This window comes from Micromonospora sp. NPDC048169 (assembly GCF_040652815.1).
Classification (GTDB): Bacteria; Actinomycetota; Actinomycetes; order Mycobacteriales; family Micromonosporaceae; genus Micromonospora.
Genome location: NZ_JBEZMS010000028.1, coordinates 1 through 55964, shown reverse-complemented (window position 1 = coordinate 55964; position 55964 = coordinate 1). Strand labels below are relative to the sequence as shown.

Annotated in this window: 53 protein-coding genes and 3 pseudogenes (1 of these 56 running past the window's edge); 12 read left to right on the top strand and 44 right to left on the bottom strand. The window is 73.4% G+C overall.

Annotation, left to right across the window (positions count from 1 at the left end):
• The 7 genes and pseudogenes from AB0D28_RS22175 to AB0D28_RS22145 form a co-directional block, all read right to left on the bottom strand.
• Positions 1 to 546 carry the start of a hemolysin family protein gene (locus tag AB0D28_RS22175; protein ID WP_357388527.1) on the bottom strand. The gene continues 864 nt to the left of window position 1, outside the view, so only the first 546 of its 1410 coding nucleotides appear in the window; it begins with the start codon at positions 544 to 546; its stop codon lies off the left edge, out of view.
• Positions 522 to 995 (bottom strand): rRNA maturation RNase YbeY, encoded by a 474-nt coding sequence (gene ybeY, locus AB0D28_RS22170; RefSeq protein ID WP_357388482.1) that lies wholly within the window; start codon positions 993 to 995, stop codon positions 522 to 524. The genes AB0D28_RS22175 and ybeY overlap by 25 nt, the downstream gene beginning before the upstream one ends.
• Positions 996 to 1012: 17 nt before the next feature.
• A pseudogene (locus AB0D28_RS22165) lies at positions 1013 to 1375 on the bottom strand (PhoH family protein); the annotation flags it as partial.
• Between the two features lie 261 nt (positions 1376 to 1636).
• Positions 1637 to 2119 (bottom strand): annotated as a pseudogene (locus AB0D28_RS22160) (LAGLIDADG family homing endonuclease); the annotation flags it as partial.
• 324 nt (positions 2120 to 2443) lie between these two features.
• A pseudogene (locus AB0D28_RS22155) lies at positions 2444 to 3139 on the bottom strand (PhoH family protein); the annotation flags it as partial.
• Positions 3140 to 3272: 133 nt separating this feature from the next.
• Positions 3273 to 4649 carry a serine hydrolase domain-containing protein gene (locus AB0D28_RS22150; protein ID WP_357388480.1) on the bottom strand — a complete coding sequence of 459 codons (1377 nt, stop codon included), beginning with the start codon at positions 4647 to 4649 and terminating at the stop codon, positions 3273 to 3275.
• A complete protein-coding gene (locus AB0D28_RS22145; RefSeq protein ID WP_013475524.1) occupies positions 4646 to 4990 on the bottom strand; it encodes a histidine triad nucleotide-binding protein in 345 nt (114 codons plus the stop codon). The genes AB0D28_RS22150 and AB0D28_RS22145 overlap by 4 nt, the downstream gene beginning before the upstream one ends.
• Positions 4991 to 5070: 80 nt before the next feature.
• Between AB0D28_RS22145 and AB0D28_RS22140 the strand changes: the two genes are divergently transcribed.
• Positions 5071 to 5832, top strand: coding sequence for an SDR family oxidoreductase (locus AB0D28_RS22140; protein ID WP_357388478.1), 762 nt, complete (start codon positions 5071 to 5073; stop codon positions 5830 to 5832).
• Positions 5833 to 5948: 116 nt separating this feature from the next.
• Here the strand turns inward: AB0D28_RS22140 and AB0D28_RS22135 are convergent, their stop codons facing one another.
• From AB0D28_RS22135 to hrcA, 3 genes are all read right to left on the bottom strand, one after another.
• Positions 5949 to 6683: a 16S rRNA (uracil(1498)-N(3))-methyltransferase gene (locus AB0D28_RS22135; protein ID WP_357388476.1), complete on the bottom strand. Its 735-nt coding sequence runs from the start codon at positions 6681 to 6683 to the stop codon at positions 5949 to 5951.
• Position 6684: 1 nt separating this feature from the next.
• Complete coding sequence (dnaJ, locus tag AB0D28_RS22130; RefSeq protein ID WP_269704585.1) at positions 6685 to 7830, bottom strand: molecular chaperone DnaJ; 1146 nt, start codon at positions 7828 to 7830, stop codon at positions 6685 to 6687.
• Between the two features lie 73 nt (positions 7831 to 7903).
• Positions 7904 to 8926: a heat-inducible transcriptional repressor HrcA gene (gene hrcA, locus AB0D28_RS22125; RefSeq protein WP_262015148.1), complete on the bottom strand. Its 1023-nt coding sequence runs from the start codon at positions 8924 to 8926 to the stop codon at positions 7904 to 7906.
• Positions 8927 to 9158: 232 nt separating this feature from the next.
• On the opposite strand from hrcA, the gene AB0D28_RS22120 reads away from it, so the two are divergent.
• On the top strand, positions 9159 to 9752 hold the full coding sequence (locus tag AB0D28_RS22120) for a DUF4870 domain-containing protein (protein ID WP_357388473.1): 594 nt from the start codon (positions 9159 to 9161) through the stop codon (positions 9750 to 9752).
• 39 nt (positions 9753 to 9791) lie between these two features.
• On the opposite strand, the gene hemW is transcribed toward AB0D28_RS22120, so the two are convergent.
• Positions 9792 to 11015, bottom strand: a complete 1224-nt coding sequence (hemW, locus tag AB0D28_RS22115) for a radical SAM family heme chaperone HemW (RefSeq protein ID WP_357388471.1) — start codon at positions 11013 to 11015, stop codon at positions 9792 to 9794.
• A gap of 19 nt (positions 11016 to 11034) precedes the next feature.
• On the opposite strand from hemW, the gene AB0D28_RS22110 reads away from it, so the two are divergent.
• The gene (locus AB0D28_RS22110) at positions 11035 to 11820 is read left to right on the top strand and encodes an enoyl-CoA hydratase-related protein (protein WP_357388469.1); all 786 of its coding nucleotides are present in this window, start codon (positions 11035 to 11037) and stop codon (positions 11818 to 11820) included.
• A gap of 102 nt (positions 11821 to 11922) precedes the next feature.
• The gene (locus tag AB0D28_RS22105) at positions 11923 to 12780 is read left to right on the top strand and encodes a hypothetical protein (RefSeq protein ID WP_357388467.1); all 858 of its coding nucleotides are present in this window, start codon (positions 11923 to 11925) and stop codon (positions 12778 to 12780) included.
• A 23-nt stretch (positions 12781 to 12803) separates the two neighbouring features.
• Here AB0D28_RS22105 and AB0D28_RS22100 read toward each other — a convergent pair whose 3' ends face one another.
• The 7 genes from AB0D28_RS22100 to AB0D28_RS22070 all read right to left on the bottom strand — a co-directional run bounded on the left by AB0D28_RS22100 (position 12804) and on the right by AB0D28_RS22070 (position 19702).
• On the bottom strand, positions 12804 to 13637 hold the full coding sequence (locus AB0D28_RS22100; protein ID WP_357388465.1) for a carbohydrate ABC transporter permease: 834 nt from the start codon (positions 13635 to 13637) through the stop codon (positions 12804 to 12806).
• A complete protein-coding gene (locus AB0D28_RS22095) occupies positions 13634 to 14620 on the bottom strand; it encodes a sugar ABC transporter permease (protein WP_357388463.1) in 987 nt (328 codons plus the stop codon). The genes AB0D28_RS22100 and AB0D28_RS22095 overlap by 4 nt, the downstream gene beginning before the upstream one ends.
• Positions 14617 to 15909, bottom strand: a complete 1293-nt coding sequence (locus tag AB0D28_RS22090) for a sugar ABC transporter substrate-binding protein (RefSeq protein ID WP_357388461.1) — start codon at positions 15907 to 15909, stop codon at positions 14617 to 14619. The genes AB0D28_RS22095 and AB0D28_RS22090 overlap by 4 nt, the downstream gene beginning before the upstream one ends.
• A 224-nt stretch (positions 15910 to 16133) precedes the next feature.
• Positions 16134 to 16418, bottom strand: coding sequence for a transglycosylase (locus AB0D28_RS22085; protein ID WP_013287983.1), 285 nt, complete (start codon positions 16416 to 16418; stop codon positions 16134 to 16136).
• Between the two features lie 253 nt (positions 16419 to 16671).
• Entirely contained in the window at positions 16672 to 16959 is a 288-nt protein-coding gene (locus AB0D28_RS22080; protein ID WP_116507974.1) for a GlsB/YeaQ/YmgE family stress response membrane protein, read from the bottom strand.
• Between the two features lie 222 nt (positions 16960 to 17181).
• Complete coding sequence (lepA, locus tag AB0D28_RS22075) at positions 17182 to 19059, bottom strand: translation elongation factor 4 (protein WP_357388459.1); 1878 nt, start codon at positions 19057 to 19059, stop codon at positions 17182 to 17184.
• 106 nt (positions 19060 to 19165) lie between these two features.
• Positions 19166 to 19702 (bottom strand): DUF4240 domain-containing protein, encoded by a 537-nt coding sequence (locus AB0D28_RS22070; RefSeq protein ID WP_357388457.1) that lies wholly within the window; start codon positions 19700 to 19702, stop codon positions 19166 to 19168.
• Here AB0D28_RS22070 and AB0D28_RS22065 point away from each other — a divergent pair.
• Both AB0D28_RS22065 and rpsT read left to right on the top strand, forming a co-directional pair.
• Positions 19701 to 20771, top strand: coding sequence for an aminoglycoside phosphotransferase family protein (locus AB0D28_RS22065; protein ID WP_357388455.1), 1071 nt, complete (start codon positions 19701 to 19703; stop codon positions 20769 to 20771). The two genes, AB0D28_RS22070 and AB0D28_RS22065, sit on opposite strands and share 2 nt — an antisense overlap.
• 236 nt (positions 20772 to 21007) lie before the next feature.
• Positions 21008 to 21274, top strand: coding sequence for a 30S ribosomal protein S20 (gene rpsT / locus AB0D28_RS22060; protein WP_357388453.1), 267 nt, complete (start codon positions 21008 to 21010; stop codon positions 21272 to 21274).
• 191 nt (positions 21275 to 21465) lie between these two features.
• Here the strand turns inward: rpsT and AB0D28_RS22055 are convergent, their stop codons facing one another.
• From AB0D28_RS22055 to pepN, 10 genes are all read right to left on the bottom strand, one after another.
• Positions 21466 to 21888: a hypothetical protein gene (locus tag AB0D28_RS22055; RefSeq protein ID WP_357388451.1), complete on the bottom strand. Its 423-nt coding sequence runs from the start codon at positions 21886 to 21888 to the stop codon at positions 21466 to 21468.
• Positions 21885 to 22865, bottom strand: a complete 981-nt coding sequence (gene holA / locus AB0D28_RS22050) for a DNA polymerase III subunit delta (protein WP_357388449.1) — start codon at positions 22863 to 22865, stop codon at positions 21885 to 21887. Before holA ends, AB0D28_RS22055 begins: the two co-directional genes overlap by 4 nt.
• Positions 22866 to 22985: 120 nt before the next feature.
• Positions 22986 to 25436, bottom strand: a complete 2451-nt coding sequence (locus tag AB0D28_RS22045) for a ComEC/Rec2 family competence protein (RefSeq protein WP_357388525.1) — start codon at positions 25434 to 25436, stop codon at positions 22986 to 22988.
• A gap of 89 nt (positions 25437 to 25525) precedes the next feature.
• Positions 25526 to 26320 (bottom strand): ComEA family DNA-binding protein, encoded by a 795-nt coding sequence (locus AB0D28_RS22040; RefSeq protein ID WP_357388523.1) that lies wholly within the window; start codon positions 26318 to 26320, stop codon positions 25526 to 25528.
• A 533-nt stretch (positions 26321 to 26853) separates the two neighbouring features.
• Complete coding sequence (locus tag AB0D28_RS22035; protein WP_357388447.1) at positions 26854 to 27636, bottom strand: SDR family oxidoreductase; 783 nt, start codon at positions 27634 to 27636, stop codon at positions 26854 to 26856.
• 9 nt (positions 27637 to 27645) lie between these two features.
• Positions 27646 to 28500: a DegV family protein gene (locus AB0D28_RS22030; protein ID WP_357388445.1), complete on the bottom strand. Its 855-nt coding sequence runs from the start codon at positions 28498 to 28500 to the stop codon at positions 27646 to 27648.
• A 48-nt stretch (positions 28501 to 28548) separates the two neighbouring features.
• Complete coding sequence (locus AB0D28_RS22025; RefSeq protein ID WP_357388443.1) at positions 28549 to 29178, bottom strand: histidine phosphatase family protein; 630 nt, start codon at positions 29176 to 29178, stop codon at positions 28549 to 28551.
• Positions 29175 to 29579 carry a ribosome silencing factor gene (rsfS, locus tag AB0D28_RS22020; protein ID WP_013287996.1) on the bottom strand — a complete coding sequence of 135 codons (405 nt, stop codon included), beginning with the start codon at positions 29577 to 29579 and terminating at the stop codon, positions 29175 to 29177. The genes AB0D28_RS22025 and rsfS overlap by 4 nt, the downstream gene beginning before the upstream one ends.
• Before the next feature lie 110 nt (positions 29580 to 29689).
• Positions 29690 to 30286 carry a nicotinate-nucleotide adenylyltransferase gene (gene nadD / locus AB0D28_RS22015; RefSeq protein ID WP_357388441.1) on the bottom strand — a complete coding sequence of 199 codons (597 nt, stop codon included), beginning with the start codon at positions 30284 to 30286 and terminating at the stop codon, positions 29690 to 29692.
• 84 nt (positions 30287 to 30370) lie between these two features.
• A complete protein-coding gene (gene pepN / locus AB0D28_RS22010; protein WP_357388439.1) occupies positions 30371 to 32887 on the bottom strand; it encodes an aminopeptidase N in 2517 nt (838 codons plus the stop codon).
• Between the two features lie 66 nt (positions 32888 to 32953).
• On the opposite strand from pepN, the gene AB0D28_RS22005 reads away from it, so the two are divergent.
• Positions 32954 to 33172, top strand: a complete 219-nt coding sequence (locus AB0D28_RS22005) for a DUF397 domain-containing protein (protein ID WP_013287999.1) — start codon at positions 32954 to 32956, stop codon at positions 33170 to 33172.
• A gap of 7 nt (positions 33173 to 33179) precedes the next feature.
• Here AB0D28_RS22005 and AB0D28_RS22000 read toward each other — a convergent pair whose 3' ends face one another.
• Positions 33180 to 33566 carry a hypothetical protein gene (locus AB0D28_RS22000; RefSeq protein WP_357388437.1) on the bottom strand — a complete coding sequence of 129 codons (387 nt, stop codon included), beginning with the start codon at positions 33564 to 33566 and terminating at the stop codon, positions 33180 to 33182.
• A gap of 239 nt (positions 33567 to 33805) precedes the next feature.
• On the opposite strand from AB0D28_RS22000, the gene AB0D28_RS21995 reads away from it, so the two are divergent.
• Positions 33806 to 35089, top strand: coding sequence for a cytochrome P450 (locus tag AB0D28_RS21995; protein WP_357388435.1), 1284 nt, complete (start codon positions 33806 to 33808; stop codon positions 35087 to 35089).
• Between the two features lie 21 nt (positions 35090 to 35110).
• On the opposite strand, the gene AB0D28_RS21990 is transcribed toward AB0D28_RS21995, so the two are convergent.
• Complete coding sequence (locus AB0D28_RS21990) at positions 35111 to 36289, bottom strand: zinc-dependent alcohol dehydrogenase (protein WP_357388433.1); 1179 nt, start codon at positions 36287 to 36289, stop codon at positions 35111 to 35113.
• A complete protein-coding gene (locus tag AB0D28_RS21985; protein ID WP_357388431.1) occupies positions 36286 to 36924 on the bottom strand; it encodes a cyclase in 639 nt (212 codons plus the stop codon). The genes AB0D28_RS21990 and AB0D28_RS21985 overlap by 4 nt, the downstream gene beginning before the upstream one ends.
• A gap of 120 nt (positions 36925 to 37044) precedes the next feature.
• On the opposite strand from AB0D28_RS21985, the gene AB0D28_RS21980 reads away from it, so the two are divergent.
• Entirely contained in the window at positions 37045 to 38127 is a 1083-nt protein-coding gene (locus AB0D28_RS21980) for a glycosyltransferase family 2 protein (protein WP_357388429.1), read from the top strand.
• Between the two features lie 64 nt (positions 38128 to 38191).
• Here AB0D28_RS21980 and AB0D28_RS21975 read toward each other — a convergent pair whose 3' ends face one another.
• Genes AB0D28_RS21975 through AB0D28_RS21965 form a run of 3 tightly spaced genes read right to left on the bottom strand, consistent with a single transcriptional unit; the run spans position 38192 to position 40096 of the window.
• Positions 38192 to 38830 (bottom strand): DUF3618 domain-containing protein, encoded by a 639-nt coding sequence (locus tag AB0D28_RS21975; protein WP_357388427.1) that lies wholly within the window; start codon positions 38828 to 38830, stop codon positions 38192 to 38194.
• A complete protein-coding gene (locus AB0D28_RS21970; RefSeq protein ID WP_018787295.1) occupies positions 38827 to 39279 on the bottom strand; it encodes a phage holin family protein in 453 nt (150 codons plus the stop codon). The genes AB0D28_RS21975 and AB0D28_RS21970 overlap by 4 nt, the downstream gene beginning before the upstream one ends.
• Positions 39280 to 39310: 31 nt before the next feature.
• A complete protein-coding gene (locus AB0D28_RS21965; protein WP_357388425.1) occupies positions 39311 to 40096 on the bottom strand; it encodes a hypothetical protein in 786 nt (261 codons plus the stop codon).
• 209 nt (positions 40097 to 40305) lie between these two features.
• Between AB0D28_RS21965 and AB0D28_RS21960 the strand changes: the two genes are divergently transcribed.
• The gene (locus tag AB0D28_RS21960; RefSeq protein ID WP_357388521.1) at positions 40306 to 40770 is read left to right on the top strand and encodes a DUF4383 domain-containing protein; all 465 of its coding nucleotides are present in this window, start codon (positions 40306 to 40308) and stop codon (positions 40768 to 40770) included.
• Positions 40771 to 40846: 76 nt separating this feature from the next.
• A complete protein-coding gene (locus AB0D28_RS21955) occupies positions 40847 to 41506 on the top strand; it encodes a DUF6766 family protein (RefSeq protein WP_357388423.1) in 660 nt (219 codons plus the stop codon).
• Between the two features lie 3 nt (positions 41507 to 41509).
• On the opposite strand, the gene AB0D28_RS21950 is transcribed toward AB0D28_RS21955, so the two are convergent.
• The 10 genes from AB0D28_RS21950 to AB0D28_RS21905 form a co-directional block, all read right to left on the bottom strand.
• Positions 41510 to 41959, bottom strand: a complete 450-nt coding sequence (locus AB0D28_RS21950) for a GNAT family N-acetyltransferase (RefSeq protein WP_357388421.1) — start codon at positions 41957 to 41959, stop codon at positions 41510 to 41512.
• A 59-nt stretch (positions 41960 to 42018) separates the two neighbouring features.
• The gene (obgE, locus tag AB0D28_RS21945) at positions 42019 to 43470 is read right to left on the bottom strand and encodes a GTPase ObgE (RefSeq protein ID WP_357388419.1); all 1452 of its coding nucleotides are present in this window, start codon (positions 43468 to 43470) and stop codon (positions 42019 to 42021) included.
• A 90-nt stretch (positions 43471 to 43560) separates the two neighbouring features.
• Positions 43561 to 43815 carry a 50S ribosomal protein L27 gene (rpmA, locus tag AB0D28_RS21940; RefSeq protein ID WP_013288010.1) on the bottom strand — a complete coding sequence of 85 codons (255 nt, stop codon included), beginning with the start codon at positions 43813 to 43815 and terminating at the stop codon, positions 43561 to 43563.
• Positions 43816 to 43826: 11 nt separating this feature from the next.
• Positions 43827 to 44141, bottom strand: a complete 315-nt coding sequence (rplU, locus tag AB0D28_RS21935) for a 50S ribosomal protein L21 (RefSeq protein ID WP_018787289.1) — start codon at positions 44139 to 44141, stop codon at positions 43827 to 43829.
• Positions 44142 to 44436: 295 nt separating this feature from the next.
• Complete coding sequence (locus tag AB0D28_RS21930; RefSeq protein ID WP_357388417.1) at positions 44437 to 47772, bottom strand: Rne/Rng family ribonuclease; 3336 nt, start codon at positions 47770 to 47772, stop codon at positions 44437 to 44439.
• Between the two features lie 130 nt (positions 47773 to 47902).
• Entirely contained in the window at positions 47903 to 48622 is a 720-nt protein-coding gene (locus tag AB0D28_RS21925; RefSeq protein WP_357388519.1) for a TIGR03936 family radical SAM-associated protein, read from the bottom strand.
• 264 nt (positions 48623 to 48886) lie between these two features.
• Positions 48887 to 50296 (bottom strand): type VII secretion-associated serine protease mycosin, encoded by a 1410-nt coding sequence (gene mycP / locus AB0D28_RS21920; protein WP_357388415.1) that lies wholly within the window; start codon positions 50294 to 50296, stop codon positions 48887 to 48889.
• 10 nt (positions 50297 to 50306) lie between these two features.
• Positions 50307 to 51800 (bottom strand): hypothetical protein, encoded by a 1494-nt coding sequence (locus tag AB0D28_RS21915; protein ID WP_357388413.1) that lies wholly within the window; start codon positions 51798 to 51800, stop codon positions 50307 to 50309.
• 14 nt (positions 51801 to 51814) lie between these two features.
• Positions 51815 to 52252, bottom strand: coding sequence for a hypothetical protein (locus AB0D28_RS21910; protein WP_357388411.1), 438 nt, complete (start codon positions 52250 to 52252; stop codon positions 51815 to 51817).
• Positions 52253 to 52422: 170 nt separating this feature from the next.
• Positions 52423 to 54408, bottom strand: a complete 1986-nt coding sequence (locus AB0D28_RS21905; RefSeq protein ID WP_043328969.1) for a TIGR03960 family B12-binding radical SAM protein — start codon at positions 54406 to 54408, stop codon at positions 52423 to 52425.
• Positions 54409 to 54645: 237 nt separating this feature from the next.
• On the opposite strand from AB0D28_RS21905, the gene AB0D28_RS21900 reads away from it, so the two are divergent.
• Positions 54646 to 55941 (top strand): hypothetical protein, encoded by a 1296-nt coding sequence (locus AB0D28_RS21900; protein ID WP_357388409.1) that lies wholly within the window; start codon positions 54646 to 54648, stop codon positions 55939 to 55941.
• Positions 55942 to 55964: the final 23 nt, after the last annotated feature.

Below are 55964 nucleotides of genomic sequence, written 5' to 3'. Positions count from 1 at the left end.
CGGCCCCTCGCGGAAACCCTTGCCGGGAGTGACCGCGTTGCCGATCAGGATCAGCAGCGACGCCAGCGGGTTGAGCGCGCGGCCCAGCCACCGCACCAGCGGCGCGACCGCCCGGCCGACCGCGTAGGCGTGCTGGCGGCCGAGCGTACGAGGGCCGACCCCGACCGCCACGAAGCTCACCACCGTCATCGCGCCCGCCGTCACCAGCGCCGCCCGCCAGCCCGCGCCGAACGTGTCGACGGCCACCAGCGCGACGAGCGTGGTGGCGGTCAGCTCGGCCAGCAGCCGCAGCAGGAGCAGCAGGTTCAGGTGGCGGACCACGTCACCGGCGACCACCTGGAGGGCGCGAGCGCCGCGCGCGCCGTCCCTGGTCAGTTCGGCGGCGCGGGCCGGCGAGACCGCTGCCAGCGCCGCCTCGGTCATCGCGATCAGGCCGGCGAGCACCACCAGCCCGGCGGCGAAGAACAGCAGCTGGAGATCGGGCAGACCGGCGGGGGCCCGGACCGCCGCCAAGGCGTCCATCACCGCGACCGGGTCGACCGCCAGCTGGCCAGCAGCCGGGCCTGGAGACCGAACATCTCCCGCTCCTCCTCGGGCTCGGCGTGGTCGTAACCGAGCAGGTGCAGCACGCCGTGCACGGTGAGCAGGTGCAGCTCGTCGGCCGCCGAGTGCCCGGCCGCGGCGGCCTGCTTGGCCGCCACCCCCGGGCAGAGCACGATGTCGCCGAGCAGGGCCGGCTCACCGCCGGCCGGGGTGCTCTCACCCGGGCCGTGGTCGACGCTGCCCTCGTCCATGGGGAAGGCGAGCACGTCGGTCGGGCCGTCGCCGCCCATCCAGCGGTGGTTCAGCTCCGACATGTATTCGATGTCGACGAGCAGCACGGACAGCTCGGCGAGGGGGTTGACCCCCATCTCGTCGAGGGCGTGCCGCGCGACGGCGAGCACGGCGTCGGTGTCGACGTCGACACCCGACTCGTTGGCGATCTCGATGGACAACTGTCTTCCTCTGGTGGTTAGCGGCGCCGGCCCGGCCGGCTGCCCTGGGCCGTCCGGCCCGGCACGGCGTGCACGCTCTGCGCCTGCTGGTTCTCCCGCTCGGCGTCCCAGCGGGCGTACGCGTCGACGATGTCGCCCACCAGCTTGTGGCGCACCACGTCGGAGCTGGAGAGCTGGGCGAAGTGCACGTCCTCGACGTTGTTCAGGATCTCCCGGACCACCCGCAGGCCGCTGGTCGTCCCGCCGGGAAGGTCCACCTGGGTGACGTCGCCGGTGACGACGATCTTGGAGCCGAAGCCGAGCCGGGTGAGGAACATCTTCATCTGCTCGGGCGTGGTGTTCTGCGCCTCGTCCAGGATGATGAACGCGTCGTTGAGCGTGTTGTGAGTCACCAGGAAGTCGTCGGTGACGTAGAGCGAGTCCTCCGCCGCGACCTGGATGCACATCGTCTCCCGCACCCCTGCCGGGATGATCGAGTCGATGAACCGCATCGGCCGGCCACCGTGCTCGTCGTAGAGCCGGCGCTTGCGCGACAGGCGGAACGGCGCGATACCGGCGGGCAGCCGGATCTCCACGACATAGGCGTCGGACCGGTACGGAACCGGCCGGCCTTTCGCCAGACCGGGCTTGCGTCCCTCGGCGGGACGAACCCGTGCCGTGGCCACCCCTCCGAGCGACTCGACCAGGTGGACCACGTCGTCGCACAACCGGGGAGACGTGGTCGAGTACTGCACACGGCACGTGCGTCCGGCCTGGGTGACCGGCCCGCCGTCGGTGTCCAGCAGCCCTTGCAGGACCGCCAGCCGGACGCCGACGCTGTTGTTCTTGTAGACCTCGGGGACGAACTTCGTGCCCGAGGTGGCCCCGGCCAGCCCCAGTTCGCGGACGGCCACCGTCACCGGGTTCGCCACGATCACGCCGCCGCGGTGCCCGTTGACGTGCCGGAGGACGTAGTCGTAGTCACCCTTGCGAACCAGTTGGATGTCGACGAGCGCATCCTCCAGCGCGGTCGCCAGCTCCGGGTCGGCAGTGCGGAAGGCCGGCGTGGCGCGGGACGAGATCGTGCCGTCGCCGAGCAGCAGCCCGAGCGCGTACGGGTCGAGCGGAACCGCCCGCGGCTCCATCTGCACCGGCGCGACGAGCGGGAGTTCGTAGCGACGGGTGTGGCCTCGCCACTCCTTGCCGATCATCTCCTGCGTCTCGATCGTGCGCCGCCGGCCGCGACGTTTGTCGTCCGGCGTGGCTACGGTCCACAGGTGCTCGCCGCAGCAGAGCGTGGACGCGCCGTCCTGGGTGGTGACCCGGTAGACCTGCTTCTGGCCTTGGGGGTAGATGCCGATCACCGGCGTGGGCGTCCCGTTCGAGCCGATGACCAGGTCACCGACCTGGAGCGAGCCGAACGGCCGGAAGCCCTCCGGGGTCAGCACCCGGGCGTCGTAGGGCTGGGCCCGCCCGCGCATGTATGCCAGCGGCGCCACCTCGATCGTGCCGGCGGCCATCAGCTTCGGGATGGTCTCCGGGTCGAGCATGTCGTGCAGCGCGTCGTAGAGCGGGCGCAGGTAGGGGTCGATCTTCTCGTTCAGGGTCCCGGGCAGGAAGCCCAGCCGCTCCCCCGCCTCGACCGCCGGCCGGGTCAGGATGATCCGGTTGACCTGCTTGGCCTGGAGCGCCTGCACGGCCTTCGCCATGGCCAGGTACGTCTTGCCGGTACCCGCCGGGCCGATGCCGAAGACGATGGTGTGTGCGTCGATCGCGTCGACGTACTTCTTCTGGCCCAGCGTCTTGGGACGGATGGTGCGGCCGCGCCGGGAGAGGATGTTGAGCGTCAGCACTTCGGCGGGCCGCTCGGTGCCGCCCTGCTCGAGCATGCCGACGGTACGCCGTACCGCGTCTGTGGTCAGGGTCTCGCCTTTCTCGATCAGTTCGAGCAGCTCACTGAAGAGGCGCTCGGCGAGGGCGTTGTCGGCCGGGGCGCCGGTGATGGTGATCTCGTTGCCGCGGACGTGGACGTCGCTGTCGATCGAGCGCTCGACGAGCCGCAGGATCTCGTCGCCCGCGCCGAGCAGGTTCACCATGATCTTCTGGTCTCCGACCGTGATCCTGGTCTGCACACGCGGCGTGCCGGGAGGTGGGGTGCCGGTCATAGGTCGGGCCGTCGGGCCCTGCGCCACCTGCTCTCCGCTACTCGGCGCCGGGCCCTGCTGGCACGGCGTACGGTTACCTCCATCGTATCGGGTCGGCACCGTACGCACCGCGCCCATTTCGGGTGCCCGGCGGTCAGCCGCCGGCGCGGAAGTCGTACCCGTCGAAGGTCTCCTGGGCGCGGGTGAAGCGGTAGGTCGCCCAGTGCATCCGGACCACCACGCCCCGTTCGTCGCGGGTCAGCCGCAGCAGCTCCCCCGCCTCGCGGCCGGAGACCGTGCGGAACACGTCCGGCCGGTCCGGCAGCGGCGCGAACACGGCGGGCGGCCGCCCGGCCGGGTCGTCCGCGCCCCGCGCCCGCAGCGTCCCGTCGTGCCAGGAGAAGACGTACTCGAAGCCCTCGCCCCACCAGCGGCCCAGCACGCCGCGCAGGTGGGCCGGGGCGGGCGGGCCGGGACGCCACGGCTCGATCTCCGCCGGGTCGTGCTCGGCGGCGGCGGCGAGCAGCCGGTGTGCCAGGTCGAACACCTCCACGCCGGTGCCGGACGAGCCGAGCACCGCAGCGCCCATCGCCCCGGCGGTGCCCTGCCCGCCGCGCCGCCCGTAGACGGCGGCGAGGAATCCGGGCATCGCGCCGTCGTGGCCGACGTGGGTCACCCGCTCCGGCTGCGGGATCAGGATCAGCCCCAGCCCGAAGCCGGCCGACCAGACCGACTCGTCGGTGGGGGTGAGCGGCCAGCGCATCTCCTCGACCGTCGTCGCGGCGAGCACCGCGCCGTCCGGGTCCACCGCCGCCGGGTCGGCCAGGAACGCGGCCCAGCGGGCCATGTCCGTCGCGGTGCTCCAGAGCTGCGCGGCGGGGGCCACCGCGCCGAAGTCGGTGGGCGGTTCCGGGTGGGCCTCGTCGGAGTACGCGTCGACCAGGAACCCGGTGGCGGCGCGCCCGGTCGGCTGCGGGCCGGTGGCGGTCAGCCCGAGCGGGGTGAGCACCCGGTCGGCCAGCACCTCCGCCCAGGTGCCGCCGCGCAGCCGGGCGACAGTCTCGCCGAGCAGCGCCAGGCCGAGGTTGGAGTAGTGGAAGCGGCGACCGGCGGGCAGCACCCGCTCGACCCGGGCCAGGCCGGCCAGCAGCTCGTCGACGGCCGGGGCGCGCAGGCTGTCCCACACGTCGCCGTGCGGCTCGCGTTGCAGGCCGGCGGTGTGCGACAGCAGCCGGCGTACTGTCGCGTCGCCGTGCGCGGGCAGGTCGAGGTGCCGCCCGATCGGGTCGTCGAGGTCGAGCAGGCCGTCGTCGCGGCACTGCATGACCAGCGCCGCGGTGAAGGTCTTGGTGACCGAGCCGATCCGGAACACCGTCTCCGGCCCGAGCGCGGTGTCGTTGCCGGTGTCGCCGACGGCGCACGTCCACAGCGGCCGGTCGGCCCGGTGCAGGGCGGCCGAAACCGCCGGGATCCGCCCGGTGGCCTGGGCCTGGCGGACCATCCGGCCGAGCCGGTCGGACACGTCGGTCATCGGCAGAGCATCGGGCCGAGTGGCGCGCCGCCGAGCAGGTGGGCGTGCACGTGGAAGACCTCCTGGCCGCCGTACGGGCCGGTGTTGAACATCAGCCGGAACCCGTCCACGGTCAGGCCCTCCTCCTCGGCCACCACGGCGGCGGTCTGGAGCACCTCGCCGGCCAGCTCGGGTGCGCCCTGGGCCAGCGTGGCCACGTCCGCGTAGTGCTCCTTCGGGATCACCAGCACGTGGGTGGGCGCCTTCGGGTCGATGTCGCGGAAGGCCAGCGTGGTGGCGGTCTCGCGGACGATGGTGGCCGGGATCTCCCCGGCGACGATCCGGCAGAAGAGGCAGTCCATCGCAGCAGTGTAAGGAGAGGGCGCAGAGCGCGGCGGGGGCACCGCCGGACGGACCGGCCCGGTGCGGCAGGATGGCCGCCATGACGGGACGGGCGGTGCTGGTGACGGGGGCCTCGCGGGGCATCGGGCGGGCGGTGGCGCGGGCGTTCGCCGCGAGCGGGGACCGGGTGGCGATCCACCACCGGGACTCGGCCGAGCTGGCCGGGCGGCTGCGCGCCGAACTGCCCGGTGACGGGCACGTCGTGGTCCGCGCGGACATGGCCGACCCCGACGCGGTACGCGCCATGGTGGACGAGGCGGCCCAGCGGCTCGGCGGCCTCGACGTGCTGGTGAACAACGCCGGCGTGTTCGGGCCGGCCGATCCCCCGCACCCGGTCTTCGAGAGCAGCTACGAGCAGTGGCGGGCACGGTGGCGGGAGGTGCTGGACACCAACCTGGTCGGCGCCGCGAACGCCGCCTGGTGCGCCGCGCAGCACATGCGCGAACGCGGGGGCCGGATCGTGAACGTGTCGTCCCGGGGCGCGTTCCGGGGCGAGCCGGCCAACCCGGCGTACGGGGCCAGCAAGGCGGGGATGAACGCGATGGCCCAGTCGCTGGCGGTGGCGCTGGCGCCGTACGGCATCGGGGTGGCCTGCGTGGCACCCGGTTTCGTCGAGACCGACATGACGAACGAGCACCTGAAGGCCGAGCGGGGCGAGGCGGTACGCGCCCAGTCCCCGTTCCACCGGGTCGCCCGGCCGGAGGAGATCGCCGGGGCGGTGCACTGGCTGGCGAGCCCCGAGGCCGAGTGGGCGGCAGGCACGATCATCGACCTGAACGGCGCCTCCTACCTCCGCTCCTGACCCACCCCGACCCCGGCGGTCTTGCACCCTCAGCCCCGGCAAAACGTCACAAAAGAGACGCCACGCGGGCCGAACCTGCAAGATCGACGCGTGCGGGGAGAACGCCCGGGGGGGGGTTACCAGTGGGTCAGGCGGGTGGCCAGGACTGTCAGGGCGGCCACGCCTGCTGTGGACGTGCGCAGGACCGTCGGGCCCAGGCGGACCGGGCGGGCACCCGCGTCGGTGAAGGTGGCCAGCTCGTGATCGGCGATGCCGCCCTCCGGCCCGACCACGAGCACGATCTCGCCGGCCGTCGGCAGGTCGACTGTGGTCAGCCGGTCCCGGGCGCCCTCGTGCAGCACGAACGCGCCGGCCGCACCGGCGATCCGGCGGGCCACCGAGGCGGTGGACTCGTCAGGTGCGCCGGCCACCACCGGCAGCCACGGGCGGCGGGCCTGCTTGGCCGCCTCCCGGGCGGTCGCGACCCACTTCTGCCGGGCCCGTTCGCCCCGTTCGCCGCGCCACTGCGCCACCGAGCGGGACGCCGCCCAGGGCACGATCTCGTCCACCCCGACCTCGGTCATCGCCTGCACGGCGAGTTCGCCCCGGTCGCCCTTGGCGATGCCCTGCACCACGACCAGCCGGGGCACCGGCGCGTCCGCGTACCCCCGGCTGGTGACCCGCAGGTCGAGCGTCCCGCGGCCGACGGCGGTGACCACGGCGGCGGCGGTGCCGCCCCGGCCGTCGGCGAGCAGCAGTTCCTCACCGACGCGCAGCCGCTGCACGGTGGCCGCGTGGTGGCCCTCCGGGCCGTCCAGCGTCAGCGTGTCAGCGGTGGGCAGCGCCTCGACCAGGAACAGCGGGGCGGACACCTCAGGCGTGCCCGTTGAAGGCGTCGCGCATCCGGGAGAAGAAGCCGCCCTGCTTGGTCAGCTCGGCGACCTCCTCGCCGCGCGTCTTGGCGAAGTCGCGCAGCATCCGCTCCTGGTCGGCGTCGAGCTTGGTCGGGGTACGCACGTCCAGGTGCACGTAGAGGTCACCCCGGCCGGTGCCGCGCAGGTGCGGTACGCCCCGGGCGCGCAGCCGCAGCGTGCTGCCGGGCTGGGTGCCGGGCTTGACGTCGACGGCTTCCTCGCTGTCCAGCGTCTTGATGGTCAGCCGGGTGCCGAGCGCGGCGGCGGTCATCGGGACGGTGACCCGGCAGTGCAGGTCGTCGCCCTTGCGGGAGTAGACGTCGTGCGGCCGCTCGTGGATCTCGACGTAGAGGTCACCAGCGGTGCCGCCACCCGGGCCGACCTCGCCCTGCTGGGCGAGCCGGATCCGCATGCCGTCCTCGACCCCGGCCGGGATCTTGACGGTCAGCGAGCGGCGGGTACGCACCCGGCCGTCACCGGCGCACGTCGGGCAGGGGTGCGGGATGGTGGTGCCGTAGCCCTGGCAGACGGTGCACGGCCGGGCGGAGACCACCTGGCCGAGGAAGGTCCGCTGCACCGACTGCACCTCGCCCCGGCCACCGCACGCCTCGCAGGTCGCCAGGTGGGTGCCGGCGGCGGTGCCGGCGCCGGAGCAGGTGGTGCAGAGCACAGCGGTGTCGACGGTGATCGGCGCCTCGACACCGAACGCGGTCTCGTTGAGATCCAGTTCCAGGCGCAGGATCGCGTCCGCGCCGGGGCGGGTACGCGGACGCGGCCCCCGGCTGCCGCCCGCGGCGCCGCCGAAGAACGCGTCCATGATGTCCTGGAAGCCGACGAACGGACCGGCGCCGCCGGGCCCGCCCGGACCGCCCATGCCACCGCCGCCCGGGGCGAGCGGGTCGCCACCCAGGTCGACGATCTGCCGCTTCCGGTCGTCCGAGAGGACCTCGTACGCGGCGTTGATGTCCTTGAACTTCTCCTGGGCCTCCGGGTCCGGATTGACGTCCGGGTGGAACTGCCGCGCCAGCTTGCGGTAGGCGCGCTTGATCTCGTCGTCGGAGGCGTCCCGGCTCACGCCGAGAATGCCGTAGTAGTCCCTGGCCACTGCGTTAGGTGTCCTCATGTTCGTCTCGCGTCGCTCCGGTCGTCGGCCGGAACCGGCCGTCGGCCCTGACTGGTCAGTTCTGGGCCAGCAGTTCGCCCACGTAGCGTGCCACGGCTCTCACCATGGCGATATTGCCGGGGTAGTCCATCCGGGTCGGCCCGAGCACGCCGAGACCACCGACGATCGTGCTGCCCGGTCCGTAGCCGGTGCTGACCACCGAGGCGGCCCGCAGGTTGTCGAATTCGTTCTCGTCGCCGATGAGCACCCGGGTGGTGCTCGGCTCCGTCTCGCCGATCAGCTTGAGCAGTACGACCTCTTCTTCGAGCGCCTCCAGGATGGGCCGCAGCGAACCCTGGAAGTCGAGCAGGCCACCCCGGGTGAGGTTGGCCTGCCCGGCCAGCGCGAGGCGTTCCTCGTGCCGTTCCACGAGGGTTTCCAGCAGCACTGTGGAGAGCGTCGTCATGGCCGGGCGCAGATGCGGCGCGGACTCCTCGACGAGCGCCTGCACCAGCGGCGGCGTCTCGGCGAGCTGGCAGCCGACGAGTTTCTCGTTCACCAGCCGGCGCAGGTCGGTCACGTCGTCGGCGGGCACCGGGGCGGGCAGCTCGACCAGCCGCTGCTCGACCCGGCCGGTGTCGGCGATCATGACGACCATCAGCCGGGTGGTGGAGATCGGCACCAGCTCCAGGTGGCGCACCTTGGAGCGGGCCAGGCTCGGGTACTGCACCACGGCGACCTGCCGGGTGAGCTGCGCGAGCAGCCGGACCGTGCGGTGCACCACGTCGTCCAGGTCGACGGCGCCGACGAGGAAGCGCTCGATCGCCCGACGCTCGGCCGGGCTCAGCGGCTTGACCCGGGAGAGCCGGTCGACGAAGAGGCGGTAGCCGCGGTCGGTGGGCACCCGGCCGGCGCTGGTGTGCGGCTGCCGGATGTAGCCCTCCTCCTCCAGCACCGCCATGTCGTTGCGCACGGTGGCCGGCGAGACACCGAGCTGGTGCCGTTCGACGAGGGCCTTGCTGCCGACCGGCTCCTGCGTGGCGACGTAGTCCTCGACGATCGCGCGCAGCACGGCGAGTTTGCGGTCGTCGAGACCCATGTCCCACCTCCTGACGCAGCTCGGTCGGGCCGGCGCGCGGCATCCGCCGGGCGGCTGGCACTCGACTGTAGCGAGTGCCAGTCTACGTCGGCACCCCCGCCGACGCGACGAGCGCCTGACGGACCCGCGGTGCGGCCCGCCACACGGCCCGGCCCGATCGGCCCGAACAGCCGGTCATCGTCGGTCTGTGTCGCTCTGGTGCGAGTTGACCCGTGCACCTACCGTGGCGACCATGACTGAACCTCCTCGCCCACCGGGGGCAGGGGACTACGGACCCCAGCCCGACCCGTCGGCGCCATACGGCTCGTCGCCGGGCAGCGAACCGCCCACCGCTCCACTGTCCGGGGCTCCGGGTGCCGGCGGCTATCCCCCGCCCGGCGACTATCCGCCTCCGGGCGGCTACCCCCCGCCGGGCGGCACGCCCGGCTACGGCGCCGGCTACCCCGCCGGTGGCGGCTACGGCCCCGCCGGATACGCGAACAGCGACGAGAAGACGTGGGCCCTGGTGGCGCACTTCGGCGGCGCGGCCGGTGTCATCGTCGGCGGCGGCCTGCTCGGCTGGGTCGCCCCGCTGATCGCGATGATGACCCGGGGTCAGCAGTCGCCGACCGTCCGCGCCCACGCGGTCTCGGCGCTGAACTTCCAGATCACCTGGACCATCGCCAGCGTGCTCGCCTGGGTGATCACGGTCATCACCTGCGGGATCCTGTTCTTCGTCCCGATGCTGGTCTGGCTGGTGCCGCTGATCTTCGGGATCATCGGCGGGGTCAAGGCCAACGAGGGCGTGCTCTACCGCTATCCGATGACCTACAACTTCGTCAAGTGACACCGCCGGCCGGCCGAGGGGGCGGCCGGCCGGTGCCGGTCACGGCAGCAGGTCGCGTACCACCGCGTCGGCCAGCAGCCGGCCGCGCAGCGTCAGCACCACAAGCCCTCGCGCGTACGCCCCGGCGTCGAGCAGCCCGGCGTCCCGGGCCCGCTCGGCGCCCGTCCGGCCGGCGGCGTCCAGCACGTCCAGCGGCAGCCCGGAGGCGAGCCGCACCCGCAGCATCACGTCCTCCATGTGCTGTTCGTCCGGGCTGAGCTGTTCCCGGGCCAGTGCGGGCGAGGCGCCCTCGGCCAGCCGCGCCGCGTACGCGCTCGGGTGCTTGACGTTCCACCAGCGCACGCCGCCGACGTGGCTGTGCGCCCCCGGGCCCAGGCCCCACCAGTCGGCGCCGGTCCAGTAGAGCAGGTTGTGCCGGCACCGGGCCGCCGCCGAGCGGGCCCAGTTCGACACCTCGTACCAGGAGAATCCGGCCGCGCCGAGCGCCTCCTCCGCGGCCAGGTAACGGTCCGCCGCCACGTCGTCGGAGGGGTACGGCAGCTCGCCCCGGCGCATCCGCGCGGCCAGCCGGGTGCCGTCCTCCACGATCAGGGCGTACGCGCTGACGTGGTCCACCCCGGCGTCGACCACCTGGGCCAGCGAGGTGGCGAAGTCCTCTGCTGTCTCGCCCGGCGTGCCGTAGATCAGGTCCAGGTTGACGTGCTCGAACCCGGCGTCGCGGGCCTCCAGCGCGGCGGCGGCGGCCCGGCCCGCGCTGTGCCGCCGGTCGAGCACCGCGAGCACCCCCGGCGCGGCGGACTGCATGCCCAGCGAGATCCGGGTGTAGCCGGCCGCCCGCAGCGTCTTGAGCGACTCCGGGCTCACCGACTCGGGGTTGGCCTCGGTGGTCACCTCGGCGTCGGCGGCCAGCCCCCAGACGCGGTCGATGCCGTCGAGGATCCGGGCCAGGTCGTCGGCGGGCAGCAGGGTCGGCGTGCCGCCGCCGACGAACACGGTGTCCACCCGCTGCGGCGACGAGTCGCCCAGCACCCGGGCGGCCAGCGCCAGTTCGGCCAGCACGGAGTCGGCGTACGTCTCCCGGCTCGCCCCGCCGCCCAGCTCCGCGGCGGTGTACGTGTTGAAGTCGCAGTAACCGCACCGGCTGGCGCAGAACGGGACGTGGACGTACACGCCGAAGCCGCGCGCGCCGACGGCGCGACGGGCGGTGGCGGGCAGCGATCCGTCGCGCGGGACGGGTTCGCCTTCTGGAAGGACGCCGGGCATGGCCACTAGTGTGCCCGGCATGACCTCTCCGGACGCTCTCGTGCGAGTCGCCACGGCCCGTGGGGTGACCACCCTCACCCTGGACAGCCCGCACAATCGCAACGCGCTCTCCACGCCCCTGATGACCCAGCTGCTGGCCGGGCTGGCCGACGCGGTCGCCGACGACGCGGTACGCGCGATCGTGCTCGACCACACCGGCCCGGTCTTCTGCTCCGGCGCCGACCTGAAGGAGACCGCCGCCGCGTACGCCAGCGGCACCGTGCCCGCCGGGATGCTCGGCGACGTGCTGGTGGCGGTGCGGGAATGCCCGAAGCCGGTGGTGGCGAAGGTGGCCGGCCCGGCCCGGGCCGGTGGGCTGGGCCTGATCGCCGCCGCCGACCTGGCGGTCTGCGCGCGGGAGGCGACGTTCGCGTTCACCGAGGTGCGGATCGGGGTGATCCCGGCGGTGATCTCGGCGACCGTGCTGCCCCGGCTGGGTCAGCGCGCCGCCGCCGAGCTGTACCTGACCGGCGACACGTTCGACGGCCGCCGCGCCGCCGAGATCGGCCTGGTCACCGCCGCGGTGCCGGCCGACGAGCTGGACGCCGCAGTCGCGCGCTACTGCGACTCGCTCGTCAGGGGCGCGCCCGGGGCACTGGCCGGGGCGAAGGAGCTGCTGCGCCGGCCCGCCGGGCCTGACCTGCGGGCCGAGATCGCCGAGTTGGCCGCGCTGTCCACCGGGTACTTCCTCTCCGACGAGGGGCGCGAGGGCGTGATGGCGTTCCGGGAGAAGCGTCCTGCCGCCTGGGTGCCCGCCGGCGACTGAGCCGTACGGCGGGCCCCGGGTGAGCCGACCTGGGGCCCGCCGGTCGGCCGAGGCCCGCGCCGGCGGATGGGACGTACGCTTGTCGGACTGTCGGAACAGGGGGTGCGGGTGCGGACGCGAGGGGCGATCGTGGCGGCCGGTGTGGCGGTGTGCGTGCTGGCACTGCTCGCGGTCTATGTCGTGACCAAGCAGTTCGGCGAGCACCTGCGGCTGCCGCTGGCCAGCCGGACCTGCACGGTCAAGGCGGACGGCGAGGTGGTGCTCGGCGCCGACCAGATGGCGAACGCGGCCACCATCGCGGCCATCGGGATGCAACGCAGGATGCCCGAGCGGGCGGTGGTGGTGGCGCTGGCGACCGCGTACCAGGAGTCGCACCTGCGCAACATCGCGCACGGCGACCGCGACTCGCTCGGCCTGTTCCAGCAGCGCCCGAGCCAGGGCTGGGGCACCCCGGAGCAGGTGCAGGACCCGCGGTACTCGACGAACAAGTTCTACGCCGCGCTGAAGAAGGTCAAGGGCTGGGAGCGGATGCGGGTCACCGACGCCGCCCAGCGGGTGCAGCGGTCGGCGTTCCCCGAGGCGTACGAGAAGTGGGCGGACGAGTCGGAGGTCCTCACCCGGGCGCTGCTCGGCCACGCGACCGGCGCGGTGGCCTGCACCGTCTCCTCACCGCCGACGATGCGCGGCCCGGCCGCCGCCAGCGCCGTGCTGGAGAGCCTGTCGCTGGACTGGGGGCTGCCCCGGCTGCCCACGGCGACGGACCTGACCGCGCTCACCGTGCCGGCCGGTGACGACCGCAACGGCTGGCGGTACGCGCACTGGCTGGTCTCGCACGCCGACGACCACGGCGTGAAGAAGGTCCGCTTCGGCAACCTGGAGTGGACCGCCGAGCAGGGCTCCTGGGCCCGGGTGAAGGGCGACCCGGCCACCGAGGTACGCGCCGAGGTGTTCGCCGCCTGACCGGCGCCGGATCGCCCCGGCGCTCAGCCCTTCACCGCTCCGGCGACCAGGCCGGAGACCATCCGGCGCTGCACCAGCAGGAAGAACACGATCACCGGCAGGGTGAACAGCGTGGACGCGGCCATCACCGAGCCCCAGGCGGTGTCGTCGCGGCCGAAGAAGAACGTCATGGCCACCGGCAGGGTGTACTTCTGCTGGTCGTTGATGAAGGTCAACGCGAAGATCAGCTCGTTCCAGGCGGTGATGAACGAGAAGATGCTGGTGGCGACCAGGCCGGGCGCGACGAGCGGGAACAGCACCTTGCGGAACGTCTGGGCCCGGCTGGCCCCGTCGATGGCGGCGGCCTCCTCCAGTTCCTTCGGCACCGCCGCGACGAAGCCGCGCAGCATCCAGACCGCGAACGGCAGTGAGAAACCGAGGTACGTGAGGATCAGGCTGGGCAGCGTGTTGTAGAGGCCGAGCCGCTGGATCATCAGGAACAGCGGGATGACAAGCGCCTCCAGCGGGATCATCTGCACCACCAGCAGCATGATCAGGAACGTGGTGCGCAGCTTGAACCGGAACCGGGCCACGGCGGTCGCGGCGAGCAGCGCGACCAGCCCGCTCAGCAGCACCGTCACCAGCGCGACGAGCGCGCTGTTGAGGAAGAAGTCGGCGAACGTCACGCCCGGGATGAGGTTGCCGGTGAGGATCTCCCGGTAGTGCTCCAGCGTCGGCTCCGCCGGCACCGGCCGGGGCGTGGACGAGAAGATCTCCCGGTTGGGCTTCAGCGAGGTCGCCACCATCCAGTAGACCGGGAACGCGGCGAAGAGCGCGACCAGCAGGCCCGCGCCGTTGAGGGCGATCTTCTTCATCATTCGTCCTCCTGCCGCAGCACCATGCGGACGTACAGGGCGGTCACCACGAGCAGGATCACGGTGAGGATGACCGCGATGGCCGAGCCGAGGCCGTACTTGGGCGGCGGCGAGAACGCCTCCGCGTACGAGTAGATCGACAGCATGAACGTCGACCGGTCCTGGGTGCCGCCGGCCAGCACGAACTGCTGGGTGAAGACCTTGAAGTCCCAGATCGTGGAGAGCACCACGAGGATGCCGAAGACCGGCCGCAGGACCGGGAACGTGACCGACCAGAACACCTTCCACGGCCCGGCGCCGTCGACCCGGGCCGCCTCCTGCAACTCCGTCGGCACGCTCTTGAGCCCGGCCAGCACGCTCACCGCAATGAACGGGAACGAGTGCCAGACCACCACCAGCGTCAGGATGGCGAAGAACAGCAGCGGGTCGTTGAACCAGCCGTACCCGGTCCAGTCGCTGCGCCCGAACAGGGCCGTGGAGAGCCCGTCGGGGAGCTTGTTGAACAGCCAGGTGACCAGGCCACTCGTGTCGTCGAAGATCCACTTCCAGACGATCGTGCCGGTCAGCGCCGGGGTGGCCCAGGCGAGCATCACGCAGCTCGCCACGAACGTGGCCATCTTCTTGCCCAGGCGGTTGAGCAGCAGCCCGACCAGGGTGCCGAGGATCATCGTGAGCGCCACGTTGGCGAGCGCGAACAGCACCGTGTTGCGCAGCACCGTACGGAAGAACGGGTCGCCGAGGATCTGCGCGTAGTTGGCCAGGCCGACCCACGGCCACTCGCGGTCGCCGCGCAGCTGCCGGACGCTGTCCAGCTTGTGGAAGGACATCCACACGACCTGGCCGAGCGGCCAGAGCAGCAACACGGCGATGATCGCCAGGCAGGGCAGCAGGAGCAGGTACGGAAGGTGGTCCACCCGGCGACGGCGCCGCCGCGCGGGGGTCTCCCGCGCGGCGGCCTCGCCGGTGGCCTTGGTCAGCGTGGTCACTTGGCGTTGAGGATGCTTTCGATCTCGGTGGCCGCGTCGGCGGTGGCCTTCTCGACCGTCTTCTGGCCCTTGATGACCGAGCTGTTCATCGCCTGGGTCACCGTCTTGGTCCGGCTGACCTCGACCCACTTCGGGGTGAGCGGGGTCAGCTTGGTGTTCTGGATGGCGGTGGCGAACGCGGCCATCACCTTGTCGTTGGCGTAGTCGCCGCTGCTCACCAGATCCTGGTAGACCGGGAAGAAGCCGAGGCTGCTGGCGAACTCCTTGTCCTTCTGCTTGCTCAGCAGCACGGTCATGTAGTCCCAGGCCAGCGCCGCCCGCTTACTGTCCTTCCAGATGGCGATGTCGGAGCCGCCGGCGAACGCCGGGGCGGCCTTGCCGTCCGGGCCGGGGATCGGGAACGTGCCCCACACCTTCTCGATGTCGGGGTTGTCCTTCTTCATCGCGCCGCCCTGCCAGCTACCGGCGAACGCCATGGCGGCCTTGCCGGTGGCGAACTGGGTACGGGCGTCGACCTCGTTCCACCCGGCGGCGGCCGGCGGGGCGACCTTGTGCACGGTCACCAGGTCGGTCCAGAACTTGACCGCCTTCTGCGCCTCGGGGGTGTTGTAGCCGGACTTCCAGCTGTCGCCCTCCTTGGTGGCGATCTCCGCGCCGGCACCCCAGAGGAAGGAGTAGAACGGCAGCTCGGAGTTGCCGGGCAGGGCGATGCCATAGGTGCCGGGCTTCTTGGCCTGCACGGCCTTCGCGGCGGCGACCATCTCCTCCCAGTTCGTCGGCGGCTTCACGCCGGCCTCGGCGAACCAGTCGGTGCGGTAGTAGACGGCGCGTACGCCGGCGTACCACGGCACGCCGTACTGCTTGCCGTCCAGCTGGGCGTTCTTGACCAGGTCGGGCAGGATGTCCTTGCCCTCGGACCAGCCGTTGAACTTGTCCGAGACATCGGCCAGGGCCTCCTGCGCGGCCCAGCCCTGGGTCTCGGTGTTACCCAGCTCGGTGACGTCCGGGCCCTCGCCGCCGGCCAGCGCGGCCTGGAACTTCTTCGGCGCTTCGAGCCAGGGGATGTACTGCACCACGACGTCGGTCTCGGGGTGCTTCTTCTTGAACTCCGCCTCGACGCCGTCGAGGAACGTGGTCTGGGCGTCGCCGCCCTCACCCATCATCCACACAGTGAGCTTGCTGTTGTCGGCGGCGCTGTCGTCGTCGCCGGAGCCACCGCACGCGGTCAGCACCAACGCGGCCGACGCCACGATGGCGGTGACCGGAGCCAGCCGCTTCCACCTGTTCACGCCATATCTCCCTCAGGGCCGTTTGGCACTAACCTTCTCCGCCGCACCTTAGTAGGAAAATTTCCTTTACAACAGGGGGTGTGCGTGACGGAGGGCACAGGCGACCGTATCGCAGCCGGAGCCCGGCCGACATCGATGCCGACCGGGCTGTTCGGAGCCCCCGCATACGCCGACGGGCGCCCGGCCGGTGAGGCCGGGCGCCCGTCGAGGCGCGGGGTGCGGGGTCAGTAGCGCGAGACGCCGCGGCGACGGCCGACGCCGGCCACCAGGGCCACGCCGATCGCGGCGAACAGCACCTGCAGCATCAGCTCGCGCCAGTCGATACCGGCGGTCTCGGCGAAGCCGGAGGCCCGGGCCACGATCGTGCCCAGAAGCGCGGCGCCGACACCGATCAGCATGTGCAGCCAGATCGGCATGTTCTGACGGCCCGGCACGACCAGCCGGCCCAGCGCGCCGACGATCAGACCAACGACCAGCGCCGTGATGATGCCCCAAACGGTGAGCTCCATGGTCGCCCTCCTCCTTAAGATCGGGTCACACATTCCTGTGTGGTTACTGTCGTGATCGCTAAGTTCCCGACCGCCCGGAAATCCAAACCGACTCCGGTGACGAATTGTTCAGACGTACCCTGACCTGCTACTTCGCCCCGAAACCCGGCGCGGCGGGCGGGCCCGGCGCACCGACAGGGTTCAATGCGCCGAATGCGCCGACGGGCGCCCGGCCGGTGCGGCCGGGCGCCCGTCGAGGCGCGTGGTGCGTCGATCAGTAACGCGAGACGCTGCGGCGGCGGCCGACGCCGGCCACCAGGGCCACACCGATGGCGGCGAGCACGACCTGCACGGCCAGCTCGGCCCAGTCGATGCCGGCGGTCTGCGTGGCGATGCCGAGCGCGCGGGCCAGGACGGTACCCAGCAGCGCGGCGCCGACGCCGATCACCATGTGCAGCCACATCGGCATGTTCTGACGGCCCGGCACGACCAGCCGGCCCAGCGCGCCGACGATCAGACCCACGACGAGCGCGGTGATGATGCCCCAGACGGTGAACTCCACGGTCGGTCCTCCTAAACGATTTCGCACGTTCTGTGCGTTTGCTGTCGTGCCCGCTAAGTGCCCGACGCATCGAAAACCGAAACCGGCCGCATCGACCGCCGCTCCCCCGGCCTGGCCGAATCCGCAGGTGGGAGCGCTGCCACAAGCTGAAAATTCCCTGGGTACGCGACCGGCCGGCACCCTCGCAGGAGAGGACGCCGGCCGGTTCGTGGGCTCTGACGGCTACTTCTTGCCGGCGGGCTTGCCGTCGCCGGAGTCGGACGACAGCGCCGCGATGAACGCCTCCTGGGGGACCTCCACCCGGCCCACCATCTTCATCCGCTTCTTGCCCTCCTTCTGCTTCTCCAGCAGCTTGCGCTTACGGCTGATGTCACCGCCGTAGCACTTGGCGAGCACGTCCTTGCGGATCGCGCGGATGGTCTCCCGGGCGATCACCCGGCTGCCGATCGCCGCCTGGATCGGCACCTCGAACTGCTGGCGCGGGATCAGCGTGCGCAGCTTCGCCGCGATCGTCGTCCCGTACGTGTACGCCTTGTCCTTGTGCACGATCGCGCTGAACGCGTCGACCGGCTCGCCGTGCAGCAGGATGTCCACCTTCACCAGGTCGGACGCCTGCTCGCCGGAGGGCTCGTAGTCGAGCGAGGCGTAACCCTTCGTACGGCTCTTGAGCTGGTCGAAGAAGTCGAAGATGATCTCGGCCAGCGGCAGCGTGTAACGCAGCTCCACCCGGTCGGCGGAGAGGTAGTCCATGCCGAGCAGGCTGCCCCGGCGGCCCTGGCACAGCTCCATCACCGCGCCGACGTAGTCGTTCGGGGTCAGCACCGTGGCCCGCACCGTCGGCTCGTACACCTCGGCGATCTTGCCGGTCGGGTACTCGCTCGGGTTGGTGACCACGATCTCCTCGCCGTCCTCCTGGATGGCGCGGTAGACCACGTTCGGGGCGGTGGAGATGAGGTCGAGGTTGAACTCGCGCTCCAGCCGCTCCCGGATGATCTCCAGGTGCAGCAGGCCGAGGAAGCCGCAGCGGAAGCCGAAGCCCAGCGCGCCGGAGGTCTCCGGCTCGTAGACCAGCGCGGCGTCGTTGAGCTTGAGCTTGTCCAGCGCCTCGCGCAGGTTCGGGTAGTCCGAGCCGTCGATCGGGTAGAGCCCCGAGTAGACCATCGGCTTCGGGTCCTTGTAGCCGCCGAGGGCCTCCTTGGCCGGATTGCCGTTGATGGTGACCGTGTCACCGACCCGGGACTGGCGCACGTCCTTCACGCCGGTGATCAGGTAGCCCACCTCGCCGACGCCGAGCGCGTCGGCCTTGACCATCTCCGGCGAGATGACGCCGATCTCCAGCAGCTCGTGCACCGCGCCGGTGGACATCATCTTGATCCGGTCCCGGGCCGAGATCCGGCCGTCGATCACCCGGACGTACGTGACCACGCCCCGGTAGACGTCGTACACCGAGTCGAAGATCATCGCGCGGGCCGGTGACTGGGCCTCACCCACCGGCGGCACGAACTGCCGGACGATCTCGTCCAGCAGGTAGGGCACACCGTCGCCGGTCTTGCCGGAGACCCGGATGCAGTCCGACGGGTCGCCGCCGATCAGGTGGGCCAGCTCCTCGGCGTACTTCTCGGGCTGGGCGGCCGGCAGATCGATCTTGTTGAGCACCGGAATGATGCGCAGGTCGTTCTCGAGCGCCAGGTAGAGGTTCGCCAGGGTCTGCGCCTCGATGCCCTGCGCGGCGTCGACGAGCAGGAGCGCGCCCTCGCAGGCGGCCAGCGAACGGGACACCTCGTAGGTGAAGTCGACGTGCCCCGGGGTGTCGATCATGTTGAGCACGGCGGCCTCGCCGGCCCGGTCGCCCTCACGGATCGTCCACGGCATCCGCACGGCCTGGCTCTTGATGGTGATGCCGCGCTCGCGCTCGATGTCCATCCGGTCCAGGTACTGCGCGCGCATCTGCCGGGGGTCGACCACACCGGTGAGCTGCAACATCCGGTCGGCCAGGGTCGACTTCCCGTGGTCGATGTGGGCGATGATGCAGAAGTTCCGGATGCGCGCCGGGTCGGTGGCACCAGGAGCGTTCGCGCCGGGATCGAGCGTCGGTGGCACAGCGGTCCGTTCTGGTCGGCTGACGTGAGCGGGCCGGCGCGCCGCCGGCCCCCTCCATGGTCCCACGTCCTCCGGGACGCGCCCGGACTCCCCCTTCACTCCACGGCTATTCCACAGGTGGCTCGACGAACAGGGCGGCCAGCCTCGGCAGCCGGCGGCGGGCCTCCTCCTCGTCGTCGAAGTCCCAGAAGTCGTTCAGGTCGGGCACCGGGACCGGGTCGCGCTCGGCCGGCAGGTCGGACGCGGTGGCCTTCCGGTACGCGTCCCACGGCACCGCCAGCATCTGCTCGCACTCGAACTCCTCGCCGCTGAGCGCGGCGGCCCGCACCTGCGGCAGCCCGGCCAGCGCGTCCGGGTCGCCGACCGCCTTGGCGAACACCGTCCGCCCCTGCGTCATCAGCCAGCCCCGGAAGTACTCGAAGCCGTCGTCCGAGGCGCCCCCGTTGATCAGGTAGGCCGCACCCCACAGGTCGACCTTGTAGGAGGCGGCGAGCACCCGCCGCTGGTGGTGGGCGTAGCCGACGATCTCCTCCGGGTCGCGCTCGGCCAGCAGCGCGACCGCCCGGGCGGCCACCGCGTCGGGCTCTCCCCCGGCACCGGCGCGGGCGTCGTCGATCAACTGCCAGAACTCGTCGGTCCTCATGGTGGGCAGTCTGGCAGAGCCCACCGACGCGCCGGCCCGACGCGCGCCGCCGGTGCGGCAGCATGGTGCGGTGCGCGCGATCTCCCTACCGCCGGTTCCGTACGGGTCGACAGCCGTCCGGCCCGGCTGGCCCGACCTGCCGGCCGGGCTGCGCGACGCGCTGGCCGCCCGGATCGGCGGTCCACCGGCGGCGGTACGGGTGGCGACCGGCGGGTTCACCAGCGGCTTCACCGCCGTGCTGACCGGCCCCGCCGGGGAGCGCGTGTTCGTCAAGGCGGCGGCGCTGCACGGGCAACGGCACCTGGTCGACTGGTACGCCCACGAGGCGGCGGTCCTGGCCCGGCTCCCGGCCGGGCTGCCGGTGCCCCGGCCGCGCTGGGCCCTCACCGAGTCCGGCTGGTACGCGCTCGCGCTCGACGCGATCGACGGGCACACCCCCCGGTTGCCCTGGGCGCCGGCCGAGCTGGACGCCGCCCTCGCCACGTACGCCGAAGTGGCCGCCGCGCTCGCCGACCCGCCCGCGGAGCTGGCCGCGCTCCGGCTCCCCCGCCTCGCCGACCTGGCCCGCGACGACATCCTCTGGTGGGGCGAGGTGGCCGCCGGGCGCGAGCCGCTGCCCGAGCCGGCCGCCGGCGCCCCGCTGGCCGAGCTGGTCGCGCTGGAGTCGCGCCTGCCCGGGTACGCCGACGCCGCCCCCGGGCTCGCCCACGGCGACCTGCGGGTGGACAACCTCCTGATCGGCCCCGAGGGACGGGCCTGGCTGTGCGACTGGCCCTGGCTCTGCCACGGACCGGCCTGGTTCGACCTGGCCGGGCTGCTGCTCACCGCGTACGCCAGCGGCCTGGACGCGGACGCCGCGTTCGCCGGTCACCCGGCGGCGGCCGGAGCGCCCGGCGACGCGCTGGACGTGACGCTCGCCGCGCTGGCCGGCTACTACCTGACCGGCGCCGCGGCCGGGCCGCCGAACGGCTCCCCGCACCTGCGCGCCCACCAGCGCTGGAGCGGGGAGCAGGCGCTCGGCTGGCTGGCCGAGCGGCGGGGCTGGTCCTGGGCTCGTCCCACCTCTTGATCCACACCGCTTCGCCGGGAGGGCGGGGACGTCTCCCGCGCCCAGCCCGGGAACCGGTCCGGCCTGGCGTGGTCCCTGGCCGCGAGGGCAGGATGGTGGCGGTGCCGGAAGGGCCGGGCGGAGGCGTTTTGGCTCGTCCGGGGCCGACCTGGTAGCCTGGCTTTTCGCGCGGCGATGACGCATGCTCGTCGTGCGCGAAAGCAGACCAACCCGAGCTATCAAGACGAGGCTGTCGCGTGGCGAACATCAAGTCCCAGATCAAGCGCAACCGGCAGAACGAGAAGCGCCGGCTGCGTAACAAGTCGGTCAAGTCGTCGCTGAAGACCGCCATCCGGAAGTTCCACGAGGCTGCCGAGGCGGGCGACACCGAGAAGGCCACCGTGCTCATGCGTGAGGCCACCCGCAAGCTGGACAAGGCTGCCAGCAAGGGTGTCATCCACTTGAACCAGGCGGCCAACCGGAAGTCGGCGATCGCCAAGCGCGTCGCCTCGTTCTCCGCCTGACCAGCGCTACAGATCACACCGGAAGCCCCGGGGCCATCGTGCCCACGGGGCTTCCGCCCGTCCGCCCTCCCCTGATCGCGCCGGCACACCAGCGCGAGATCTTGGTACGAGGTGGCCCCCACAGGGACTGAACAGCCCCCACAGGGGCCGTTTCGTACCAAGATCTGCGGCGTGCTCACGGGCGACGCGTGCTACCGCTCGCCTGGGTGGTGGAACGTCGACCGTTGCGGGTGGTGGTAGCGGACTCCCCGGGAGCCGGCGACCGGCATCGCGCGGGCGCTGGCCGGCACCCGGGCCCGCCCGATCACCGGCTCCATCTGCCGGCGGAAGCGGTCCCGCTCCTGCTCCGGCACCTGCGCCGCGGTGCGGACGACCACCTCGGCCACCACGTCGTTGAGCTTGACCATTGCGGCCACCGCGATCGGCAGCACCACCACCGCCCACCAGCTCACCAGCTCCGCGAGCGCGAGCAGGACGGCCAGCGCCATCGCGCCCTCGAAGAAGAGGAAACAGAGCACCCCACCCGGGTTGATGAAGCGCAGTCCGAGCACCCGGGCGTAGAGCGGTCGGTACCGCTCCTCGTCCGTGGCCACCGTCGACCACGCTCGGGTCACCGGGCGCCGCCCTGCCGGGCCGCGGCCACCGAGAACACGGCCCGCTCCAGCGCGTACGCGCGGTCGTCGGCGCCGCCCTTCACCGCCGCGTTGCACTCGGCGGCCACCCGCATCGCCTCGACCAGCCCCTCCGGCGTCCAGCCCCGGGCGCGTACCTGAGCCTTCTCGATCTTCCACGCCGGCATGCCGAGCGTCTTGGCCAGTTGGAACGCGTTACCCCGGCCGGCGGCGGCGACCCGGGCCACGGTCCGTACGCCGTCGGCCAGCGCGTCGGCGATCGGCACCGGGTCGACGCCGACGTGCAGCGCCCACCGCAGCGCCTCCAGCGCGCCTGGCACGTCACCGACCATCGTCGCGTCGGCGACGGTGAAGCCGGTCACCTCGGCCCGGCCCCGGTAGTACCGGGCGACCGTGTCGGCGCCGATGCGCCCGTCGGTGTCGGCGACCAGTTGCGAGCAGGCGGCGGCCAGCTCGCGCATGTCGTTGCCGACTGCGGCGACCAGGGCGTCGGCCGCGTCGGGCGAGCACTTGCCGCCGATGCGGCGGATCTCGTCCCGCACGAAGGCGGCCCGCTCCCGGTCGCCCTTGAGCTTGACCGCCGGCACCACTGTGGCACCCGCCGCACGCAGGCCGTCGGCGAACGCCTTGCCCTTGGCCCCGCCCAGGTGCAGCACCACCAGTTGCACGTCCGGGTCGGGGTTCTTCGCGTACGCCAGCAGCGCGGTGGACAGGTCCTTGCGGGCGTCCTGGCCGGAGCGGAGCACGAGCACCCGGCGACCGCCGAACAGCGACGGGCTGAGCATCTCGGCGATCTCGCCGACAGTGAGCGTGCCGGCCTGGTATTCCCGCACGTCCACGTCGGGGTCGACCTCGCGGGCCCGAGCGACGGCTTCGGTGACCGCTCGCGTGGCGAGCAGCTCCTCGTCGCCGAGGACGAGCACAATAGGAGGCAGGTCGGCGGGGGTCACGTCGCCCATACTCGCACGCCCTCCGACCCTGCCGGGCCCGCTCATCGGGGACTGTGACGGCACAGCCCGCACACAGCGCAAATCCAGACATTTGCCTTGATCTACCGCCTACCGCCACAAGATCCCCGTTCATCGTGACGGTTCGGACTCGCGGCCGCGCCTCACCACCACGAGACCGTCGCCCGCCCGGACCGCGGCGACGTCCCCGTCGACGTCGGTGCGCAGCACCCGGGCGCCACCCCGGGTCAGCCGGTCCAGCAGCCCCGCGTTCGGATGCCCGTAGTCGTTGTCGACGCCCACGCACACCAGCGCCACCGCCGGACGCACCGCGGCCAGGAACTCCGGCGCCTGGTACGCCGACCCGTGGTGGGCGACCTTCAGCACGTCCGCCCGGATCGCGGCGGCCGGCGTCGTCTCCAGCATCGCCCGCTGCTCCTCGGTCTCGGCGTCACCGGTGAGCAGGATCCGTACCCCGCCCACTGTGGCGGCCAGCACCAGCGAGTTGTTGTTCGGATCGGACCGGCTGCCCCGCAGCGGATACGGCGGACCGACAGCTGCCAGGTCCACCGCACCCGCCCGCCACCGCCAGCCCGCCCGCACCGAGGCGAGCGGCGCACCGGCCCGGCGGGCCGCCTCGCGTACCTGGGCGGCGCCGTAGGGCGGCTCGGACCAGGACGGACCCACCACCGCGCCCACCCGCCGGCCCCGGAACACTCCGGCCACGCCGCCGACGTGGTCGACGTGGAAGTGACTGACCACCAGCAGCGGCACCTCGCGTACGCCAAGGCGGCGCAGGCAGGCGTCCACGCCGGACGGCTCCGGGCCGGCGTCGACCACGACGGCCCGGCCGGGGGCGACCGGCAGCACCACGGCGTCCCCCTGCCCCACCGCGCACGCCACCACCACCCAGCCGCGCGGCGGCCAGCCGGAGGCGAGCAGCCGGATCGGCACCGCACCGAGCACCACAGCGACCGCGACGACAGCGATCAGCCGCCGCGCCCGGCGTCGCCGGAAGCCGAGCAGCAGCGCCACGCTCACCGCCGCCAGCAGCAGGGCGCCGGCCACCCCGCCCGCCCACGGGAGGTTCCCGGCGGGCAGGTCCGCCCCGTATGCGGCGACCGCCACCAGCCAGCGCGCCGGCCAGCTCGCCAGCCAGGCCAGGAACTCCGCGCCGCCCGGCCACAGCGGTGACAGCACCGCCGCCAGCACCCCGAGCACGGTGGCCGGCGCGACGGCGGGCACCGCGAGCAGGTTCGCCGGCACCGCCACCAGGCTCACCGTCGCGGACAGCCCGGCGATGACCGGGCCGCAGGCCAGTTGCGCGGCGGCCGGCACCGCGAGCGCCTCGGCCAGCCCGGCCGGTACGCCCCGGCGCCGCAGCGCGTCCCGCCACCCGGGCGCGAGCAGCAGCAGTCCCCCGGTGGCACACACCGACAACGCGAAGCCCGGGTCGCCGGCGAGGTCCGGGTCGTACAGGATCAGGCCGGTGACAGCGGTGGCGAGCGCCGGCAGCGCCGACCGGGACCGCCCGGCGGCGAGCGCGGCGAGCCCGATCGCGCCCATCGCGGCGGCGCGCACCACGCTCGGCGACGGCCGCACCAGGATGACGAACCCGACGAGCGCGAGTACGCAGAGCACGGCGGCGGTACGCGGGCCGGCGCGGGCCCAGCGGGCCAGCAGCAGCACCGCCCCGACGACGATCGCCACGTTCGACCCGGACACGGCGTTGAGGTGGGTCATCCCGGTGGCCCGGAAGTCCTCCTCCACCTCCGGCAGCAGCCGGCTGGTGTCGCCCACCACCAGGCCGGGCAGCAGCCCGCCCGGCGCGTCGGGTAGCGGCTCGCAGGCCCGTTGCAGCCCGGTCCGCAGCACGCCCGCGGCCCGTTGCGGCCACGACGCCGCGCCGCGCGGCGTGGGCGGGCCGGTGGTGGAGAGCACGACGGCGGTCAGGTCGCCGCCGCGCGGCGCGGACAGCCGTCCCCGGCTGGTGACCCGCTGCCCGGGGAGCAGTGGACGCCAGGCCGGGTCGGTGGCGAGCACCAGGGCGCGTACCGGGCCGGTGACGCGCGCGCCGTCGGGCCCGGTGAGCCGGATCAGATCCACGCGGACCAGCAGCATCGGTTGCCGCCCGGGCGCACCGCGTACCGGGCGGGGATCGTCGCGCAGCACCAGCTCGGCGGTGACCTGGGCACGGTCGGCGATGAGCGCGCGGACCGGAGCGGCGTCGCGGACCACGACGCGGGCGCCGGTGGCCGCCGCCCCGCAGAGCACGCCGAGCAGCACGGCGACCGCGATCCAGCCGTAGCGGCGGGCCGCCACACCCGGCCGGCCCAGCACACCTCCCAGGTGCAGGCCCGCGAGCAGGGCGAGCGTGGCGGCGACGGCGGCCACCCACACCGTCACCCCGAGGCTGAGGTGCAGCCCGGCCAGCGCGGCGAGCCACGCCGCCACCGCCAGCCCGGCCAGCCGCAGGTCGGGAGCGTCGCGACCCGCCGACTCCCCGTCGACGGTGAAGGAGCTCGCGGGAATGCCTCGGCCGCGCTCGCCGCTCGCCGCGGCGCCGGATCGCGCCCGCTCCATACCCGTCACGCGGGCACCGGCTCGTTCGGTGGTGCCCGCACCGGCGAAGTTGGGGCGATCCAGGTCCGAGGACGGCTGGCGCCGGCCGTTCACACCGTCACCAGTTCCTTGAGCTGCTCGTACCGGGCGTCGCCGATGCCGTCGACCTGGCGCAGGTCGGACACGGACCGGAACCCGCCGTTGCGGTCCCGGTGGTCGAGGATCCGCTGGGCGAGCACCGGACCGACGCCCGGCAGCGCGTCGAGTTGGGCCAGGGTGGCGGTGTTCAGGTTGACCGGTCCGGCCGGTGCCGCCGGGCCGCCCGGCGCTCCACCGCCGCCCGCCGCCGGGCCGGGCGCGGCCTGGCCGGGCGGGGCGGTGACGCCGACCAGGATCAGCTCCCCGTCGGTGACCTTGCGGGCGGGATTGAGCAGGGCGGTGTCGACGCCGGGGAGCGCACCGCCCGCCGCCTCGATCGCGTCGGCGACTCGCGCGCCGGCCGGGAGACGGACCAGGCCGGGCCGCCGGACCTTCCCGGCCAAAGCGACCACCACCTGACCGGATGAGCCCGCGGGCACGGGTGCCCCGGAAACCGCTTCGGTCACCGGCGCCTCGGCGGACGCCGCGACCGGCTGGACGGCTTCGGCGCTCGGACGCGAGCGCCACGCCCAGACGGCTGCCGCCACGACCACCACTGCCGCCACCGCCGCGAGCGCGCGGACGCCCCGGCGACCGGGATCGAACGCACCGGGGCCGGGCAGCCGGGACAGGCCGCGCCCGGTCGCCGGGGCGTCGTGGATTCCGTCGTCGTCCGGATCGCCGGAGGCCGGCTCCGTCCCGAACGGATGCTCCCGCCCGCTGTCGTGCTCCGGGAAGCCACGGCGCAGGCCGAAACCCGGCTCGATCCCGCCCGGCGCACGCCCGGGCCGAGCAGGGAGATCGGGCCAGGCGCCGCCGGGGGCGGACCCGGAGCCGGCCCCGGCCGCGAAGAAGACCGGCCCGGCCGCCTCGGGCCCGGGCTCGAAGACCCGCCCGGCTTCCTCGGGCCCGGGCTCGAAGAACGGCCCGGCTTCCCCGGGCCCAGGCTCGAAGAACGGCCCGGCTTCCTCGGGTCCGGGCTCGCGGCCGGGCCCGGGCTCGCGGTCGGGTCCGGACGGGGACAGCCCCGGCCGCCGCGAGGACCGCTCCGCCCGGCCCGACCCGCCCACGCGGTCGGCGGGGATCGGCGGAACACCAGCGGCGTCCGCGAACCCGAACAGCCGGGCGAGCCGCCGCCGTACCGTCGTCTCCTCGTCGTCTGGCACGGCTCGGGACGGTACGGCGATCGTTCGTCCCGCATCGGCCGGTGAACGCTCACCTGTGGACGACCGATGCGCTGTGGACAGGCACCCGATCAAGCAGTGGCCGTGCTAGGCACGGCGCCCGGCAGATCAGCGGGTCACGCCGGTCGTGCCTCCGGGTCCAGCCCGAGCGCGGCCCGTCCACCGTCGACCGGCACCGTAGCGCCGTTGACGAACGAGGCGCGTTCGGAGAGCAGGAACGCGACCACCTCGGCCACCTCGTCGGTGCGGCCGATCCGGCCGACCGGGTGCAGCCGGGCCATCTCCGCGTCGACGTGCGCCGCCTCCACCGGGTCGAGTCCGGCCAGGTAGGCGGCGTGCCGTTCGGTGTGGACGGAGCCGAGCGCCACCGCGTTGGCGCGGATCCCCCGGGGACCGTAGTCGACTGCCAGCGCCCGGGTCAGCCCTTCCAGCGCGGCCTTCGCCGTCGCGTACGGCAGCGCACCGGGCACCGCCCGGCGTGCCTGGTGGGAGGAGACGTTGACGATCGCGCCGCCGGTGCGGGCGGCCAGGAACCGGCGTACGGCGGTGCCGGCCCCGGCCACGGCGGGGCGCAGGTTGAGCGCGATCAGGTCGACGACCTCGCTCGCGGGCGCGCGGTGCAGGTCGGCGTCGCGGAAGACGGCGGCGTTGTTGACCCAGCCGCCCAGCGGCGCGTGCGCCTCGGCGCGGTCGGCGGCCCGGTCGGTGACCGCCTCGTCGCCGGCGTCGCCGGTCACCGCGTGCAGCCGGTCGGCGAGCGGATGCCGGGCCAGCCAGTCCAGCGCGCTGGTGTCCCGCTCGACCACGACCACGGTTCCGCCGTCGGCGACGAGCCGTTCCACGACGGCCCGCCCGACGCCGCGCCCGCCGCCGGTGACGACGTACGACAGTGGGCTCATCCGGCCACCCTAGGGCGTGCGGCGGTGGATCACCACGCATGCCAGCCCCGGCCCGGCGTGGGCGGCGACCACCGCTCCGGCCTCGGTGACGTACGTGTCGTGCAGGCGGTCGCCCAGCCGCTCGGTCAGCGCGGTCAGCAGATGTTCGGCCCGCTGCGGCGCGGCGAGGTGGTGCACCGCGAGGTCCACCTCGGCGTCGTCTGCCGCCTCGACGGCGAGGTCGACCAGGCGCGCCACACCCCGGCTGGCGGTACGGACCTTGTCCTTGACCACGATCGCGCCGTCCGGCATGTGCATGATCGGCTTGACCGAGAGGGCGGTGCCGAGCAGTGCCTCGGCCGCGTTGATCCGGCCGCCCCGCCGCAGGAACTCCAGCGTGTCGACGTAGAAGTAGATGGTGGTCCGGGCGACGGCGTCCAGCGCCGCGTCGCGTACCCCGGTCAGGTCGGCGCCCCGCGCGGCGGCCGCGGCGGCCGCGAGCGCCGGGAAGCCGAGGCCCATGCCTGTGGATCGGCTGTCGACCACGGTGACCTTGTCGTCGCCGACCTCGGCGGCGGCCAGCCGGGCGGCCTCGACCGTGCCGGACAGCTCGGCGGACAGGTGCACGGACACCACGCCGTCGGCGCCCTCGGCGAGCAGCCTGCGGTAGACCTGCGCGAACTGTTCCGGCGCGGGCCGGGACGTGCTCACCGAGACCCGCCGCGCGCCCAGCGCGCGGGTGGCGTCGGCGGGCGAGGTCTCGACGCCCTCCAGCCCTTCCGCGCCGTTGAGCACGACGGTCAGCGGGACGACCGTGAGGCCGCGGGCGCGGGCCAGGTCGGGGGGCAGGTAGGCGGTGGAGTCGGTGACGACCGCGACGGGCATGCCCGGCACGCTAGCCGATGGCGCTGTGACGTGCCGGGGCCGGAGGTGTCAGAACGCGTCGGTGAGCGCCGGCTGGGTGATCAGGCCGACGTTGTGCGCGCGCAGGTGCCAGCCCCGGACGTCGTCGTGGCGCAGCTCGGACCAGTGGCAGTTGGCCAGCGAGCCGAGGCTGCGCAGCACCGCGTGGTCCCAGCCGAGCAGGTGCCCGACGCCCTGCCGGGCGCCGCCGCCGTGCGTGGTCACCACGACGGTGCCGCCGGTGGCCAGATCGGCCGCGTCCTGGAATCCGGCGCCGAGCCGGGCGCCCAGGTCGTCCAGGGGTTCGATGCCGGCGCCGGGGTCCGGGTCGCCGGCCCGCCAGCGCGCGTACTCGTCGGGGAACCGCTCGGCCACCTCGGTCAGGGTGAGGCCCTGCCACTGGCCGAAGTGCCGTTCGCGCAGCCGGGCGTCGGAGCGGACCGGCAGCCCGGTCAGCGCCGCCAGCGCGGCGGCGGTGTCGGCGGCCCGGCGCAGGTCGCTGGCGACGATCGCGTCCGGGCGCAGCGCGGCGAGCACCGGCGCGGCGGCCCGGGCCTGCTCCCGGCCGAGGTCGTTGAGCGGTACGTCGGTCTGGCCCTGGACGCGGTTGCCGGCATTCCAGTCGGTGTTGCCGTGCCGCCAGATGATCAGGCGGGTCATTCGGCGGTGGCGGTGCCGGCGGCCGAGTCGGCCAGGTCGCGATCGGTGAACGGGATCTGCGGGCAGTCCTTCCAGAGCCGGTCCAGCGCGTAGAACTCGCGCTCCTCGGTGTGCTGGACGTGCACCACGATGTCGACGTAGTCGAGCAGCACCCAGCGGCCACCGCGCTCGCCCTCGCGGCGCACCGGCTTGGCCTTCTCCGGCAGCTCCAGCAGGCGCTCCTCGATGGCGTCGACGATGGCGAGCACCTGACGCTCGTTCGGAGCGGCGGCCAGCAGGAACGCGTCGGTGATCGCGAGCTGGTCGCCCACGTCGATGATGACGATGTCCTGTGCCTTCTTGTCGGCCGCGGCCTGGGCGGCGGCCATCGCCAGCTCGTGCGCGCGTTCGGAAACTGTCACCGTTCTCCTTCGATCAACAGTGCGACCCTCCAAGCGTCTCACACCCGGCGGTGTGGCGACTCGTCAGTTCTGGTCGATTTCAGGCATGGACCGGGACGGAACGGGGCGAATCACCGCTGGTAAAGACGCCGTTTCGCGATGTACTGCACCACACCGTCGGGCACCAGGTACCACACCGGCTCGCCCCGTGCGACGCGCGCACGGCAGTCGGTCGACGAGATCGCCATCGCCGGCACCTGCACCAGGCTCACCGAGTCGGCCGGCAGGTGCTTGTCGGTGAGTTCGAAACCGGGCCGGGTCACGCCGATGAAGTGGGCCAGTTCGAGCGCCTCGTCCAGGTCCTTCCAGGAGAGGATGCGCTCCAGGGCGTCCGCGCCGGTGATGAAGAACAGCTGGGCCTTCGGGCCGTACTCGGCGTGCAGGTCGCGCAGCGTGTCGACGGTGTAGGTGGGGCCGCCCCGGTCGATGTCGACCCGGCTCACCTGGAAACGCGGGTTGGAGGCGGTGGCGATCACCGTCATGAGATAGCGGTCCTCGGCCGGGGTGACCGCTTCCTCCGCCTTCTGCCACGGTTGCCCGGTCGGCACGAAGACGACCTCGTCCAGGCCGAACCGGTCGGCCACCTCGCTCGCCGCTACCAGGTGCCCGTGGTGGATCGGGTCGAACGTGCCGCCCATGATGCCGATCCGCCGGATGTCTTCCTCCACCCAGCGATCGTAGGCCGCGTCTCGGACGGGCCCGGGCGGGGTCGGCCACGCCGGGCGGGTGCGCCCCCCGCCCGGCGTGCCCGGTCAGGCCGACGCGGCGGCCACCGCCGTCCGCGCCACGAGCGCCCGGCGCATGTCGTCGTCCAGGTCGGTCACCCACCGCCGCAGACCGGGCGTGAGGTCGTCGCGGGCCAGCAGCGCCGCGGCCATCTCCCGGGTGGGCTGCGACACGGCGTAACGGGGGTACGCGGCGACAGTGACCGCGTCGGCCACCCAGGCGGTACGCAGACGCGCCGCCGCCGGCATATCGGTGAAGTAGCGCTCCACGTACCCGGCGGTCAGCTCGGGCTGCTCGGGCTGCCAGAAGCCCTCGGCGGTCGCCTCGACCAGCCGGTTCGACAGCTCGGTGCTGCGCGTGACGATCTCCCAGGCGGCCCGTTTCGCGTCGGCGTCGGGCAGCGCGGCCCGGCACGCGGCGGCCTGCTCGGCGCCGGTGGCGCTGCGGTCGCCGTCGGCCTCGGCGTCGATCTCCGGCGCCCCGGCCGCGCCGAGCACCACGAGCCGGCGAAGCACCGCCCACCGCAGGTCGGCGTCGACCGCGAGCCCTGGCGGCACGTCCTTGCCGGCGAGCCAGCCGGTCAGCATGGCCGTGTCGGTGGTGGCACCGATCAGGCCCCGCGCCGCCGCCAGTTGCAGGGAGCCGCCCGCGGGCGCCGAGTCGAGCAGCGCCGCGCAGGCGGTCGCCACCCGCAGCAGCGCCGCGTCCCGGGCGAGCGGGTCGAGGTAGCGGTCGATCAGCCGGCGGCTGAGCAGCAGCACGTCCTCGACGATCGTCACTTCGGTCTCGGCGGGTAGCGCCGCCGCGATCAGCCCGGCGAGCGCGCCGGCCGGCCGTTCCCCGTCGGTGACCGCGTCCAGCGTCTCGGCCCAGAGCAGCGCCCGGGCCAGCGAATCGTCGAGCCCCGGCAGCAGCAGCGGCACCGCGTCCGCCGAGGCCGGGTCGAGCCGGATCTTGGCGAACGTCAGGTCACCGGCGTTCGGCAGCACGAGCCCGGTGGCAGGCCGCCCGACCAGCTCGGGCAGCGGCGTACGACCGCCGTCGGCGTCGGGGTCGAGGTCGACCTCGAACCGGTACGCCGGACCGTCGGCGGTGTGGTGGGCCACCCCGATGCGGTGCGGCCGCAGCACCGGGTGGCTCGCCGGGGCGGTCTGCACGATCGCCACATCGGTCCACCGGCCGTCGGCGTCCACGGCGGTGTCGACCCGCAGCGTGTTCACCTGCGCGCGGCGCAGCCAGCGTTCCGCCCAGCCGTCCAGGTCGCGGCCGCTCGCCGCGCCCAGGGCGGCCAGCAGGTCGGCGAGCGTGGCGTTGCCGAACCGGTGCGCGGCGAAGTGCGCGTTCAGCCCGGCCAGGAACGCCTCGTCACCGAGCCAGGCGACGAGCTGGCGCAGCACGCTGGCGCCCTTGGCGTACGAGATGCCGTCGAAGTTGAGCAGCGCCTGCGCGGCGTCTGCCACCTCCTCCGGCGCCACCGGGTGGGTGGAGGGGCGCTGGTCGGCGGTGTAGCCCCAGGCCTTGCGGTGGCTCGCGAACGTGGTCCACGCCCGGTCGAACCGGGTCGCCTCGGCGGTGACCCGGGTGCCGAGGTATTCGGCGAAGGACTCGTTGAGCCACAGGTCGTCCCACCAGCTCATGGTGACCAGGTCACCGAACCACATGTGCGCCATCTCGTGGGCGATGGTGGTGGCGCGCAGCTCCCGCTGGGTGTCGGTGACGGCGGAGCGGAAGACGTAGTCGTCGCGGATCGTGACCAGGCCCGGGTTCTCCATCGCGCCGGCGTTGAACTCGGGCACGAACGCCTGGTCGTACTTGCCGAACGGGTAGCGCTCGGCGAAGAGCTGGTGGAAGCGGTCGAGGCACTGCCGGGTGACGGTGAGGATCTCGTCGGCGTCGGCGTCCAGGTGGGCGGCGAGCGAACGCCGGCAGTAGAGGCCGAGCGGGATGCCGTCGTGCTCGGCGCGCAGCACGTGCCAGGGCCCGGCGATCAGCGAGACGAAGTAGGTGGCCAGGGGTTCGGTGGTGGCGAAGTCCCAACGCCCCGGTGCGGGCCGGTCGGCCAGCGGCCCGTTGGCGGCGACAGTCCACTCCGGCGGCGCGGTGACGGTCAGCGTCACAGGGGCCTTCAGGTCGGGCTGGTCGAACGCGGCGAAGACGCGCGGCCCGTCGTCCAGGAACGACAGCGCGTAGAGGTAGGTCTCGCCGTCTGCCGGGTCGACGAAACGGTGCAGCCCCTCGCCGGTGTTGGAGTAGGCCATCTCGGCCTCGACGGTGAGCGTGTTGTCCTCGGCCAGGCCGGTCAGCGGCAGCCGGTCGCCGGCCAGCAGGGCCGGGTCGAGGTCGTTGCCGTTGAGGCGGACGGCGAGGAGTCGGCGCGGCTTGACGTCGACGAAGGTCTCGGCGCCGGGGGTGGCCCGGAACCGGATGGTGACGGCGGAGCGGAACCGCTCGGCGTCGCCGGTCAGGTCGAGGTCCACATCGTAGGACTCGACGGTGATCGACGCGCGGCGCGCGGTCGCCTCTGCACGGGTGAGGCTCGGCATCCGCTTATCCTGCCCGATGTGGTCCGCTCGGGCCGTCTCGTTACGCGTGGCGATGGAGGAACAGCGATGGGTCAGCACCCCAAGGGCGATTTCGACCTCTCCCGGGCGGTTTGGCAGCGGGCTGAGGGCGACACCTCCGAGGGAGCGGTCGAAGTGGCATTCGTCGACGACCTGATCGGTATGCGCAACTCCGCCGAGCCGGACGGGCCGGTGCTGGTCTTCACCCAGGCCGAGTGGGACGCGTTCGTCGCGGGCGCCCAGGACGGCGAGTTCGACCTGGACTGAGCGCGGCTCAGTCACCGTCGCCCCAGCCGAGGCCGCCCGGACCGGGCGCGTGGTGGAAGCCGGGGTGGCCGGCCACGTCCGCACAGCCCTCGCCGTCGGGGCCGAGGGCGTCGCAGAACAGCCGCTCGGCGCGGTGCCAGGCGTCCGCCGGGGACAACGCCGCCGCGCCGAGCGCCAGCTCCGGGCGGAGCAGGCCGAGGGCTTCGGCGTACGCCACCGCGTGCTCCCGCGCGACGGCGGGATCGGCGGCGGCGAAGCCCAGGTGCACTGTGAAGTGGCGCGGCGGGCGGGGCGCGGAGCGCCGGGGCGCGCCGATCAGCGGCCCGCCGCCGCGGTCGCCGCGCAGCCGGGCCGTCGCCTCGCGGTGCCGTCGTACCGCCCTGTCGTCACGCATCGGTGTCCTCCCCCGTCTCCGGTGACCGCGCCGCCGGACGTCGCGCCGGCGGCGGCGGGCCGGTCGCCGCCGGTCCGCGACACCGAGACAACCAGCTTTTCCGCGCCCGGGGAGGGGCCAGCACGCGTCCGTGTCGCCGGCCCCTCCCTCAACGGGCCGGAGCTGCTGGAATGGAGGGTTCGGCCGCGCCGGCCCGGGTAGGTAGGCAGGGCCGCCGAACCGCGTCAGGAGCAGCTGAGATGAGCACCATGCCGAGCGACCGGAGCCCGGACAGCACGCTCGCGTTCCTCCGTGAGGGCTACCGCTTCGTCGGCGCCCGCTGCGACCGCCTCGGCACCGATGTCTTCCAGACCCGGCTGCTGCTGGAGCCGACGATCTGCCTGCGCGGCCGGGAGGCCGCCGAGTTGTTCTACGACGAGGAGCGGTTCGTCCGGCGCGGCGCGATGCCGATGCGCGGGCAGCGCACGCTCACCGGCGTCGGTGGTGTGCAGGGCCTCGACGGCGAGGCGCACCGGGTCCGCAAGGCGATGTTCATGTCGATCATGACGCCGGCCGCGATCCGCCGTCTCGGGGAGATCTTCGACGAGCAGTGGCGGGCCCGGATCCCGGTCTGGGCGCGGGGCGGGCCGGTGGTGCTCTACGACGAGGTGGGCCGGATCCTGACCCGTACGGTCTGGGCCTGGGCCGGGGTGCCGCTGGCCGAGGCCGACGTGCCGCGCCGGACCGCCGAGATGCACGCGATGATCGAGTCACCGGCCGCGCTGGGCCCCCGGCACTGGCGCGGGCGGCTCGGCCGCCGCCACGCGCAACGCTGGGCCGGCGAGCTGATCGAGCGGGTACGCGCGGGCGCGGTGCCCGCCCCGGAGGGCAGCGCGCTGGCGGTGGTGGCCGGGCACCGGGACGAACGGGGTGTGCCGCTGCCCCGCCGGATCGCCGCCGTGGAGCTGCTCAACGTGCTGCGCCCCACCGTCGCGGTGGACCGGTACGTGGTCTTCGCCGCGCTGGCGCTGCACGACCACCCGCACTGGCGGGACCGGCTACCCGGCGACGCCGCCGCGACCGAGCGGTTCGTGCAGGAGGTACGCCGCTACTACCCGTTCTTCCCGGTCGCCGCGGCCCGGGTACGCCGCTCGTTCCAGTGGCGGGGGTACGCGTTCCCGCAGGGCCGGCGCGTGCTGCTCGACCTGTACGGCACGAACCACCACCCCGACATCTGGCCGGAGCCGGAGCGGTTCCGCCCGGAGCGCTTCACCGGCTGGCGGGACGACCCGTTCGGCCTGATCCCGCAGGGCGGCGGTGACCACTTCACCGGCCACCGCTGCGCCGGTGAGTGGATCACCATCGAGCTGATGAAGCGGGCCGTGACGAACCTGACCGGGGCGATGAGCTACCGCGTACCGCCCCAGGACCTGGCGCTCGACCTCGGTTCGATGCCGGCGTTGCCGCCCGCCGGGCTGGTGCTCGACGGGGTACGCCCGGCCGACGGCGCACACTCGGCCGACGGGGTACGCCCGCTGCGCTGAAGGGTCGCACCCCTCACTCGGTCAGGCGGCCTGCGGGTGCAGCACGCTACGCAGGCAGCCGTCCTCCTTCTTCTCGAAGATCTCGTAGCCCCGGGCGCCCTGTTCCAGCGACATCGGGTGGGTCGCCAGGTAGCCGGGGTCGATCTCGCCGGCCGCGATCCGGTCCAGCAGCATCGGGATGTAGCGCTGGGCGTGCATCTGCCCCATCCGCAGCACCAGTGCCTTGTTCATGGCCGCGCCGAGCGGGAACTTGTCCACCAGGCCGCCGTACACGCCGACGATGCTCACCGTGCCGCCCTTGCGAGCCGCCATGATCGCCTGACGGACCGAGGTGGGCCGGTCGGTCTGCGCGCGTACCGTCTGCTTGGCCTTGTCGTACGCGTACGCCGGGCCGACGTCGTGCGACTCCATGCCGACGGCCTCGATGCAGGCGTCCGGGCCGCGCCCGGCGGTCATCTCCCGCAGCGCCTCCAGCACGTCGGTCTCGGCGTAGTTGATCGTCTCCACGCCGAGCCGCTGCGCGGCGGTGGCGAGCCGTTCCGGCAGCCGGTCGATGACCACGACGCGCTCGGCGCCGAGGATCTGCGCGGACCGGGCGGCCATCTGGCCGACGCCGCCGGCGCCCCAGACGGCCACCACCTCGCCGCCCTTGAGGTCGCAGAAGTCGGCGGCCATCCAGCCGGTCGGCATCGCGTCGGAGGCGAAGACGACCGAGTCGTCCGGCACCCCGTCCGGCACCGTGAACGCGCCGACGTCGCCGAACGGCACCCGGATGTACTCGGCGTGGCTGCCGGAGTAGCCGCCCGCCGCGTGCGAGTAGCCGAGGATGCCGGCGGGCGAGTGGCCCCACAGCTTCTCGGTGAAGACCGGCTGCGGGTTGGAGTTGTCGCAGAGCGAGAACTGCTCGGTGCGGCAGTACCAGCACGAGCCGCAGGCCACCACGGATCCGACCACCACCCGGTCACCGACGGAGATCCGCCGCACGTCCGGGCCGGTCTCGACCACCTCGCCCATGAACTCGTGGCCGAGGATGTCGCCCTCGCGCATGGCCGGCAGGTAACCATTGATCAGGTGCAGGTCGGAGCCGCAGACACTGCTCGCGCGCACCTTGACGATGATGTCGCCGCCGGACCTGATGGTCGGCTCCGGCACGTCCCGCACTGCCAGCTTGCCCACGCCCTCCCAGCACAGCGCCCTCACGGTCGTCCTCCCGCCGTCAGCCTCTCGCGTACCTTGTCCGTCGCCCGTTCCTGCCGGGGGTTGCGCCCGGACGGGTCGTGCCGGGTGTCCAGCACCTGCCCGGTCTCGATCAGCGACTTGATCCGGCGCAGCGCGGTACGCAGCCCCAGGTCCGGGTCGTCGCCGCCGGCCAGGCCGACCGCCCGCCGGATCGGCCCGGAGCGCCACCGCAGCTCGGCCCGGATCTCGGTGCCCCGGTCCTGCGGGGCGGCGACCAGCTCGACCCGGCCGCGCTGGGCGACCGGCCCGTCGGTGACCCGCCAGCTCAGCCGGCCCGGCCCGTCGACGGTGATCTCGGCCCGCCACTCGGTGCCGCCGCCGGCCGGGTCGGCCGCCACGCAGCGCCACCGGTTCGCGTCGAGCTGCTCCAGCGTGGCCCACTCGGCCAGCCCCCGGTCGAGCCGTTCCCGGTCGGTCCAGAAGCCGATCACCTCGTCGACCGGCCGGTTCACGGTGATCCCCCGGTGCACCACGTACCAGCCGTCCTCCCGGTCGGGCTGGTGCCGGTGCCGCCGCCGCGCCACCGTCCGGGTGACTCCGAGCGCCGTCACGGCGGCGGCGCCGGCCAGCGCCCATCTCGTCGCGTTGCTGGGCATCACGTCTCCTTCCGACTCGGTCCGTCCGTATCCGGCTGCGCTACCCGACGCAGCACGCCCGAAACGGTTTCAGCGACCGCATTCCGGGCAAGTCGCGTCACCCGACACGAGGGAGGCGACGTGACCCGACCGACCGCCGCGCACCGCGACGAGGGCGCCGCGTCCGCGCCGGTCCGGCTTCCGATGGCGTACGTCCTGCCGCTGCGCGCCCACGACGACAGCGGCCTGGACGAGCTGACCGGGTACCTGCGCGAGCTGAGCCGGTCTGTCGACGTGGTGGTGGTCGACGGATCGGCGCCGGAGCTGTTCGCCCGGCACGCCGCCGCCTGGCGCGGGCTCGTGCGGCACGTGCCGCCGGACCCGGCGCTGCGCGGGCGCAACGGCAAGGTGCTCGGCGTGCTCACCGGCGTCGCGCTGGCCCGGCACGAGCACGTGGTGATCGCCGACGACGACGTCCGGTACGACCGGGCCGCGCTGTCCGCGGTGCACCAGATGCTGGACGGGGTGGACCTGGTCCGGCCGCAGAACCACTTCGACCCGCTGCCCTGGCACGCCTGGTGGGACACCGGCCGGACGCTGCTGGCCCGCGTGTTCGGCGGCGACTGGCCGGGCACCCTGGGAGTGCGGCGGAGCACGTTCCTGGCGATGGGCGGCTACGACCCCGACGTGCTCTTCGAAAACCTGGAGCTGGCCCGGACCGTGCGGGCGTACGGCGGCAGCACCGCCACCCCGGCCTGGCTGTACGTGCGGCGGCTACCGCCCTCCGCCGCGCACTTCCTCGGGCAGCGGGTGCGCCAGGCGTACGACGAGACGGCCCGGCCGGTGTGGCTGCTGGCCGCGCTCGCGGTGCTGCCGGCGACGGCGGTCGCGATCGCCGCCCGCCGGCCCGGGCTGCTGCTGCGGGCCGGGCTGGCGACGGTCGCGGTGGCGGAGCTGGGCCGGCGACGGGCCGGCGGCGCCCGGGTCTTCCCGGCGCACACCAGCCTCGCCGCGCCCGCCTGGGTGCTGGAGCGCGGCCTGTGCGCCTGGCTGGCGGTGGGCCGGCGGCTGCGCGGCGGGGTGCCCTACGCGGGCGCCCGGCTGCGGACGGCGGCCAACCCCACACGGGCCCTGCGCCGGCGGATGACGCGGCGCCGCCCCGACGATCTGGTGCTCTGGGTGCAGGCCGGGGCACTGCCCCCGCCGCTGCGCGCCGAGGTGTAAGGAAGGGCCCCTTTTTATCGCCCAGGCGATAAAAAGGGGCCCTTCCTTACCGAGGGCGCGGACTTCAGGACCGCACCTGCTCGGCGCTGTGCCGGACGTCCTGCGCGGCGGCGCGGCCGTCGTCCTTGACCGCGTACGCGGCGTCCTGCGCGGTCGCCTTCACCGACTCGGCGGCGTGCTGCGCGGGCTCGCGCAGCTCCTCCTTCAGCTCACCGGCGACCTCGCCAAGCTTCTCCTTGACCACGCCACCGTGCTCGGCCGCCTTCTCCTTGACCTGCGCGGCGACCTGCTGCTCGCGGCGGGTGGCCGGAATCAGCGAGGAGACCAGCATGCCGACGCCGAAGGCGATCACGCCGGCGGCGATCGGGTTGCCCTCGGACTTGCGCCGCACCACCTGCGGCGCCCGGTGGGCGGCGTCACTCACCGTGGCGGCGGCGGACTGCGCCTTGTCGCCCACCGTGGAGGCCATCGAGGAGGCGTGGTCGCCCACCGAGTGGGCGGCGTGGCCGGTGCTGTGGCCGAGGTCCGAAGCGGTTCCCATCACCTTGTCCTTCACGTTCGTCAGCGCGCTGCGTACGCGCTGCTTGCGGTCGTCGACGATGCGGCTCGGGCTGACCTTGTACGCCAGGGCGTCCACGTCCGAGCTGAGGTTGTTGCGAGTGGCTTCGATCTCACGGCGGATCTGCTCGGGATCGGTGCTCATCGGGTGACTCCCTCCGGGTGCGGCTTGAGCGCGTCGGGGATGCGCTGCACGCTGTCGTTCGTCTGCTTCAGGCCGCGGATCCGCTCGGCGTTCTTCTTGCCCATCGAGTACAGGACCGCCGCGACAGCGGCCCAGATCACGGCCACGATCAGCGCGGCCAGCCCGGAGTCCATGACGTTGTCGAGGAACTGCCAGATCGCGATCGAGACGAAGAGCGCCACCATGTAGCCGCCGAAGCCGGCGCCGCCGAACAGTCCGGCGGCCTTGCCCGCCTTCTTGCCCTCCTGGCGGATCTCGGCCTTGGCGAGCTCGACCTCCTGGCGCATCAGCGTGGACAGGTCGGTGGTGACCTGACGCATCAGGTCACCGAGCGAGCTGCCGCGCACCTCGTCGGCGTGGGGCGGTGCGCCCGCCGCCTGATAGCCGGGGTCCTGCGTGGGTACGGTCATGCCGTCGCCTCCCTTCTGCCGGTGCGGCCGGTCACGGGCGGGGAGCACCGGTGGACGGGACACCAGGCAGCGGGTCGGTGCGCTCCGGCGGCGGCAGCGGCTGACCGGTGCCACCCGCCGGGTCGGCCCAGGTGTTCGGGGCGCCGCCGGCCGGGTAGGTCGCGCCCGGCGCGGAGTAGCCCGGGTCCGGCTCGGCGTAGCTGCCCGGCGTCGGGTCGAGGTAGCCGCCCGGCGGCACCTGGCCCGGCACCTCGCGCGCGGTCGGGATGACGGCGGTGCGATCCGGGTCGTACGCCGGCCGCGCCGTGCTGTCGTCGCCGATCGCGGCGATGTTGCGGGTGAGCCGCCCGGCGACCACGCCGAGCAGCGCCGCGCCGACGAGGAACGTGCCGGGGTTGCGGCGGGCGTAGCTCTTCACCTCGTTGAGCAGGTCGCCCGGCTCGCGCTGCTCCAGCCAGCCGGCCACGCCGTGCACCCGCTCGGCCGCCTGGTGGGCCAGCTCGGTGACCGGCCCGGAGCCGCCGCCCTGCTGCGCCATGGTGCGCATCTCGTCGGCGAGCGAGCGCAGCCCGCTGGCGGCGCGCTGCTGCTGCTGGCCGGCCTGGGCGGTGACCTGGCTGCGGGTCTCGCCGTAAAGGTCGCGGGCCTGCCGCTTGGCCTCGCCCACCACCTCCCGGCCCTGCTCCTTGGCGGTCTGCGCGACAGCGCCGCCCGCGTTCGCGGCGTCGGAGCCGACCTGGCGGGCCTGGTCACGTACGCCGCCACCACCGTTCGTCGACTGGTACGTGGCCGAACTGGGGGAAAGATCCTGAGTCATGGTGTCCCTTCCGCTCGTGTGTTTCCCAGCGGTTGTCTTCGGGGGGTACGCGGATCGTTTCCGCGTGACAATCGCCCTACCCCAGGTCGACGGCTCCATGCCTGATTCGTGAATTCTCTGCGGGACCGGCCCGCCCCGGTCAGAGAATGGGATGCCTGCCCGCCCGGGCGGCGACGCGTCCCACGGGGGTGACAGGGATGGCACGTGACCTGCGCGAACACGCGCCCGCCCGGCCTGCGGTGCAGAAGGTCGCCCTCGCGGCGGCGGCCCTCTTCGCGCTCATCGGCGTGCTGGGCTTCGTGCCCGGCATCACCACCCACTACGGCGAGTTGACGTTCGCCGGGCACCACTCCGAGGCGAAGCTGCTCGGGGTGTTCCAGGTGTCGGTGCTGCACAACCTGCTGCACCTGCTGTTCGGGCTGGTCGGGCTGGTGATGGCCCGGCGGCTGGCCGGGGCGCGGGTGTTCCTGGCCGGTGGCGGCGCGCTCTACCTGGTGCTGTGGCTGTACGGCTTCGCCGTCGACAGGGACACCGCCGCGAACTTCGTGCCGGTGAACGACGCCGACAACTGGCTGCACCTGTTCCTCGGCTTCGGCATGCTCGCCGCCGGCCTGCTGCTCAACGACAATCTGGGCACCGGAAGCCCGGTCGAGGCCCCGTTCGACCGCCCCTGACCAGGCGCGACACGCTGGGCCGGCGTTTGCCCGGGTACGGCCGGGGGCAGGAGGGCCGCGACGAGGAGGTTCGGCGATGCCACGGTGGTTGCGCGACAACATGCTCTCGGTGGCCATGCTCGGCGCGTTCCTCGTCTTCCTGCTGCTGCAGAGCGTGTTCGGCTGGCAGGTGCACAACGAGGAACTGAGCCGGTACGGCGCCGAGCCGCTGAGCTGGTGGGCCTATCTGGGCACCGGGCACTTCGCCGAGGCGGTGTTCGAGAACTGGGAGTCGGAGTTCCTCCAGATGGGCGGCTACGTGCTGCTCACCGCGTACCTGGTGCAGAAGGGCTCGGCCGAGTCGAAGCCGGTGGACCAGACGGACCGGCCGGAGGACAACCGCGACCACGCCGGCCCGCACGCGCCGTGGCCGGTACGCGTGGGCGGGCTGCCGCTCGTGGTCTACCGCAACAGCCTCGCCATCGCACTCCTGATGATCTTCGGGGGCGCGTTCCTGGGGCACCTGTTCGGCGGCGTGGCCGCCTACAACCAGGAGCAGGCGCTGGAGAGCGACGCCGCCCCGATCAGCGCCTGGCAGTTCCTCGGCACCAGCGACTTCTGGTTCCAGTCCATGCAGAACTGGCAGAGCGAGTTCCTCGCCGTCGGCGTGCTGATCCTGCTCAGCATCGTGCTGCGCCAGCACGCCAGCCCGGAGTCCAAGCCGGTCACCGCGCCGCACGCGCAGACCAGCGCCTGAGCGTCAGGCCGCGACCGGCAGCCGCTTGGCGAAGCAGACGCTGTACGGGTTGTCCACGTACTCGCCGTAGACCGGGATCGGCTCGTAACCGCTGGACCGGTAGAGCCCGATCGCGGCCGGCAGGTAGGTGCCCGTCTCCAGGCACACCGTGCGGTGACCCTGCCGGAACGCCAGTTCCTCCAGCGCCACGAGCAGCTGCCGGGCAATGCCCCGCCCCCGGTACGCCGGCCGCACGTACATCCGCTTCAGCTCGCCGGTGCCGGCGTCGAGCGCCTGGAGTCCGCCGCAGCCGACCGCCCGGCCGCCGACGACAGCGGCCAGGTAGTGGATGTCGGTGTGCACGACTGTGACCTGCCCGTCCAGGCCGCCGTCCGCGTCGCGCAGCTCACGCTGCTGGGCGACGACGAGCGCGGCGATCTCCGGATCGGTGACGGGACGGGACTCGATCAACATGTCCGTACGCTAGATCGGCCGGATTTCGCGCAGGTTTCCCGCCACCGACCCGCAAACGGCTACTCGGCGTCCGCTTCCGCGGCGGACGCGGCCTCGATCTCGTCCTCCGGCCGGACCCGGCGGGCCTTGCGGGCCGCCAGCCGGTCGGACGCCGACGGACGGTTCGACTTCTCCTCCAGCCGGACGTCGGTGCCCCGGTTACCGGGTACGAAGTCGACACCGGCGTAGAGCGTCGGCTGCCAGTCGAACTCCCGGTCGCCGATGCGCACCAGGTCGCCGGCCTGGGCGCCGGCCTTGGCGAGCTTCTCCTCGACGCCGAGGCGGGCCAGCCGGTCGGCCAGGTAACCCACCGCCTCGTCGTTGTCGAAGTTGGTCTGCTTCACCCAGCGCTCCGGGCGGCTGCCGCGCACCGTGTACGAGCCGTCGTCCTCGGCCTCGATGGTGAAGCCGGCGTCGTCGACCGCCTTCGGGCGGATCACGATCCGGGTCGGCTCGGCCGGCGGGGCGGCGCGGCGGCCCTGGTCGACCAGCTCCGCCATCGCGTACGTCAGCTCGCGCAGGCCCTCCCGGGTGGCGGTGGAGACGTCGAACACGCGCAGGCCGCGCGCCTCCAGGTCGGGGCGGACGATGTCGGCGAGGTCCTTGCCGTCCGGCACGTCGACCTTGTTGAGCGCGACCAGCCGGGGCCGGTCGGCGAGCCCGCCGTACTGGGACAGCTCGGACTCGATGGCGTCGATGTCGGCGAGCGGGTCGCGGCCGGGCTCCAGCGTCGCGGTGTCGATCACGTGCACCAGCACGGCACAGCGCTCGACGTGGCGGAGGAACTCCAGGCCCAGGCCCTTGCCGGTGGCCGCGCCCGGGATCAGGCCGGGCACGTCGGCGACGGTGAAGGTGTGGTTGTCCACCCGGACCACGCCCAGGTTCGGCACCAGCGTGGTGAACGGGTAGTCGGCGATCTTCGGCTTGGCCGCCGAGATCACCGAGATCAGCGACGACTTGCCGGCGGACGGAAAGCCGACCAGGCCCACGTCGGCGACGCTCTTGAGCTCCAGCACGACGTCCAGCCGGTCGCCGGGCTCACCCAGCTCGGCGAAGCCGGGCGCCTTGCGGCGGGCGTTGGCCAGCGAGGCGTTGCCGCGCCCGCCCCGGCCACCCCGGGCCGCCTCGAACGTGGTGCCGACGCCGACCAGGTCGGCCAGCACCTCGCCGTCGAGGCTCTGCACCACTGTGCCGTTCGGCACCTTGATGAGCAGGTCGCGGCCGTTGGCGCCGTCCCGGTTCGAGCCGGCGCCGCCCTTGCCGTTCTCGGCCTTGAGGTGCGGCCGGAAATGGAAGTCGAGCAGCGTGGTGACCTGCGGGTCGACCACCAGCGACACGCTGCCGCCGTGGCCGCCGTTACCGCCGTCGGGCCCGCCGAACGGCTTGAACTTCTCCCGGTGGATCGAGACACAGCCGTGCCCGCCGTCGCCGGCCTGCATGTGCAGGACGACCCGGTCAACGAACGTCGTCACGACGCCAATCCTTCCAGCGGGGTCCGCCCCGCACGGGGAAAAGCGAAGCGGGCCGGGACTCGAGGTCCGCGGCCCGCAACGCTTTGAGAACTACTGCTGCGGCACGATGCTGACGGTCTTGCGACCGCGCTTGGTGCCGAACTGCACCGAACCGGCGGCCAGCGCGAACAGCGTGTCGTCGCCGCCACGGCCGACCAGGTCACCGGGGTGGAACTTGGTGCCACGCTGACGGATGAGGATCTCACCCGCGCTGACGACCTGACCACCGAAGCGCTTCACGCCGAGCCGCTGGGCCGCGGAGTCACGGCCGTTACGCGAGCTGGACGCACCCTTTTTGTGAGCCATTGGAGGACGACCTACTTCCCGCTGGAGATGCCGGTCACCTTGACCTGGGTCAGCGGCTGGCGGTGACCCTGGCGCTTGTGGTAGCCGGTCTTGTTCTTGAACTTGTGGATCCGGATCTTCGGGCCCTTGGTGTGCGCGGCGATCTCGCCGGACACCGCGACCTTGGCGAGCTTCGCCGCGTCGGTCACCAGGTCGTCACCGTCGACGAGGAGCACCGCGGTGAGCTTCACCGCGTCGCCGGGGGCACCGGCGAGCTTCTCGACCTCGATCACGTCGCCCTCGGCGACCTTGTACTGCTTGCCGCCGGTCTTGACGATCGCGTACATCGGAGGCGGACTCCCTGTCGTTGAGGCTACTGGCGTCTATTCCACCGCTGTCGGCTGTCACACCGTTCACGGTCGTTCCCACGGCGTCTCGCCGGGAGCCGTGACACCGGCAGCGCGGGCACGCGGGAACTCAGCACACCAAAGTGCGCCGCAGGCAAGCGTACGGCATACCCGGCCCGCCCCCCAAACCGGGCCCGCGGTCCGCGTCCTCACGGCCGGCCGACGGACACGACAGAACCCCCGAATCCGCCCATAGCGCGCGGATTCGGGGGTCCTGTTCGAGCAGGTCAGGGCCTCACGGCCGGGTACGCCGCCGGGCGCCGCCGCGTCGCGCCCGCCGGCGGGGGGCACCGCTGTCGTCGTCGTTGTCGCCGTCACCGATCGCGTCCGGGTCGTCGGCGGCGGCCAGCCGGGCCGAGTCGCCCTCCTGGCTGTCCGCGACCGCCGGGGCGGCGGGCGTGTCCGTCTCGAACCGGGAGAGGTCGTAGCCCTGGGTGTCGTAGTAGTCGTCGTCGTTCTCGACCACCTCGGCGACGGTCCGCTCCGGGGCGACGGTCCGCTCCGGAGCGGCCGGGACGGCCGGTGCCTCGTCGGCGGCCTGCGGCGACGCGGCCGGCTGCTCCGGCGCGGCCTCCGCCGCGGCGGTCTTGCGACCCCGGCGGCGGCCCTTCTCCTCGGCCGGCGCGGCGACCGCCGAGGCGACCGCCTTGACCTTCTCCCCCGCACCGCCGCGCGGCTTCTCCGGCACCGGCTCCGTGTGAATGATCACGCCCCGGCCCTTGCAGCACTCGCAGGTCTCGCTGAACGCCTCCAGCAGGCCCGCACCGATGCGCTTGCGGGTCATCTGCACCAGGCCGAGCGAGGTGATCTCGGTGACCTGGTGCTTGGTGCGGTCCCGGCCGAGGCACTCGGTGAGCCGGCGCAGCACCAGTTCCCGGTTCGACTCCAGCACCATGTCGATGAAGTCGATCACCACGATGCCGCCGATGTCGCGCAGCCGCAGCTGGCGCACGATCTCCTCGGCCGCCTCCAGGTTGTTGCGGGTGACCGTCTCCTCCAGGTTGCCCCCGGAGCCGGTGTACTTGCCGGTGTTGACGTCGATGACAGTCATCGCCTCGGTGCGGTCGATCACCAGCGAGCCGCCGGAGGGGAGGAAGACCTTCCGGTCCAGCCCCTTGAGGATCTGCTCGTCGATCCGGTACTCGGCGAACACGTCCACCACCCCGGCGTGCCGGCGCAGCCGCTCCACCAGGTCCGGGGAGACGTGCGACAGGTACGACTCGACCATGCCGTACGCGGACTCGCCCTCGATGACCAGCTCGCGGAAGTCCTCGTTGAAGAGATCCCGGACCACGCGGATGACCAGGTCCGGCTCCTCGTAGAGCAGCACCGGCGCGCCACCCTCGGTCGCCTTGGCCTGGATGTCCTCCCACTGCGCCTGCAGCCGCTTGACGTCGCGTGCCAGCTCGTCCTCGCTGGCGCCCTCGGCTGCGGTCCGGACGATCACCCCGGCGCCGTCCGGCACCAGCTTCTTCAGCACGTCGCGCAGCCGCTTGCGCTCGGTGTCGGGCAGCTTGCGGCTGATCCCCGAGGCGTTGCCGTTCGGCACGTAGACCAGGTGCCGGCCGGAGAGCGCGATGTGGCTGGTCAGCCGCGCGCCCTTGTGCCCGATCGGGTCCTTGGTGACCTGCACCAGCACCGAGTCACCGGAGCGCAGCGCCTGCTCGATCGAGCGGGCCCGGCCCTCCAGGCCGGTGGCGTCCCAGTTGACCTCACCGGCGTACAGGACCGCGTTGCGTCCGCGCCCGATGTCGACGAAGGCCGCCTCCATGCTCGGCAGGACGTTCTGGACCTTGCCCAGGTAGACGTTGCCGGCCATGGTGCCGGACGAGTTGCGCGTGACGTAGTGCTCGACCAGCACGCCGTCCTCGAGCACGGCGATCTGGGTACGGTCACCGCGCTGGCGGACCACCATCACCCGGTCGACCGCCTCGCGGCGGGCCAGGAACTCCGACTCGCTCAGGATCGGCGGCCGCGTACGCCGCTGCTCGCGGCCGTCCCGGCGGCGCTGCCGCTTGGCCTCCAGCCGGGTCGAGCCGGAGACACCCTGCACCTCGTCGACCGGCTTGCGCGGCTCGCGGATCTTGACCACGGTCGGCACGCCGTCCTCGGCGGCGGTGTCCGCCTCCCCGGCGCCCCGGCGGCGGCGACGGCGACGGCGACGGGTCATCCCCTCGCCCTCGGCCTCCTCGTCCTCCGCGGGCTCCTCGGCCTCACCCTCGGCGGTCTCGGCCGCGCCGGACTCGTCGACATCCTCGTCGTCGGCCTCGTCCGCGCCGCCCTTGCCCCGGCCGCGACCACGGCGGCCCCGGCGGCGGCGACGCCGGGCCGCGGCCGTCTCGTCGTCCTCGTCCGCCTCGTCCGCCTCGGCGGACTCCTCGGCCTCGGTGACCGGCTCCTCCTCGACGGCCTCCGGCTCGACCTCGGCCTCGACCGGCTCGACCTCACGGCGGCCACGACGGCGGCGCCGGGTGGTCTCGACCGCTTCCTCGATCGGCTCCTCAGCGGCCGGGTAGGTCACCTGGACGGCCGGCGCCTCGTCGGGCTGCGGCGCCATGAACAGGACGGTCGGCGCGGAGAGCGCGGCACGACGCCGGCGGCCGGTGGCAGGCGGCGTCTCCGCCGGCTCCTCGTCCGCACGCGGCACCGCGGCGCCCGTCGACACCACGCCCGTCGCGTCCGCCGGGCCGCCGCCGCGAGCCAGGTCGACCTCCTGGGTACGCGTCGACGCGGCGCTCGTGGTCTCGCCCTCGGCGTCCTCGTCCTCGACGGGCTCGCCGATGGCGGCCGTGCCGCTGATGGCGGCCGTGCTCGCCGTGCCCTCGGTGCTCACCGTACCGCGGGTGCTCGCCTTGCGGCTGCGGGTGGTGCGCCGGCCGGTGGTGGGCTGCCCGGCAGCCGCGGCGGCCTCCCCGCCGACGGCCTCGCCCGTGGCGGGCCGGTCGACGCCGGCCTCGCCGCCGTCGATGTCGGCGCGTCCCTCGGCGATCAGGTCGCCACCGGGCGCGGAGACCGGCCCGTCGATCACCGCGTCCGCGGGCGCCTGCCCAGCGGCGGTCTCGTCCGGCGCCACGGTCTCGGCGGCCGGCGGCGTGGCCTTGCGACGGCGGGTCCGGGTCACCTTGACCGGCGGCACGACCTCCTCCGAGGCGGCCTCCACCCCGGCCGCGGCCACCGGCTCCTCGACCGCCTTCGCCGGTGTCGCCTTACGACGCCGCCGGGTGGTCTTCGGCGCGGTGTCCAACTCGCCGGCCACCGGCGCGAACACCTCGGCCTGCGGCGACTCGCCGCTGCCGGTCACCGTCGTGGACGCCTCGACCGGCGCGTCGGTCTGCTCCGGCTGGTTCAACGGGGCGGCCTTGCGGCGGCTGGCCCGCTTGCGGGCCGGCGGCTTGGTCTCGGCCACGCCCTCCGCGACAGCGCCGTCGGCGCTGCCGGAGGCGGCACCCTCGGCACCGGCGGAGGCCGCGCTCGCGGCGCCGCCGGAGGCGGTGGTGGTGGCACTGTCGGCGGTCGTCCCGGCCGGCTGCGCGCCGGTCCGTTCGCCGCCCTCGGGCTCGTTCTCGAGCATGGACGTTCTCCAGTTCTGGCCGCCCCGGGCGCGGGTGAGCGCTGCCACGCAGGGTTGCCGCAAAGGTGTTTCCGCCGGGCGCGCAGACGCGCGACCGCCGAAGTCTGCCTGCCAGAGCGTTGACCGACGGTCAGCGCTCTCCGATGGTTGCCCCGTCGCGATCCGCGTCCAACGGATCGACGATCTCGCCCTGCGCGGTCAACGTGCCCTGCGCCAGCCGGATCACCTTCGGGGTGACCGGCGGCTCCAGGGCGGCCACCGCGCGGAGGCCGGACAGGACGTCATCGGGCCGAACGGACGGGGTGACCTGCCGCACGACCAGTTCGAGTATCGCACACGGTACGGCCGCCGCCCCGGAAGGCGTCTCAGCCGGAGCCACGACATCGATCGACGCCACTGCCGCGCGGGCGTCGAACGTACGCCGCCCCTGCTTGGTCATCCGCTCGACCTGGATCTCCTCGGCGGCGGTGAAGGCCGCCACGGCCTCCGCCAGCACCTTCGGGTCGACCTCGGGCAGCTCGATACGCCAGTACGACGCCTCGATCCGGTCGGCCAGGCTGCCGCCGGTGGCCTCCACCGCGTCGAGTACGTCGAGGCCGGGCGAGAGCGCGGCGTCGAGGGCCTCGCGCAGCCGCGCCGGGTCGACGGGCTCACGGAGCCCGATCTCCAGGTATTCGGCCTCACTCGCCACGCCCGTCGGGGCGGCCGAGGCGTACGAGATCTTCGGATGTGGGGTGAAGCCCTGGGAGAAGGCGATCGGCACGCCGGCCCGGCGCAGCGCGCGCTCGAAGGCCCGGGCGAAGTCCCGGTGCGAGGTGAACCGCAGCGGCCCACGCTTGGCGTACCGGATACGGACCCGCTGGACGACGGGGGCCTGGCCGCCCTCGGGTTGAGGCTTTCTGGCGATCGTGAGCTCCTCGGCTGTGCCTGCGTATCGGTCTCATCCTGACGCAGCGCTCACCGCGCCCCACACCCGGGGCCACCCCACCCACCCCATACCCACCCAAACTCGCCCCACCCTCGCCCCAGCCCACCCCACCCCGGGCGCGGGCGTGCGGGGACGGCTGTCCGGGGACGGTGAGGGGTGTTGTGCGGGATCCGTACCCGCGGTGGGTCAGGAACGGTTGTCGTCACCGGGTGGGGCGTACGGGCTCCGGCCGGGTGGAGTGTGGTGGGCCTGACCGTGGGGCGGGTAGGTGCCCGTGCCGGGCGGCGGGTACGCACCGGGCTGGGGGTGTCCGCCCGGCTGCGGGTAGGCGCCGGGCGGGCCGTAGCCGGGCGGCTGGGCGGTCACGTGACCGGCGGGCACCGGCGGGCCCTGCCCGTTCATCCGGTCCAGTTCCTCGTCCGGGATCGAGCCGGCCCGGGCCAGTTCGCGCCGGTGACGGCGGCGGTTCCAGATCAGGAACACCACGAGCGCCAGCAGCACGACGAGCGCCACGGCGATGCCGATGCCGATCACCATCACCTGCTGGTCGGTGGGGCCGCCCCGGTCGCCGTACTTCGTCACGTCGAAGTTGTCGTCCTCGGCGGCGGCCGGTGGCGCGGACGCGCTCGGCGCGGCGTCCCCGAGCAGTGGGTTCGCCGACACCGACGGCACGTCGGCGGTGAGCGCCGCGACCGGGTCGATCCGGCCGAAGCCGAACCGGGGATCCCGGCCGGGAGGGCCGGCGTCCCGGGCGGTGCGGATGATCCGGTTGATCACGTCGGGCGCGGAGAGGTCGCGGTGCTTCGACCGGATCAGCGCCGCGACGCCGGAGACGATGGCGGCGGCGTCGGAGGTGCCGTCCCCCCAGCCGTAGCCCCGGTCCGGGCCGATGTTGTAGACCTCGTCGCCGGGTGCGGCGATCACCGCCTCCGGGCCCTGGGCCGATCCGGACCAGAAGCCTCCACCCCGGACCGTGCCGGTCACCGCGATCACGCCGGGAATGTTTGCGGGTGAGGCGACGTCCGGGCCGGACTGCCGGATGTTGCCGGCGGCGGCCACCACGACCACGTCGCGCTCCAGCGCGTACCGGATCGCGGCTGCCTCGCCCTCGTCCACGGCCCCACCGCCGCCGTACGACAGGTTGAGCACCTTCGCCCCGCCGTCGACTGCCATCCGGATGCCGGTCGCGGAGTCGTCCGGGGTGGCCGCCGCGCCGACGGGCTTGCGGATGGGCAGGATCCGGGCGTCGGGCGCGATGCCGACCACCCCGGCGCCGTTGGCCGCGATGATCCCGGCCATGTGGGTGCCGTGGCCGTCCGGGTCGCTCCGGCCGTCGCCCGAGCCGCGGGTGCTGCCCCCGGCCAGGAGCTGACCCCGCATGTCGGGGTGCCCGGCGTCGACACCGGTGTCCAGCACGCCGACGACGACGCCCCGCCCGGTGGAGATCTGATGTGCCCTGTCGATCCGCAGCTCGTCCAGATACCACTGCTCGGCACGGCGCGGAGCGGCGACCGCCGGCTGGGCGGCGCCCAGCAGCATCAGTCCGGCAAGCAGACCGGCCGCCACCGGCCGGAGCGCGCCGACGTGCACCTTCATCCGTCCGTCCTCATCGCAGGATGCCCGGGGACGCACCGTCACCGGCACCCCACGGATCGTCGTCCTCAGTCAACCACGACGAGTGCCCTGCCGCGTCACCCCCGTGACCGGCGCCGCCGTGACCGCCCATCATTCCGCCGCCCATCATCCCGGCGCCGGCCATCCCGCCACGCGTACCGGCCGCGCCGCCCGGTCCCGCTCCGGCCGCGGCCTTCAGCGCGCTGGCCGCGCTGGTCAGCGGCGGAACCTTGCCGTTACCGCCACCGACCATGCCGGGCAGGCCGCCCATGGCCAGGCCGCCGGCCGCACCGATCCCACCGCCGCCGATCCCACCGGCCGAACCCAGACCGGCGCCGCCGCCACCGCCACCGAAGCCGCCGCCACCAGCGCTCAGTCCGCCCACGCCACCGCCCCCGCCGAGACCGAGCGTGGCCGGTCCGCCCGCGGTGACCGTGCCGGGCCCGCCCGCGCCCGCCAGGCCGCTGCCGTACTCCGGGGTGCCCGAGCCCGGGGCACCACCGAGCTCGGGAGGCCCGCCGATGGTCGGCGGGGTGTAGGAACCGCCGCCGGGGACGCCGCTGCCGGGCCCACCGGGGGGCGGCGTGTACGAACCACCACCGGGCGTGCCGCCACCGATGCCGGTGCTGCCGATCGACGGCATCGGGCCGCCACCGCCGCCTCCGGGCATCCCGCCGCCCGGCATCCCGCCGCCGCCCGGCAGGCCACCGCCGGGCACACCCGTCGGGGGGACCCGCGGGTCCCCCCGGTAGCCGTCGTCCAGCTCTTCCCGGGTGGGACGGGGTACGGCCAGCTTGGGACGCTCGGCATCCACCGCGGCGGGAAGCGGCGACATCGCCGCGTTGGCCGCCTTCTGGTTGTCGTTGTACCAGTTGTCGAGGTGCGACTTGGTGTCCCACCAGCCGCCACGCTTCTGGTCGTTGGCGTTGCCGTCGATCTTCATGGTGGCTTCGAGGTCGTCGGCCTTGTCGCGGAACGCGCCGTCGGCGTACAGCGCCTGGTTGGCCTGGAAGTCGCTGCGCAGGGCGGCGAGGAAGCCGGACTGGCTCTCACCGTCGCGCGCGTCGTCCAGCTCGGTGCCGCCGGGCAGGCTCCACTCGTTCCAGCCGAAGTTGTCCATCAGCGGGATCGGGATGCTGGCCACCGTCTTGCGGATGTCACTCTCGATCCGCGACAGCGCCCCGCTGACGTTGCTGGCGTGCGTGATCAGGTCCTCGATGTCCTTGCCGATCTCGGACAGGTGCTCGCGGTACGCGTCGCCGCCGCTGCCCTTCCAGCCGGCGAGCATCCCGGGCAGGCCGCCGGTGTGCGGGCGCTCCTGGCCGGCCGCGACCGGGCCGACGAACGACCGGCCGGCGAGGGAGTCGCGCAGGTGACCGAGAGCGGTGGAGAGGTTGCTCCACCCCGAGCCGACCAGGCCGACGGTGTACGGATCCGCTGACAGCGTCACCTCGCGGACACAGCGTTCCCAGGTGGCTCCAGCCATGACCGTCTCCTCTCTCAGGCCGGGTACGGGTAGGTGGGCGGCTCTGCCGCGGCCGGCGGCTCCGCCGCCGACTCCAGCAGCCGTTCGATGTCCTTGCCGTTGGCGGCGTTGCGCTCCTCGGCGTCGCGGAACGCCTTGGCGATCTCCTCGGTGCCCTTCTTCAGGCCGGCCAGCTTCGCGGAGAGGCCCTTGAGGTGGCTCTCCATGTTGGCCGTGGAGCGTTCCAGCGCCTGCCACTGCAGGCGGGCGTCGCTGAAGGCGCCGAACGGGGTGCCGTTGGCCACGATCTGCGGGCTGTTGCTGTCGCCCTGCATGTTCAGCTTGATGCGCTCCATCTCCCAGGAGATGGTGTCCTCGACGTACTGCTTGAGGCGCTCGATGTATTCGGCCGCCGCATCCAGGTCCTCGACGCTGACGTGCAGATCGCCGGTGTCCGGCGGATTGATGCCCATGCTGCCTGTCCTCCCCGCTGCCGGCCCCGGCCGGTCCACTACGGACGCAGCGTATCGAGGATGGACCAGTCGGGGCACCCCCACCCCGCGTCGCGCGGTGGCCACCGGCAGAGACGACGGAGCGCGGGCACCCGGTGGGGTGCCCGCGCTCCGGTCGGGTGCCGGCGGCCTCAGCCCTGGGCGGCGGCGGGCAGCTTGAGACCGTTGACCGGGGTGAGCGGCAGCAGCTTGCGGCCGGTCGGGCCGATCTGGATCTCGGTGTCCATGGACGGGCAGACGCCGCAGTCGAAGCAGGGCGTCCAGCGGCAGTCGTCCTGCTCGTACTCCGACAGCGAGTCCTGCCAGTCCTGCCAGAGCCAGTCCTTGTCCAGGCCGGAGTCGAGGTGGTCCCAGGGCAGGACCTCCAGCTCCTCGCGCTCCCGGGTGGTGTACCAGTCGAGGTCCACGCCGTACGCCGGCAGCACCTCGGCGGCGGCGTCGACCCAGCGCTGGTACGAGAAGTGCTCGCTCCAGCCGTCGAACCGGCCGCCGTTCTCCCAGACCTTGCGGATCACCGCGCCGACCCGGCGGTCACCCCGGGACAGCAGGCCCTCGATCAGCGACGGCTCGCCGTCGTGGTAGCGGAAGCCGATCGCCCGGCCCAGCGACCGGTCGCTGTTGATCGCCTGCTTGAGCAGCTTGAGCCGGCCGTCGATGACCTCCGGCCGCTCCATCGAGGCCCACTGGAACGGGGTGTGCGGCTTCGGCACGAACCCGCCGATGGAGACCGTGCAGCGGATGTCCTTGGATCCGGTGGCCGCGCGGCCGGCCCGGATCACCTCGTGCGCCATGTCGGCGATCTCCAGGACGTCCTCGTCGGTCTCGGTGGGCAGGCCGCACATGAAGTAGAGCTTCACCTGGCGCCAGCCGTTGGAGTACGCGGTGACCACGGTGCGGATGAGGTCTTCCTTCGACACCATCTTGTTGATCACCTTGCGGATCCGCTCCGACCCGCCCTCCGGGGCGAACGTCAGACCGGTGCGCCGCCCGTTGCGGGACAGCTCCTGCGCCAGGTCGATGTTGAACGCGTCCACCCGGGTCGACGGCAGCGACAGCGAGACGTTGGTGCCGGCGTACTGCTCGGCCAGGCCGGAGCACATGTCGCCGATCTCCGAGTGGTCGGCCGACGACAGCGACAGCAGGCCCACCTCGTGGAAGCCGGAGAACTCCAGCCCCTCCTTGACCATCTGGCCGACGGTGGTGATCGAGCGCTCCCGCACCGGTCGGGTGATCATGCCGGCCTGGCAGAACCGGCAGCCCCGGGTGCAACCGCGGAAGATCTCCACCGCGTACCGCTCGTGCACGGTCTCGGCGAGCGGGACCAGGGGCTTCTTCGGGTACGGCCAGGCGTCCAGGTCCATCGTCGTGCGCTTGTGCACGCGGAACGGCACGTCCGGGCGGTTCGGCACGACCCGCTGGATCCGGCCGTCCGGCAGGTAGTCGACGTCGTAGAAGCGCGGCACGTAGACGCTCTCGGTGCGGGCCAGCCGCAGCAGCAGCTCGTCCCGGCCGCCCGGGGAGCCCTCCGCCTTCCACTCCCGGACGATGGCGGTGATCTCCAGCACCGCCTCCTCGCCGTCGCCGAGCACCGCGGCGTCGACGAAGTCGGCGATCGGCTCCGGGTTGAACGCGGCGTGCCCGCCGGCCACGATCACCGGGTCGGCGTCGGTGCGGTCGGCGGCGAGCAGCGGGATGCCGGCCAGGTCGATCGCGGTGAGCAGGTTGGTGTAGCCCAGCTCGGTGGAGAACGAGACGCCGAACACGTCGAAGTCACGCACCGGACGGTGGGCGTCGACGGTGAACTGCGGCACGCCGTGGGCGCGCATCAGCTTCTCCAGGTCGGGCCAGACCGCGTAGGTGCGCTCGGCCAGCACGTCGGGCAGCTCGTTGAGCACCTCGTACAGGATCTGCACGCCCTGGTTGGGCAGACCCACCTCGTACGCGTCCGGGTACATCAGCGCCCAGCGGACGGTGGCCGCGTCCCAGTCCTTGACCACCGCTCCCAGCTCTCCACCCACGTACTGGATGGGCTTTGTCACCTGCGGCAGCAACGGCTCCAGCCGAGGCCAGACCGAGTTGGCGGCGGCGGGACGCGGGGTCGTGGACGGGGCACTCATGATGCCCAAGCGTACGCGGTGCCCCCGCCCTCCCCCGCCCTCCGCCCCGCCGCCACCCGCCCGCGCCCGGCTCCGCCGCGTTGATCAAGGAGTTTGCGTGCTGTTCCGCGCTCCTGACGGACACGAACTCCTTGATCACCGGCGTGGGGACTAGATCACCGGTGCGAGAGGGCGGGATTCGTGGTGGGTGGCGGGACGGTACTAACCTCGCAACGGGCGCGAGAGGAGATAGCCGCGATGCCGCAGCCGCAGCCGGCGGCGGGCCGGCCGGCCGACGGGGCCGAGATGCCGTCCGTCACCGAGCCGGCGACCGCCGTCGACACCGAGGACGCCACCGGCGCCTCGGCTCCGGCGTCTCCGTCCGCAGTCACGCCGGAGACCGCCGACGACCGGACCCCCGACAGGGCACCGGCCGACCGGCCGTCGGACGCCGCCGCCGACCGGACCCCCGCCGGGGCACCGGTCGACCGCTCGTCCGACGCCGACAGCAGGCCGCACGACGGTACGCCCGACCGCCGGCCGACCGCCGCGTCCGGCGAGCAGCCGCGCGGCGCCGAGCCCGGTGACCGGCCGTCGGGCGACCACTCCGACGACTCGCCGCCGGACGTCCCGACCGCCCAGAGTCCGGCGACCTCGACCCTCGACCCGCAGTCCACGCCCGCGCCGACCGCGGCACCACAGGCCGGGACGACGGCGCAGACCGAAGCGGCGGCAGATTCCCCAGGCCCCGCCGAACCGACAGCGCGGGCCGAACCGACGACACAGGCCGAACCGACAGGGCAGGCCGAACCGACGGCGCGGGCCGAAGCCGCGCGGCAGGACGAACGAGCCGAACCGGCGGGGAGCCACGCGGACCCTGCCGGCACCGCCCTACTCGACGACGCCACCCCGCACCCGCCCGCCGACGCGGCGACCAGCGACGCGGCGACCGGCGACGCTCCCGCCGGGACGCCGAGTGACACGGCCGAGGCACCGACCGCCGGGGCAGGATCGCCCGCACCGGTCACCCGGGCTCGGGGATCGGCACCGGTTCCGGGCCGCACCACGCCCGTACCCACTCCCCGGACCGGGCGCCGGCCGGATCCGACCCGGATCGACCTCGCGCCGCAGCCGCCCCGGGCCACCACCGCCCCGGACCCCACGAAGGTCGAGAACGCCGCCCAGGCCGCGAGCACGCCGGATCCCACACGGGTGGAGACGACCCCGGACCCGACCCGGGTCGAGGCGCCCGCGCCCCGCTGGAGTGGTTCCGCCGCCGTCCCGCCACCGCCGCCACGCCGGCCCGCCTGGGGGGAGTCCGCCGAGCCCACGCCGGTGCCGCCGCTCGCGTCGCCGGAACACGCCACACCTGTCGACCCGTGGGCGGGGGTGGACACCACCGGCTGGGAGCTGCACGCCCCGGAGCTGCCGCCCCTGACACCGACGCTGCCGTACACCGCGCCCTGGGCCGCGCCGAACCCGCACCCGGCCCACCCGGCCCCACCCGGCATAAAAAACAACTTAACTACAAACACAACATCGAACAAGGCGTAATCACGCTTCTGGAAGAAAGGCGG

What these genes read in the sequence shown, in the direction of transcription:
- AB0D28_RS22150 (WP_357388480.1), bottom strand. Translation starts at nt 4,649, where the DNA reads ATGACCGACGTGTCCGACCGGCTCGGCCGGATGGTCCGCCAGGCCCAG.
- AB0D28_RS22145 (WP_013475524.1), bottom strand. Translation starts at nt 4,990, where the DNA reads ATGGACTGCCTCTTCTGCCGGATCGTCGCCGGGGAGATCCCGGCCACC.
- AB0D28_RS22140 (WP_357388478.1), top strand. Translation starts at nt 5,071, where the DNA reads ATGACGGGACGGGCGGTGCTGGTGACGGGGGCCTCGCGGGGCATCGGG.
- hrcA (WP_262015148.1), bottom strand. Translation starts at nt 8,926, where the DNA reads ATGGGTCTCGACGACCGCAAACTCGCCGTGCTGCGCGCGATCGTCGAG.
- AB0D28_RS22120 (WP_357388473.1), top strand. Translation starts at nt 9,159, where the DNA reads ATGACTGAACCTCCTCGCCCACCGGGGGCAGGGGACTACGGACCCCAG.
- hemW (WP_357388471.1), bottom strand. Translation starts at nt 11,015, where the DNA reads ATGCCCGGCGTCCTTCCAGAAGGCGAACCCGTCCCGCGCGACGGATCG.
- AB0D28_RS22110 (WP_357388469.1), top strand. Translation starts at nt 11,035, where the DNA reads ATGACCTCTCCGGACGCTCTCGTGCGAGTCGCCACGGCCCGTGGGGTG.
- AB0D28_RS22100 (WP_357388465.1), bottom strand. Translation starts at nt 13,637, where the DNA reads ATGATGAAGAAGATCGCCCTCAACGGCGCGGGCCTGCTGGTCGCGCTC.
- AB0D28_RS22085 (WP_013287983.1), bottom strand. Translation starts at nt 16,418, where the DNA reads ATGGAGCTCACCGTTTGGGGCATCATCACGGCGCTGGTCGTTGGTCTG.
- AB0D28_RS22065 (WP_357388455.1), top strand. Translation starts at nt 19,701, where the DNA reads ATGGTGGGCAGTCTGGCAGAGCCCACCGACGCGCCGGCCCGACGCGCG.
- AB0D28_RS22070 (WP_357388457.1), bottom strand. Translation starts at nt 19,702, where the DNA reads ATGAGGACCGACGAGTTCTGGCAGTTGATCGACGACGCCCGCGCCGGT.
- holA (WP_357388449.1), bottom strand. Translation starts at nt 22,865, where the DNA reads ATGGGCGACGTGACCCCCGCCGACCTGCCTCCTATTGTGCTCGTCCTC.
- AB0D28_RS22045 (WP_357388525.1), bottom strand. Translation starts at nt 25,436, where the DNA reads ATGGAGCGGGCGCGATCCGGCGCCGCGGCGAGCGGCGAGCGCGGCCGA.
- AB0D28_RS22035 (WP_357388447.1), bottom strand. Translation starts at nt 27,636, where the DNA reads ATGAGCCCACTGTCGTACGTCGTCACCGGCGGCGGGCGCGGCGTCGGG.
- AB0D28_RS22030 (WP_357388445.1), bottom strand. Translation starts at nt 28,500, where the DNA reads ATGCCCGTCGCGGTCGTCACCGACTCCACCGCCTACCTGCCCCCCGAC.
- AB0D28_RS22025 (WP_357388443.1), bottom strand. Translation starts at nt 29,178, where the DNA reads ATGACCCGCCTGATCATCTGGCGGCACGGCAACACCGACTGGAATGCC.
- pepN (WP_357388439.1), bottom strand. Translation starts at nt 32,887, where the DNA reads ATGCCGAGCCTCACCCGTGCAGAGGCGACCGCGCGCCGCGCGTCGATC.
- AB0D28_RS22005 (WP_013287999.1), top strand. Translation starts at nt 32,954, where the DNA reads ATGGGTCAGCACCCCAAGGGCGATTTCGACCTCTCCCGGGCGGTTTGG.
- AB0D28_RS22000 (WP_357388437.1), bottom strand. Translation starts at nt 33,566, where the DNA reads ATGCGTGACGACAGGGCGGTACGACGGCACCGCGAGGCGACGGCCCGG.
- AB0D28_RS21995 (WP_357388435.1), top strand. Translation starts at nt 33,806, where the DNA reads ATGAGCACCATGCCGAGCGACCGGAGCCCGGACAGCACGCTCGCGTTC.
- AB0D28_RS21985 (WP_357388431.1), bottom strand. Translation starts at nt 36,924, where the DNA reads ATGCCCAGCAACGCGACGAGATGGGCGCTGGCCGGCGCCGCCGCCGTG.
- AB0D28_RS21975 (WP_357388427.1), bottom strand. Translation starts at nt 38,830, where the DNA reads ATGAGCACCGATCCCGAGCAGATCCGCCGTGAGATCGAAGCCACTCGC.
- AB0D28_RS21970 (WP_018787295.1), bottom strand. Translation starts at nt 39,279, where the DNA reads ATGACCGTACCCACGCAGGACCCCGGCTATCAGGCGGCGGGCGCACCG.
- AB0D28_RS21965 (WP_357388425.1), bottom strand. Translation starts at nt 40,096, where the DNA reads ATGACTCAGGATCTTTCCCCCAGTTCGGCCACGTACCAGTCGACGAAC.
- AB0D28_RS21955 (WP_357388423.1), top strand. Translation starts at nt 40,847, where the DNA reads ATGCCACGGTGGTTGCGCGACAACATGCTCTCGGTGGCCATGCTCGGC.
- AB0D28_RS21950 (WP_357388421.1), bottom strand. Translation starts at nt 41,959, where the DNA reads ATGTTGATCGAGTCCCGTCCCGTCACCGATCCGGAGATCGCCGCGCTC.
- rpmA (WP_013288010.1), bottom strand. Translation starts at nt 43,815, where the DNA reads ATGGCTCACAAAAAGGGTGCGTCCAGCTCGCGTAACGGCCGTGACTCC.
- rplU (WP_018787289.1), bottom strand. Translation starts at nt 44,141, where the DNA reads ATGTACGCGATCGTCAAGACCGGCGGCAAGCAGTACAAGGTCGCCGAG.
- AB0D28_RS21930 (WP_357388417.1), bottom strand. Translation starts at nt 47,772, where the DNA reads ATGCTCGAGAACGAGCCCGAGGGCGGCGAACGGACCGGCGCGCAGCCG.
- mycP (WP_357388415.1), bottom strand. Translation starts at nt 50,296, where the DNA reads ATGAAGGTGCACGTCGGCGCGCTCCGGCCGGTGGCGGCCGGTCTGCTT.
- AB0D28_RS21915 (WP_357388413.1), bottom strand. Translation starts at nt 51,800, where the DNA reads ATGGCTGGAGCCACCTGGGAACGCTGTGTCCGCGAGGTGACGCTGTCA.
- AB0D28_RS21910 (WP_357388411.1), bottom strand. Translation starts at nt 52,252, where the DNA reads ATGGGCATCAATCCGCCGGACACCGGCGATCTGCACGTCAGCGTCGAG.
- AB0D28_RS21905 (WP_043328969.1), bottom strand. Translation starts at nt 54,408, where the DNA reads ATGAGTGCCCCGTCCACGACCCCGCGTCCCGCCGCCGCCAACTCGGTC.
- AB0D28_RS21900 (WP_357388409.1), top strand. Translation starts at nt 54,646, where the DNA reads ATGCCGCAGCCGCAGCCGGCGGCGGGCCGGCCGGCCGACGGGGCCGAG.